Origin of the sequence: Microcoleus sp. A003_D6 (genome assembly GCF_036702825.1) — a bacterium.
Lineage (GTDB): Bacteria > Cyanobacteriota > Cyanobacteriia > Cyanobacteriales > Microcoleaceae > Microcoleus.
Genome location: NZ_JAUBWA010000043.1, coordinates 1 through 50,720 on the forward strand (window position 1 = coordinate 1; position 50,720 = coordinate 50,720).

Below are 50,720 nucleotides of genomic sequence, written 5' to 3' on the forward strand. Positions count from 1 at the left end.
AAATTAGACTAAAAAAGTTGGATGGCTGGAATTTCTCAAAAATACCAGTAAGATGAATCACATCTGCGGAATGTGGGCTAGAAGTGTTTGCATCTCCTCATATCTGGCATACAAGTTTCGCTCGACCTCAGCACTAGGAATATTCTCATTGTGAGTCACTTTCACAATCCATAGATCGCCACGTTTCTCAATCCCGCGCAGTTCCAGGCCTATTCCTTCATCTTCTAGCTGGAGTTTTTGTAAGGTAAAGGCAAATGCTCGCCAGTTCACTCCTTCCTTGAAGACTAATTCCACAATGTTGCCAACTTCCTGATAGAGGGATTCAAACTCTCTAGGGTTAAAATTGCGCTCGCTGGGGTGGCGATCGCTCCCCTTTCCTTTATTATCCAGTTTTCGATAAATGTAGTCACACTTAACATTGGTAAAACAGGTTTGACTGTTGATATTCCAGTTTTCAATACAGATTCCGGTCAATTCAGCTTCCGTAAAATCTACGCCAGTTACATCAGTTTGCACAAAAACACTATCTCTTAAATCAGCTCCGCTTACATCAGATCCACTTAAGTTAGCACTTGTAAAATCATACTCACGCATGATAGCTGCTTGTAGATATGCCCCTTGCAAATTAAGGCCTCTAAAATCATTTTCTTCACAAGATCCATAAGTGAGGAGCCTTTGAACTTTTGGCTCATCTAAGTCTAGATAACGATTATCGACTCTTGCTCGTTCCAAACCTTCTACATTTTTGAAGCGTGTTCGGTAAAGTTTTATTGCTCTTAAATCAGTGTTGGCAAGCTTAGCACCTGTAAAATCAATACCGCTGAGATCCAAGTCATAAAAAGAGGTACTTCTTAAGGTACTGAAGGCGATCGCCCAATTTCTTAAAAATTCAAAATTTTTCTTAGGTTTTCCATTAATATCACTAACGTAAAAACTTAGTTGCACAGTCAAGACTCCGAACGCAAAACCGGCTAACAGCTTGATTTCTGCAAAATATTGAGATGCAATTGCAGAATGGACAGGAGGCTGGCTACCAACCACATAGGAAATAAGCGTTGAGCAAAGAAGTATTAAAATTTTGTGTAAAGTCTTGACATTTTTGTGGAAGCTGTGCTTTAGTAAAACCAGGAAAAGCCACAGGGAAAAACTACTTGCTATAAAAACTAAGCAATAGCATCCGAGAAAAGCTGATGTAGCTAAAAGAGTCACCCAAAAAGAATCAGGGTTTTGCAGTATTACCATTGCTGCAATAGAGGTGACAACTACTGTTAAACCAGCTTTCCACAAACCGCTAGCTATGCTAGATTGCTTTGTCTCGATCGACCATACGCAAATAACCAAGACAACACTCGCTGTCAGCCAAGCTCCTTCTACCGTCTGAGGTAAGTAGAACAGGGTTTTGCTGAGATAACCGCCCAGTAGTCCGGCAAAGCTACCAGCAAAAAGCGTAAGACTAAAGGTGCAGAGCAATGTGAGGAATCTGAAAAAACGAGGCTGTCCACCAGTAATTTCTCGCAAATCAAAATTTAGTGATGCTTGCGAGAATTTTTGACCATTCACTTGTCGGTTGTATCTATTCATGAGGTTAGGAATGAGAATTAAATAACTTACACAAGGAAAGTGGGGTGTCGGGCCCGCCCTTTTTGGACGGGCGGGACGCCCATCCCACAATAACAATTAAAATTGTAAGTTATTTAATTCCCGATCCTTAAATATCGAATTGTTAACTCAACACTTCGGACAGTTGTTGATTGCCAAACATAGAATAAGAGTTTCAGGGCGATGGCGCCATCGAGGTGCAAACGAAAAATCAAGGGTTTCACACTAGAATCTAAAAACTGTCCGGACTATTGTAAAACTGTCCGAAGTATTGTTAACTAGATATTATAGGAGATTTTGACAATGAGCTTTTATAGTTTACAAACAGCGATAATAGATAGCCAGGGTGTCAGACGGTTGGTATGTGCGATTGGTCCAAACAGTATGTGTGAATGGGTAACCGATAATATTCCTGATGCGACTGAGGTTAGAGACTTTTTAGAACAAACGCCAATTGATTTGGCCGATATTATTAATGCACGCTTAGACAAATTAGAGAAAGCTCGCGAATCTACTTCTATATTTTTTAGCGAACCAGATTATCTGCCATCTGCTTTTTTAGAACGTGGCTTAAGATGCAGTGCGGCTGTGTGTTTACTTAAACGAGGTTTTGGGATAGAATATCTGATCGATCTAATCAAAGACCGTGCGGTCAAAGATATAACTGCGATTCTCTGGTCCTTGTCTGAAACAATCGAGCTTTTTGTAGATAAGCGTCCTGGTGAAAGTCGGGATGTTTGGAAAAACTATAAACTAGTATCTGATGCACTAGAAGATAATAGAATTAAAGAACTTTTAGGTCAATTTAGGGAAAAATTGCAAAGGCTTTCTGATGAAGAGAAACAGCGTCAAGGTACTGTTTTTATACCATTTGCGACAGGTTTTTTAGTTGGTAAAAAATACTTATTAACTAATCATCATGTATTCAATGAAAAGGATAAAGACAATATTAAAAAGTTTGTTGCTGAATTCAGATACGAGCAAAACGCTTTGGGGCAGAATAGTAAACCTGTTCAATATCAGCTAGATCCAGAAAGTTTTTGCGTAAGTGATGAGCAACTTGACTATACCCTTATTCGAGTCAAAGCACTGGAGGATTACACAAAGGAGGGGCTAGAATTTCCTGAAGCTGGTGAAAATTTTGGTTGGTTGCCAATGTTAATGGATTCAACGCTGATTGCCCCACCGGTTACTCGCGAGCAGGTCAAAAATATTCAAGAAATTGATAGCGAAAGGATACCTTATGCTGGTTTATCTGGCGAACCAGTTTTGATTATTCAGCATCCGCGAGGCGCACAAAGGAGGATTGTTCTTTTCAATAACCAAGTACAAAATATTTATCAAAACTTTCTGCAATACCAAGCTGATGCTGATTTTGGCTCATCGGGTAGCCCTATCCTCAACTCTAAATGGCAACTTGTGGGTTTACATCATGCTGCTTTAGTAAAATGGAATGAACAAAAATCGGATGAACACAAATTGGAAGTTCAAGGCAATCTAGGTACACGGATATGCAAGATTGTGAAAAATTTAGAAGAACGTAGAAGCGAACCTGGAGTTGCAGAGTTCTTAGATAATAAAAGGTATGTGGTTAAACAAACAGAACAACCACTGAAGGGAAGGATCTATATTTTAGTTGGTCATCTACGAGGAGATGATCCTAGTCCTGAACGTTCACATTCAGAGCAGGAAGTCACCATAGCTAAAACATTGTTGCAAGAGATTGTTTCATTCTCAAATCAAAGTTTTGAAGTCAAAGATGTTTTGCAAAAATGTGCTGATAAATATGAATCTGGGATTGACTATATCAATCAGCAAGATTATCAGAGCGGTGATGTTGCGATCGAAATTCGTATCCGTACAAAATTAGCTCCTGATGTCTTAGGCGTAGAAACTAAAGCAACTATTTATTATGCAGATAATAAATCTCACCATAAGGCTTACGCAGAGAAATTTTCTTACTCTTCCATTAGTGTGCTATCAGTTGACGAAACAGCGATAGATCTGCAATTTTGTCGAGGAGTTACTATGCCATCCTTAATCTTAACTTTAGATGTTTTAGGTGAGAATTACGATATGGTTGTGAATGAACTTAACCCTTCACCCCTGGAACAACGGCGTCGCCCTGCTGAAGTGATTTGGAATGACCTAAAAAGTTGGGTTAACGTCCTTAGTCCGATCGGCTTCTGGGCTGCTGGTTGACAAATAGGAATCTATACTATCAGTGTATGAGAACTGGTATTGAATGTTGGGGAATCCCTGCCATTTGAATAGCAACACAGCCAAGCTTGTAGGCAAATTCGATCGTTTTTCCAGTTTCCAGTGCATCATAAAAAGCAACTGCAAATTCGATCGCCGCTTTATTTCCGATCGCCTGCTGCATACCGATGACGTATGGAATGTAGTCAGCAATTGCTTTAGCCTGAACTGCCGAGTAGCAGGCGTTAAGCACCACACATTCGATATTAGGAAAAAGTTGAAATAGGTTGGCGATCGCTTCAGCACTGACAGGCTTGCTTCGTCCAGTATCATCTTCTAAAAACAATCCTTCCTCGCTACTACCCTGTCCGGCAAAGTGAACAATGTGAGGTTGATAGTCCAGTAAGGCTCTGTGCATATCTCTGTGTCGGACTGCCCAACATTGCTTGAGGACGAAGCGATCGCGATGCTGCGATCGCCGCAAACCTTCACTAATCTCCCGTGCTTCTTCCTCAAGGAATCGCGGCTGCATTCCTTGAGGGTTTGCTGCCAAAAACAAGATAGTCTTTACTGCATCCTCCGATGTTGGATTCGATTGCATCTGAGGTGCTTCATTGTAATAAATGTTGTCGCCAGCCAGATTATTGATTGTGCTATCTGAAATATTGAAAGTTTTAGATGTTGGCTCAGACATAAAATTAGATCGCAGACATTACTGACAGCTTTTTAGCATCATAGAGAATTAACTCTTTTTTTCAGCACCGGGATTTGGTATTCCTGAAAAATAGGAACATTAGCGTTCTTATTCCAGTCTACCGAACCCAGTTTTCGAGTAGTATTTGCATTGCGATCGCCCTCCAACTGGATGGCACGACATCCAGACTCAAATGCTATGTCAATTAATTGACCTTCTGCTAATCCCTTGTAAAAACCAACCGAAAAAGCGATCGCCAAATCATCCCGAATCTCTTCACGCATCCCAATCACATAGTTAATGTGCTGAACGATCGCATCCGCCTGCGCTTCAGTATAACACGCATTCAACAAGACACATTCTATTCGATCTGCAAACAGCTCGAATAGCTTTGACAGCGCTTCTGTACTGACTAACTTGGCCCGCCCTGTCTCATCTTCCAGCACCAATCCTACTTGTCCTTGCCCGTGTCCGCAAAAATGTACAATCTGCGGTTCTACATCCAGTAGCGATCGCTGTACATCTCGCGGACGGGAGGCCCATCGCTGTTCTATTTGAAACCGATCGCCAAGGTGCGATCGCCGCAACCCGTCTTCTATCTCCCGCACTTCCTTGTCTAAGCGTAAGTGTGAGGTTCCTTGAGGATTGGATGCTAAGATCAGAATTCTTTTGACTTCCAGTTCATTCATTTCTACTGTTCCTTCTGCACGATAAAAAGAGAGCTTTAATCATCAGATAACTGCTCCTACTGTGGGAAAATTTTGCACTGCTTCAATCTCGCGGTAAGTACAGCAAACTCATTGAATTGGCCAACCCAGATTTGACGATCTTTATACTGCCCAATAGCAGACGGAAGATAACCTTCGGAATGTTTTTCGGGTGGCTGGTTATTAAGATTTACATAAAGTGCCTCCAAGTCAAATTTACCTACATCAGCTTTGTGCCAGCCTACTGCAATACTAAAATTTTTCCGAACACCCGAATTATCAGGTTCTGTTTTTGTGGTTCCCCCTACACGCTGCCAAATTATCGATTGAGTCATAAATCCCCAACGGTTTTTACTAGCAACCGACCAAAGTTGGTTAATAGTTTTAAGGTCATTGCAAGGCAATTCTCTAATATCCTTGGGATCGAGCCAAGTTTGCTCTGAACTACGGGCTGGTCTCTTTTTATTAGCGATTTCTAACAGGCTACTCATTGTTTGACTATCGGCGCTCTTCCAATCCTTAGCGCTCAGAGATATTTGCAGCGATTGGTAATTAATTTCTGCATCAGATTCAAGAGGAATTTGTCGAAGCGGATTTGAATTTTCAACAGGAATTGGTCGAAGCGGATTTGGATTTGGATTAATTAATTCACTTGTAAGCTTAACAGCTATTCCAGTTATTCCCAGAAGGCACAACACACCAGCCAGCCATCCAATCCAAGAACCGTTTGGGAGCAAAAAAAATCCTTTAAATTTACTAGCGACCTCTTTTTTAGGAGAGGTTTCTCTTTGAAGCTGAATCTTGATATTGGAGTCAGCTTCTAGAGATTTGTCGATATCCAGTTGAATCTCGATTCGCTTTTCCTGGGAGAGTGTTTGATTAGGGCTGGTGTTACTAGCCCTTAAATTCGGCGTTAGCGTTGGCTTCTTTTTGAGAATCGGCTTTTGATGTTCTGGAATGGCTATTTTCGCAACTGCATCAGCCACCCCAAGCTTACGTTTTGTTTCAGACACCGCCGATCGCACTACGGAACTCCCGGAAATTTCTAACTGAATTGCATTACAGCCAAACTCATAGGACTGCTCGATCGAACAGGCATATCCCAAGGCACGGTAGAATCCTTTAGAGAAGGCGATAGCCGCATCATCGCGAATTTCCTGATTCATGCCAATCACGTAGTTGATGTGATCGACGATAGCACCTGCTTGCTCTTCTGAGTAACAAGCATTCAGCAACACACATTCAATACTGTTGGAGAACAACCGGAATAGATTGGACAACGCATCGGTACTTACCAAATGCTCTCGTCCCATATCACTTTCAAACACCAAACCTTGCTCTCCACTTCCATGCCCACAGAAATGGACAATCTGTGGTTGATGCCTGAACAGCAGTTCTTGCAAATCTCCAACCCGTACTGCTAACTCATCAACCACCTCAAACTCTTCTCGATTGCGCGATTTCTCAATCACCCCTCTTAGGTCACGGATTTCGCGATCAAGGTTGAGGTCTTTTCGTGGATTGGAGGCCAAAATTAAGATTTTCATGAAGATGAATACATGAGTAGTAATTTAAATTACATGATTTCTTGTTTCACTAAAGCAAACAATGCCTGGCTTAAGTAATAGCGTGCTGACCCATTAGTAGTAATTCTCTCAATTTTTATGTCTCTCTACTTTTGATATAAAGGAATCCAGCAAGAATAATAAAATATCGGATTAGCCTATCATCCTTGCTGGAATAACTAACAAGATTGAGAACCCCTTTGATTATTTGATGACAGTCATGCTTATTTGCTTTGTTGTCCACTCACGGCTTGGAGATCGGGCAACAGACAACCTTCTAGTTGCTGGTTGCTCGTTATCGATCGCCACCAGCAGAGCTTCTAGAGGATTGCCCAATCGAGAGAATCCCTTAGATTGAATATCCTCGTCAAGAGATGGAAGCTCTAACCAGCGGAAATTGATGGGACCAACTGTAGCAAGGATTTTAACAACGTCTTCTCCTTCGGATGTTGCGCGTATCGCAATCGATTCCTTCTTACCCGCCTCAATAGTAATAAAATTTTCTCCTTTACCTGGGGAAATCTGTTCAATAGACCAGTCAGATGCCAGATCGAGAACAGCAACATTAAGAGCTTGGAAAGAGTCATTCTGAATAGAAAGAAATACGTAATCGCCGACTTTTACAGTTGGTTTTCTGGTATCCGCGAATGGTTTCAACTGCGATTTTGGTGGAGTTTTATCACCGGACTCATAGATATCTGATGTTCCAAGCCATTCAACGATGAATTTGCCTGCTAAAGGTGCATCTTTGTCCGTATTGTCTAGCTCTGCTGTGGCATGATATTTCGCAAGGTGTACAAGACGTTTCACCACTTTAGCAGCCGCATCAGGGTCACTTGCCTTTATGCGAGGAATTCCTGCAAATGGATGTCCTGTGCGATCGCATATCTCATACTCTTCCTTGTTATGGAGAACAACTTGATAGGCAACTCCCTCATCGTCATCAGCAGCTACGACCTCTTCTGCTAATTCCACCCAACCATTTCCAGGGAGAGCATTTTTGATAGCCTCTAAGCCTTTCTCCTGCTGTTTAAAAATTTCGGGTAAAAGCTTGTTAGGGGGTAATGAGGGCTTAGCTAAATCTTCTGCGGAAGCTGCCTCTTGAGCAATGAGATAAACTTTTCGCACCAGATTGACGGACGGAGATACCAACACAGCCCGATCTCCGTCTTCAACGTTTAATTTTTCTCCATAAATGGGTTCAAGCTTGCACAACGAGTCTGTTGCGCCTCGTTGAATAATTCTGGCGATCGCAACTCGATTCTCTTTTTTAGTCAAATCAGTTGTTGTACGAGGATAGATGGCAAACTCTGCTCCCTTACTCATACCATTTGCCTGCCCAACCCCTAATACAGCCTGCATTTCACCTGTTTCAGCGTTTTTTTCAACCTTTAAGACAGGTACTGCATACACTCGCTCAGCTAGCTCATTGCCAAAAATAATTCGGTTTTCCTCGCCCATCAAGATTGGATTTTGTTGCGGGAACTGGCTGTGAATTTTAGCATTGATGCGATCGAATAAATCCTTATAAGTTTGTCCGGGGTTTTGCTGTCTTAAAGTATCTAACAACCAATAGGTAAGTGCTCCATTTCGCTCCTTAGTTTCACGATTGAAGGCATACTCGTAAGCATACTCATTCAAACGACAGGCTGCTAGTAGCACATAATCTTTGGCGGCACGCAATCCAGAAGCTTTTAGGCCGCGAGTAGTTTGTTCAGTGAGCGATCGCCAAGTTGCTTCTAGAGTTTCTAGAGATGCCAACAGTTCTTGACCGGGTTGCAGAGGTTTTTCATCAATTTCTTCTCCCCCTCGAATTTCTACATCCCCTCGTGTAGCACCTCCAGAGTTACAACAATCCAACACCACCGTAACGGTTAGTTGTTTATCTACCAATTCCTTCAACAGTGTTGCTAGATCGAGATCGCGGAGATACTGTCCTTCTGAAGTGCCAATATCTGTAGGGACTAATCCCTCATCAATTTCATCCTCACCTTTAATAGATGGGAAAACTGTCTTGGCCCGTCCACCATGTCCAGAGTAATGAATATATACCTGCGCCTTTTCCGTAGCCATTTCCCCCAGTTTCCTAAAGGAATCGATCATATTCTGACGAGTTGGTAGTTTTTCCGCTGATTCTAGAGGCTTGGTGGGTTCATTTGGGTTAACCGAAGCTGTCAGTTTCAAAATTTGTGCCTTGGGAACTTTCCGCTCATCAACTAAGAAAGCTTCTACATGATTAACATCTCGTACACACCCTCCAAGATTTTTGTAACGACTACCATCAGGCAAGACATTCGGCATATAGCAGTCAATACCGATTAATAGTGCGTAAATATTTAGTGTTTGCTCGGGTTTGTCAGCCATTTTTAATTCATTGCTCCAGTGTCTTTGTCTAATTCAGAGAGTTGCAGAGCGGCAGAGTTCTAGAGCCGTTAGTTATAGCTCTTCAGAGAACTTTGCCAATTCAGCAACCTATTTTTCAGCTCAATATTTTGTTAACTAGCTCGCGAACACCTCAAGCCATTTGTTCGCGGGTTTTGACAGCGACAATTCCGTCTGGCTTCAAACCCTTCTGCTGCTGAAATTCCTTGACGGCTTTGTCTGTCCCCGGCCCAAATTCACCATCAGTCCCAACTACAATCCCAGCCTTTTTCAAGCCTTCCTGAAGCTTGAGTACATCCGAACCTTCCATTCGGGGCATCGCCAAGCGCAACGTTCTGGGTTTGTCATTCCACGGCGCTTTAGGAAACCCAGGAGCAGGAGATCGATTAAGGGCATTCTCGGTTTGAGGGCCAAAACCGCCATCTTCGCTAATCTTTTGATTCGGATAATTCAAATTCCAAAGTTGCTGAAATGCAAGTATTGATTGACTGCGAAGATCGATCGTGCCACCGCCTTGGTAGTCGAAGTGAGGTGGGTCGCCTGGTAATGGATTCCAGCCATACCGCATTAAATAAACTTCCCAGCCTGTTGCATCTTCAATGTCGATCGCTAACCCTGTTTGGTGGTTGCTGGCTCCCGGTGGAGCTACAGGATTAGAGTTGTTGGAGCGATCGTTATACAGCAACATTTGCTGAGCGATCGTGCGGTAGGCAGAGTTCACCTGCATAGTTTGACCTCGATCTAGAATCGCTCTCTGGAGTGCCTGTTTTGCTGGGGCTTGTACATAGGGAAAGGCTGCATCCAGCAAATCTACATTAAGGTCATCAAAACTGACAAAGGCATCGGGTACAATCAGTTGTAGTTGATAGATTAACTGCTGGGATAAGCCATTGACCACGGCAGTCGAAGACATAGGTGCATCTTGGAGCAATCCGGGAAAACTGCCTTTAATTCCCAACCGATCCCGTTCGACAAATTCTTCACAGGCTTCGACAATTACAGGTTGATTAAAGAGAAGATCGCTTGAGTCAGTCATGGTTTTCTCCAATCTGTTTGAATTTGGTTACACAATCGATGTTATAGTCCCAATTCTTTTCGCGTTTGGGCACCTACAACACCATCCGCCATTAGCCCTTTCTGCTGCTGAAACTGCCTCACTGCCTTGTCAGTATCATTGCCAAAGAATCCATCAGGTTCGATATTGATTCCTGCTGCTTTCAAAGCTTTTTGTACTCGACGAACATCCTCACCTTGCATCATGGGTTCGGTGACTTTCAATGTGCGAGGTACTTCTGAGATTGTTTCACCTGTTACTTCTTCGCCTGTTCCTTCATAGGTTAAGAATGACTGCCAGGGTTTTCCCAAAAACAGCGATCGTTCAGCCAATCGTCGGCGTGTCAGCCCTAGCCAAGGTTGACCATTTACCTTATTCCACACAGGAAACTGATTAGCTGCTCCTTGATAATTTCCCTGGTTCAAAAGCCTTAGAAGAGTTGAACTTCCAAAACCTCCTGGACCCACGTTGAAGCAGAAACAAACCAGTGCAGAAAACTGATTGTCATTGAGCTGAACTTCCACGGCATCCTCAACAAAGGATTCAAATTTTTCTAAATCTAGGCGCAGCAATTCTTCTGCTTGCGTTTGGCTAATCGTCAGTCCGGGAAAAACATCGTCGCCAGTGTGTCCGTAACCAATTGTCCAAACTCCACCGCCGTCATCATAAGCAGTCAGCTCGCATCCTTCAAACGTAGTGAGAAGCTTAAAGCCTTCTTCATTGATGTGCTTTGAACCTTTGCGTTCTGCCACATCAGGCGGTTGTTTTTCTGGAGGATTAATGTTGTATGTTTTAGCCACGCTGAACTTTAAAGCATCAATTAATGCTTTTACTTGTCCATTTGTCTCGGTGACTTTAACGGCTAGGTCGTCTTTTATTTCGTACACGCGACCATCGCCGAAGATTTCAAGTGATCTTGGCATTTTAGTTTTTCCTTTGGAAAAGGTAGATGAACTAGAAGGACGCATCCTGAAGATCCCGATCGCCAAACTTTTGCCTGCCTCTCACAACGTGTGAAAAGAGTTTATCAATTGATACTTGTTATCCAAAGTCTTTGTTTGACCAGTGATTTCACTGATTACGTCTGTCCCAAAGTAAATTCCGGAATTTTCTCGAACCTTTACAAAAGTTTAATTTTGCCGATCGAGAACGGTGTGCTGCTTGTTCTATTTAACGATCGCGATCGCCCAATCGCAACCACGATCAAATTACACTTATTAGTCCTGGACGTATCAACTAACCAACGAGCATAGTTGAAACCCACATTCAGCAGCCGCAACGAGCCGCGTACATTACCCCATGCGGATAGAAGTGACTCAGGAGAGACAATAGTTAGTAAAAATACTTAATAATTTGTATCAGTAAGCATAACCCTGTTGGGAATGGGGCCCGAAACACCTCTCGATTCCAGTCCGCCCCAACGGTTTTGGCCCAATGAGTTAGAAGAGTGGGTTTGCGACTGTGGGAGTGGGGGCGTCAGCTTACTCGTGACGATGTGACAAAGGCTTTAGTTTTGTGGAATTTAGCAGCAGGGCGGACAGTCACAGCCGCCGCCCCTGCGGAAACCCGGTTTTGGTTGATCAATTAATCTTAGCTTCAACGCTAGATTTTTCAGATGCCGCAGCTTCCTTTATCTCTGGAATCACCTTGCGGCTGAAGATTTGGAAATACAGAGAAACAAAAAATTCTTTAACTGGAAAAATGATAAAAGTCACAGGATTAATTGTGACGATGATATTGCGCGCATCGGCTTTAGCTTGTTTGACAATTTGCTGCGCTACCCAGTCTGGAGACATAATGCCGATCGGGTTTAGATTGCTTTTAAACGGCCCTAAAATCAGTTTACGCACGATACAGGGCGCATCCAGCCGTCGCAGGGTGACTAAATCTCCCAGAGCACGTTTGCTGAGTTCGTACAGGGGACTGACAGCGGGAATTACTTCTGCTTCGGAAGTGTTGATCCAGACTTCTTTGCAAGCGATGTTTTCGTTAGTGCGGACTGTTAAGAAAAAGAGTTCCATCAGCCGCCACGCGGAAAAAGTGTTAATTTCATAGGAGTTTGCGATCGCCTCTCCTGTTCTTTCTCCCTGTACGTTAATCCCGTGATTGATGACGAGAATATCGATTTTTTCTAACAATTGAGCTAAATCTGCCTCTTGGCCAGCTTGCCAAGTTACGGTTTTTACAGGCAAATTTTCGCCGTCTACATTCAAAGTAATTTCCTCATTTCCAGAGGAGAGGGCGATAACTTTTGCACCAGCTTTGTGCAGGTGTTTGAGTAGCAAACGCCCTAAAGTTCCCGATGCACCGGTGACGGCTACAGTTTTGCCTTTGAGAGAAAGTGCTGTACCCATAAGTTTATCTATTAAGGTGAAAGTACCGCAATAGTAAGCATTTTGATTGTCGAAGTGGTGCCGCCAGTGATAAGGTTTATTAACTAACCACTTGCCAGGGGGAGTCAGGAAGTCTCCCGGTTGGTGGGTGATGTCGGTTAATTCGTCTGCGCCTTTGATGCCGCACCCGCGGGCGATCGCGCTCAACAAAAAGCCTAAAGTATAAATACAACCCGCTGCTGCGCCCCAGTGATATTCCGGCAGCCCAAAATAAGCTACAACCCACAGCAACAAGCCCAAAACCATCATCGCCGCAGCTTCGGGCACGTCGTGACGCCAGTGTGCTTGCTTGTAAATTGTCTCGCTGACGGCGGTCAAATTCGGACGGAAAACGCGGTGATGCCAAGTGTGCAGCTTTTGCAGGGGTGTCCAATAATGGGACGCGACGTGATAAAAGTCTCGTATTATTTCTGCCCAGCAGACAGAAGCTATTGCCACAGCGCCGACTATCCAGTAATTTACCATGCTCGCACCAGTTTAAAATTTGAGATATTAGATATTGTCTGCTTTGAAAGATAGCTTAAAATGGCTTTTATTGCTAGTCTGGCAGTTGACTCAGCCGTTTTAAAATCTGCAAAACGCGGTACAATTCATTGCCGGGATTGCGGATTACGAATTCTGGAGATAAGGCATACTGTGCTATTTCGCCTCTGACTAACTTGACAAAACTAAAGTTAGCACCTGTGGAAATCATGCCAAAAGTAGGAGTTTCGGGATCGGGATCTGCGAGCATATATGTCAGGAGTTGGGCAAGTGCTTCGTCAGTTGAAAACGAAAGTTGTTTGGATTCAATTACTGTCACCCACAAGTTTGCTTTCATAATCAGGATATCTATCCTGCCTTCGATGATTCTGCCTTCGTCTTCTTCTTGAATCGCGATCGACTTTTCGGCTTTGACTTGAAAAGGAGACTCATACAGACCGGCAATAAACAAAATGGGGCTGATGATTGTTAGCTTGACTGCATTTTCCAATACAGGCGGGGTGTCTACCAAGTTGAAGTATATGTCTTGGACGCGATCGAGCAATTGTTTCTCGAAATCAGTTACTTCGGGCAAGTTTTCTTGCCATTCTGGGAAGAAATCAGCTTGACGAACTCGCTGCAATCCGAAGTTATCGATTAAATAGCGGAGGTTAATCTCTCTTGCTTGAAGTTTTTGCATTATAATTTGCACCACAATTTACTATTTTAAGCTAGTTGACTCAGGCGTTTAAATATCTGCAAAACACTGTACAATTCATTGCCTAGGTTGCGAGTTGTGAATTGATTTGATAACGCATAGTGCGGATCTTCCCCTCTGACCAACTTGACAAAGACAAAGTTACCGCCAGTAGTAATCATCCCAAAAGTCGGCTTTTCTGGATGAGGATCTGCCCACATATAAGCGAGGAGTTGTCCCAGTCCTTCCTCTATCGAAAAAGAAAGTTTTTTCGATTCGATTACCATTACCCAAAACTGGTCTTTTAAAAGTAATATATCAAGTCTACCTTCGATGATGACACCATCGTCTTCATCTTGAATTTGAATGGATTTTTCAGCTTTCACCTGAAAAGGAGACAGGTAAAAACCGGCAATAAACAACAGCGGCCCGACTACGGACAGTTTAACTACATTTTCCAGTAAGGGTGGATATGTAAGTAAATTGACAAATCCGGCTTTCAGCCGATCGAGCAATTGTTTTTCTAAGTCGGTAATTTCTGGCAAATCATCTTGCCATTCTCGGAAAAATTGCTCGTCTTCCGATAGCTGAAGATCGAAGTTGTCTATTAAGTAGCGGATGTCTATATCTTTGGCTGTGAGTGTTTGTGTCATTGTTTAATTTTGATATAACTATAGTCCTATTATAATGCAATCTTTCTGCATTTTGGTATTTGTACAGGTAATTTTTGACATTTCATAACTTGTATCCGCGCAATTTATTTAGGTTTCAGGTCAGAAGTTTGCTGTTTTTGGGCTGCTTGCATTTGCAGCAATTGCGGCACGGTTACAAAACGGTATCCCTGCTGTTTGAGTTTGGGAATAATTGCCGACACCGCCTCGACTGTTTGCTGGCGATTGCCGCCGCCGTCGTGCAACAATACGATCGCCCCTGATGTCGCTTGGGATAGCACGGTACGGGCGATCGCAGCGGCCGGAGGTTGCAGAAAGTCTTTAGGGTCGATCGACCACATCACCACTACATAATTTTTCTTTTTAGCGTAAGCTGCTAAACCGTTATTTAAGTGGCCGCCGGGAGGGCGAAACAAGAAACTTTTGGCCCCAGTCGATCGATAAATATGAACGCCTGTATTATCTATTTCATCCGATGCTGTTTTTTCGGTAACATTGTGAGAATAGTGGTGCCAAGTATGATTGCCGATCGCATTTCCCGCTTTTACTACTTGCTTCGCAATTTCAGGATACTCTCGCAAATTTGCACCCAAGCAGAAAAATGTAGCTACCGCCTGATGTTTGTGCAAAACTTCTAATATTTTCAAAGTTTCCGGCGACGGGCCATCGTCAAATGTCAGGGCGATAACTTTTGAGTTGTTAATACTGGCTTTATAAACAATTTGGCTGCGAAATTGCGCGGGCGGTGCGAAGACTAAAGGTTGTTCGGGAGGTTTCGGAGTCGGAGTTGTGGGGGGAGAAGGGGGTGTTTTTAGTTTTGGGGGTTTCAGGAGGTTTGGCGGCGTATCGTCAACGGGTGCGATCGGTATTAGCGGATTTGAATTAGCGGTTTTTCTGTTTTCCGACAACAGAGAAATTGTGATGCTCAATCCGATAAGTAGAACGGTTTTAATTACCCATCTTTTCTTAATTTTGGGACTCATCATCAGGTAGAGTATTTATTTTGAACAATCTCATTATGCCTGATTGTTCAGCTAGCTTGAAAGTTTGGTAATTTTTTTTGCAAAAGGTCGATCGCACTAAAGCAAGACTTAGGCAAAAACCGGGTTTTTTTAGGCAAATCAATCGTGTTTCGCCGCCGATTCCGATCGAACCCGGTTTATTGAGAAAAAATGTAGGCTTTAAGGCTCTTTCCGCGACCATAAAACAAGGTAATGATACCCTGTGCGTCCAGAAATTTATCTACAACCTGCAAGTTTGCCGTGCCCTTTCATCCTCCGGTTCTTGCCACCCAAAAGCAAAATGGCTCACCGCATTAATTTGCGGCGTCGCAGAGCGAATAGCAGCCATTTGAATCTCCAAAGACGGCCGATTTTTCAGAGGTTTTCCCCAATCTCCAGCAATGGCAGGAATAATTTTTGCTCCCGCAGGCGCTAAACTCAATGTCCGCTGCACCTGCGGCACAATGCAGCTTACATCCCCGCAATTTCCGTAAGACATGGCGTGGAATTCTACAGCAGCCGGAAAGCTGTCCCAAGGCTGCAATCTCGAATCATATCCCCCTTGATTTATGGGTTGATTTGCAGTAGGAAAAAACACGGCTCCTACAGGAATTCCCATCCTTTGAGCGGGTTGAATTGCTATCCCAAAAAAATCTAAAATCCCTTGGACTGCGTGAGCAACGCTCAGTTTCCACAGGTCTTTTTGCAGAATGCCGGTATCTGGAAGTGGCGGTGTCGGTTTTGGTTTTGGTGTTGGACGTGCAGCGTTTGGATTGTTAGTGGCGGGATTTGTTGAGGCCGATCTTGATGCGGCATTGTCCCTTCTAGAAGGTGGAGTTGCTACGGGTATCTGTCGCGGAATTCGCCCCTGCCAAAGAGGTTCTTGCTCATTTGGATACTGTTTGACTACTGCTTGAACGTCATTGGGATTGATAAATCCCTTAGTCAAATATCGCTGAATTAAATCTCGCCCTTGCTGATTGTTAGCCCGCTGCAAAAGAACTTGCTGCGATGCTGGGCCGTAAATCCACAAGTCTTGAACTTTGGTAGCAACTGAAGCGGGCCCGACACCCCGTAGATAGCGAATGTAGTCGAATAACATTCCTTGCGGCTTGCGCTTGACTATTTGATTAACTAACAAAGTATAGTCTTGCCGCGCTTGCGGGTTGTAGGGATCGATAAAGGCTTGATTGCCCGGAACTTCTCCGAAGTCCTCGTTAATTGCTGCGTCTTCACTTACTATTAAACTTGTCTGATTTTTACCGTTGAGAGCGAGGGTTTGCTGTCTGTCGGAACGCTGAGAATAGGTATAGCCAAAGTTCATGGTAAATAACCAGGCGTATACTTTTAAACCTCGCTGTTTGCCTTTGGCGATCGCCTTTTCTAACAAGTCGTATTTCTCGTACCCGCGATTTCTCACAACAGAAGGCCAAGCCGTAGGATTGTCTGCGACTGGTAGCAGCACTTGACCATCGTAAAACACTTCGACATAGACTTGGTTGTAGCCTTTATTCACAACTTTGTCTAATACTCGATCGAGTTCTCCGGGCCTGACATCGCAGGGATACAAACGCAGCCAAACTGCTTGGGTTTCGGGCCAAGTTTTTTGGCGGCATTCTGCTATTTCCCGCGCGTGTTTGCTCAAAACAGCAAAATATGCTTGCTGAGATTCCCGTTTTCCCGACAGGGCGGCGCGGCGCAAGTCTTCTTTTTGATTTACCTGTTCTTTGGATAATTGGCAATAGGCTGATGTTTCGGCAAAAGCTGGTTGATTTTCGATAAACGGCCAAACAAGCTGGCTGATGAAGCTACTGGTTAAAACAGCAGTTACCGCACTTAAAAAGCGTCGCTGGTGTTGAAAATTCGCGATGCGAGTTGGTGCAATTTTCATGGAAGAATTGAATGAGGTTTTCTGGTTTAAATTGGGTGGCGATCGCATTTTCGCGATCGCCCTCAACAAGCAGCTACAAATTTTCTACTTTTTTCGGTTAACCTAGTTATGGCACAAGTCGATCGCACAATGCAAATTCTGTCTGGCGGCTATTTAGATCGTGTCCGATCGAATAAGGATAAGACTCGGCGGTTTAAACCGCTGCTATACAAACGAAGTCCGCCTTCGCGGACTAAAGAGTAAAGGGGTAAAAAGCCCGGATTTGGTATCAGATCCAGTTCAATATTTTTTCCATAATTTTTCACTAAATACTACTGAAAAAAGCGCCTGGGTACAGTGGGCGCTAAAAGCAGTTGATATTTCTACTAAAAATTGTTAAGACTCAAATGTCAAGGATGAAAGATTAATTATTAAAATTTATCTTTTATCCCTAAATGTTGAGATTAAGATCCTCTATTGAGAGCAGCTTCTACCTGTTGAAATTCTGACTCAAGACGCTTTTTCAACTTTTCAGGAACGGGGCGGTTGGGATAGGAACTGTAATGTCCTGCCAAAGAGTTTAATGCCGTGCGCATTGTCGTGAAAGAGGCCAGCTTGGTAAGAGCGGGATCGCGGCGGTATGCAGCAAAAAAATCGTTGATACTTGTGCGAGCAGCGGCTTGAGCGGCTGCTTTTTCCGGCGCGCCCTCTGGCACAGTGAGCGCTGTTCTCAAGCTCTTCACTAATGCTAATGTGTCTTGGCCATAATCTCCACTCAGAGTGGCCGGAACATTGGTACAGCCCGCTACGCCGATGACAACAACTAATACCAGGGCTAACAGACGGGAAATGTAATGCTTCATAAAAAAATTCGGTAAGTGGGAAACTCAGTCACGAAGAGTGCTGAGAGGGAAACAACTCGGCGGTTGAAACCGGCGTGAATCTTTCCATTACCGCCTTGGGATTGCTAGATTCGGTGTACTTTTGTAGTGTACTTTCGATGGGACAATTACCATCTCAAACTTCGCAACCCTGTACGCATAATGTTCGCTCTTTTATGAGCCTCCCTTTCGGGGTAATGTTAGCTTCGACAAAGTTAACGGCCGGTACTATATCTAGGACACTGATTTAACCCAATAAGTCTGTTTAATCCTAAATTTCTAGAGCAAGGAACTAGCTTCGCATCCCTTGGTAGGTCTTTAAACTCTTACCGTTAACGTAGTACGCAGGTACGCATCTGGTCAACTGTGGTTTAAGTCTTAGGCTAGAAGCCCAGTGTCTTTAGACCTGGGTCGTTGACAAGGGTTAGAAAAATGGAAGCGAAAGCTGCAATCAAAATTAACCTTTATCCTATCTCGAATTGAGGTAATAATGCCACTTTCTACATTTTTTTGTTCTTATACCATGAAACAGAAAATTTGTCAATCTAAAATCTAAAATCTAAAATCTAAAATCGATTGATTTGTCCGGAAACGACGGAGAGAATTTGGGTTTGTCGCAGCCACTGACTGTCAAAAGCGCCTAGGTGAGTTGTAGTAATCAGAGTTTGAAATCGTTCTTGAATTGTTTCTAAAAGTTGATTTTGGCGACTCAGATCGAGTTCTGCAAGTACGTCGTCGAGCAACAGTAAAGGCGCTTCGCCGACGACTTCTTCAATAAGCTGCAATTCGGCTAATTTTAATGCTAATACCAGAGTTCGCTGCTGACCTTGGGAGGCGTATTGACGAGCAGGGGTACTGTTAATTGTAAATGTAATGTCGTCGCGGTGGGGGCCGACTAAAGTGGTTCCTTGAAAATGTTCTGCGATCGCCCTTTTTTGAATTTTCTCTAAAAATGCTTGCCGCACTCCTTCGAGATTGTCTTTAGCGATTAATTCCGAGCTTACTTCAATATTAGCATCGTATTTCACATCTAAAACTTCTGCTGAACCGCTAATTGAACGGTGCCAATTTCGAGCTAAAGGCATCAATCGCTCCAAAATTCGATCGCGCCTGCGGATCACGCGAGCGCCCGCTGTCGCCAACTGCTCGTCCCACAAAGCTAATTCTGAACTGGGAATTGGGGATGGGGAAGTCGGAATTGGTAAGTCTTCTGTATTTTCCGGTTCGGGACTTTCGGGTGCCAGAAATTGCATTTTGTCAAAAGTTTCGGAAAATTCCGCTTTCCTGATTGCTTTAGAACGTTTCAATAGAGCGTTTCGCTGGCGCAAAATTTGGTTGTACTGGTGCAAAATGTGAGCGTAAATCGGTTCTAACTGGATGACTAGGCGATCGATCCAATTGCGCCTTCCTTCGGGCCCGCCGCGCACTAAGTCCAAATCCAAACAAGAAAACTGCACTACATTTAAGACGCTCAAAAAGTCTAAATGGCGGCGCAGCGGTTCGCCGTTGAGCTTGCATACCCGGCGCGCCCCAGAGCGCAGAGTTAAAGCTAAGTCGATCGCTCCGGTTTGGCGTTCGAGTGTAGCATCAATTTGCCCGATCGGCTTTGAGTCGAGTATTAAATCGCGATCGCGCGATACTCTGTGACTTTTTAATGTGGAAAGCAACTCTACCGCTTCTAACAAGTTAGATTTTCCTTGAGCATTATTTCCTACTAAAATAGTTTTGGGAGCGTCAAACGCTACCTTTTGATCGAAGTAGTTCCGAAACTGCCGTAGGTGCAGCGTTTTCAAATACATAATATTAGTAATCGGTAATCGGTAATTCGTAATTGATAATTAGTAATACAGTCATCCTAGAGTAAGCAATGCGGATTTTATCCGTTAGCAACCCCGATCGCAATTGCTTTCGGAGCGGCTTGCAATGACATTATAGCGAAGCAATAAATGTTTAATTCCGTGTCACAATCTATTTCGTCTTCATAGCGATGAATTTCGCTGTGAGCCAGGGGTTAAAACCCCTGGCGGATATTGTTGAGAATAGCGCCAAATCCGATCGCTCTAACGAATAAAGAAACATCGCTCATTATCCGTCAGCCGTTAACGCTATTTTCGAGATTTGTAAAAGCGCACGAACAGTTTTTCCAGTTCAATCCAGACAAACATCAGGGCGCTGAAACCGAAGCAAACCATCAACTCAAATGGCGTTAAATAGTGAGTGCCGAAAAAAGCTCTCAGCGGCGGAACATAAATCAGCATCAATTGCATAATAGTAGTCACAATTACAGCCCCCCACACAAAAACATTAGTGAAGGGATTTAACTCGATAGTTAGCTGAGTGTTAGACCGAATTGCGATCGCGTGACCCATTTGCGCCAAACACAGAGTTGTAAACACCATTGTTTTCCAAGCATCTGGATCTCCGACATGGTTGGGGTTTGTAGTATATCCGTAAGCCCAGGACATCATCGCGATCGTCAAAATTGCAAAAATAATCCCGATCCGAATCATGTAAGAACCCAAACCCCGCGCAAAAATACTTTCTCGCGGACTGAAAGGAGGCTTTTTCATCACGTTCGGTTCCCCCGGTTCCACGGCCAAGGCCAAAGCGGGAACGCCGTCTGTTACTAAGTTCATCCACAAAATTTGCAGCGGCGTCAGCGGGACTCCTCCCAAACCCATTAAAGGTGCGGCGGCAATCGTCAAAACTTCGCCGATGTTGCTGCCCAAAATGTACTTAATAAAGCGGCGAATGTTGGTATAAACCACTCGCCCTTCTTCAGCAGCGGCGACAATAGTTGCGAAGTTGTCGTCTAGGAGCACCATATCACTAGCTTCTTTGCTGACATCGGTGCCGGTAATCCCCATTGCAATGCCGATATCCGCTTGTTTTAAGGCGGGCGCATCGTTAACGCCGTCGCCGGTCATCGCTACAAATTCGCCTAAACTTTGCAAAGCTTGGACGATGCGTAATTTGTGTTCTGGGGAAACGCGGGCGTAAACGCTAACCTGTTTGACTTGCTGTTTGAGTTCTTCTTGGCTGAGCTTTTCTAATTCTTGACCGGTGAGAACTCGATCGCCCTCTGTGGCAATACCTAAATCGTAGGCGATCGCCTTTGCTGTCAACTGGTGGTCTCCTGTAATCATCACCACCCGAATCCCTGCATCGCGGCACTTCACCACTGCTTCTCGCACTTCCGGGCGCGGGGCGTCCAGCATACTGACGAGTCCCAGCCAAATCATGTCTTGTTCGCTGGTTTCCTCAGAACCGGATGGCGGCACGTTTTCCCAGAGTTTGTAGCCAAATCCGAGGACTCGCAAACCTGCGCTTGCCATGTTGTTGTTTTCGACGAGGATGCGATCGCGCATTTCCTGAGTTAAAGGTTGTACTCGATCGCCGATGATAATGCCTTTAGAGCGCTCCAAAGTCAATTCTGGAGAACCTTTGGTCAGCATCAAATAATTCGACTGCTGTCCGTTTTCGGAGGGAAATCCCGAATGTCCCGATCGGCCAGGCACTTCGCAAATCACGCTCATCCGCTTGCGTTCGGAAGAAAAAGGAAATTCCGCCGTCCGCGGCAGCAATTGAGACTGTTTTTCCTTATAAATGCCTGCTTTTCCCGCTAAAGAAAGCAGAGCTCCTTCGGTGGGGTCGCCCAAAATCTTCCATTCTTGCTGTTCTTGCTGCAACACTGCGTCGTTGCAAACTGCACAGGCAATTAATAAAGATTCGAGTTCTGGATATTCCTCTAAGTTATTGATTTGGGCTGAGGTATGGCGATCGGTAAAATCTCCGATCGGGGCATAGCCGTCGCCTCCAACGCCGACAGTGCAGTCGCCCGTAGATACTAGCTGAACTACCATTTTATTTTGAGTCAGAGTACCTGTTTTGTCAGAACAAATGGTTGTTACCGAGCCCAAAGTTTCCACAGCAGGCAGTTTGCGAATCAGGGCGTTTCGCTTCACCATCCGCCTAGTTCCGAGTGCCAAAGTAACTGTCACGACTGCTGCGAGTCCTTCGGGAACTACAGCCACAGCCATGCTGAGAGAAACTTCTAACAGTTCTTCAAACCTGCTGGTATCGAAACCGATGCTGCCGTTTTGGAAGGTAATCATGCCACCGATGACGACAACTACGACTAAGCCTAGGGCACCGGAGACTAAAACATTTCCCAACTGGCTCATCCGCTGTTGCAGGGGAGTCGGTTCGCTTTCTACTGACTGAAGCATGGCGGCAATTTTGCCCAGTTCAGTTTTCATTCCGGTGTCGGTGACGATCGCCTTTGCCCGTCCCTGAACAACTTCTGTGCCCTGAAAAATCAGGTTGAGCCGATCGCCCAAGGAAGCATCTTCTGGAAGTTCTAGATCGGCTTGCTTGGTAACTGCTAGAGCTTCTCCCGTCAAAGCAGATTCTCTGACTTGCAAGTTGGAAGCTTCGATCAAGCGTCCGTCTGCTGCTATTTTTACCCCAGCCTCCAATAGCATCACGTCTCCAGGTACGAGTTCCTTGGCTGCTATTTCCGAAGTTTTGCCGTCCCGCAGGACTCTGACTAGGGGGGAAGCGAGGTTTTTGAGGGCTGCGAGGGCTTTTTCAGCACTTTGCTCTTGGAAATAGCCAAGAATGCCGTTGAGTATGACGATCGCAAAAATGGCGATCGCATCTTTGGGAAAAGTATTCGACCTGATGTCTAAGAATGCAGAAATCACGGCCACACCCATCAGCATCAACAACATGATGTTGGTGAACTGATCGACAAAAATCGACCAAGCACTGCGGCCTCCTGTTTCTTCGAGTTCGTTGGGGCCGTATTGCTGCAAGCGTTCTGACACCTGTTGGCTGCTCAAGCCAGCGTCTTTGTTGCTGCTTAGCTGCTTGAGAGTTTTGTCAATTGCTACGGTGTGCCAAGAAGAGGGAGAAGTTGAAGACATAAATTACGATCGAGCATGGGGCATAAAGGTGGTTGCGGCCGGACAGCTACAGCCGATCGATGTGGCTGATGGCAGTGAGAGAGTTTTGAGTTATAAGTTCTGAATAAAAAACTGTTTAACTTGGGACTCGTATTGGGCGGTTCGATGCTTTCAAGCAGGAAGCTTTCAACTTCACTGCGTCTCTAGCTCGATCGCCCCGTTTTTAGATCTACCGCTGATAGCACTTATCCACCTTACTACTAAAAATTAGCAATTCCTTCAGCTTTTACCCAACGGCTAACGGCTGAGTTTTGTGTTTAAATGCTGATATTTCGGGCAAAAGCTCTGGCTGTGGCGATCTGGGTCACAATAAGATTCGATTTTACCGAAAATTTGGGTTGAAAGCCCCGTTACTTCGACTTCGCTCAGCACATCGCCTTGTAGGACGGCTTTGAGGATATTATGCTTTTAGCGGTAAAGCGCATACATAAAAAACGAAGTAGGTCAAGCGGACGACTCCCGATCCGGAACCCTGGTAGTAAAAATCCTGAATCTTGTACAAATGTGGGAGTCAAGCAAAAATTCAAGAAATCGTTTCAAACGCGGTCGGGCAGTCCGTGTACGCTTGTGGACGTATCCAAACGGGGAGATTTGAATATTTTGTATTCGGGTTTCTAGGGAGGACGGATGAAGCAAGAATCCTCATGCCTTTAGGCCCAGGAGTGTCAACTACCGAATTCTGCCTGCATCCTGCGCAATCGCAGGATTTTGCTTTTCCCTATTCCCCAGTTTTCTTTTGCCCAAACGTTAATTTGCTTAACTCTTCTTAACAATTCGGTTTTCCGTGGGAAAGCCAACAGAGGCGATGCCCGACTCGATGGTTTGGGGCGGTTCCACCGCCACAGCACGGTGATAGAACCAGAATCGCGGTTTATCGCTGCCCCCGCGCATCTACCGCAGGGAGGACATTTGCCAGCCCTCGCCCAACCCCAATTTACCTTCTAATAGAGATAAGTTCCTGTAATAATTTGTAATAAACAAACGCGGGCGAGCATTGTATAAAGTTATCAGAGGGTTGAAACGACAGGCCAAAGTTAACAAAAACACTGATTGACAAGGTTTGTCGCATCTCATAAAAGGTGTAAAATTTTCTAAGGTTTCTTAAAAGTCCGTTGCAATGTAATAATATTGCAGGTAGCGGAAAGGGAGAGATCGGTCGAAGCAGCAGATTAGCTGGCATCAAATTTCAACCCTTGCAGGCACTATCCGCCTGAACAAATTTAACTTAACGGTTTTATACCGCAACCAAACTCAATTAACTCAAGTAGGAGAGTTCTTTCATGTTTGACGCATTTACAAAAGTGGTTTCCCAATCTGACGCTCGGGGCGAATTTCTAGCTCAGGGCCAACTAGATGCTCTCAGCAGCATGGTTTCCGACGCTAACAAGCGGATTGACGCAGTAAACCGCATCACCGGCAACGCATCCAGCATCGTCGCCAATGCAGCTCGCACCCTGTTTGCCGAACAGCCGCAACTGATCGCTCCTGGTGGCAATGCGTACACCAACCGCCGCATGGCAGCTTGCTTGCGCGATATGGAAATCATCTTGCGCTACGTCACCTATGCAACATTTGCAGGCGACGCCAGCGTTTTGGATGACCGCTGCTTGAACGGTCTGCGCGAAACCTACCAAGCTCTGGGAGTTCCAGGTGGCTCGGTTGCAGCCGGCGTGCAAAAAATGAAGGAAGCAGCAATCGCGATCGCTAACGACCCCAACGGCGTTACCCGTGGTGATTGCAGCTCGCTGATGTCTGAAATCGGCAGCTACTTCGACCGCGCAGCCAGTGCAGTCGGCTAAAAATAGCCAAACGAGCATTTCCTGTAAAGAAGCGAGCATCGCATTTTTGCAAACAATCATTTTTGTACAAAAACAACACAACATTAGGGAGAAACCAGAACAATGAAAACCCCTTTGACCGAAGCAGTAACCGCAGCCGATTCTCAAGGCCGTTTCTTGAGCAGCACTGAATTGCAAGTCGCCTTCGGCCGCTTCCGCCAAGCAGCAGCAGGTTTGGAGGCAGCCAAGTCGTTGACCGCCAAGTCTCAGCAGTTGATTGACGGTGCAGCTCAAGCTGTGTACAACAAATTCCCGTACACCCAACAAATGCAAGGGCCGAACTACGCGTCCACTGCAACCGGCAAAGCCAAGTGTTCCCGCGACATCGGCTACTACCTGCGGATGGTAACCTACTGCTTAGTTGCAGGCGGCACCGGCCCTATGGATGAGTACCTGATTGCAGGTGTTGACGAAATCAACCGGACATTTGAATTGTCTCCTAGCTGGTACGTTGAAGCTCTCAAGTACATCAAAGCCAACCACGGTTTGAGTGGCGACTCTGCAACTGAAGCTAATTCCTACCTCGACTACGCAATCAACGCTCTAAGCTAGATTTGCGTGATGCCCGGAATTGTAAGCTGCTGTTAGCTTGAGTGTTAGCGGTTGTTTAGAATTCCGGGCATCTGCGATCTTAGCCGAGTTTTCCAAATACTTTTTTAAGCAGTTGTTAGTTTTTAAAGCAAAAAAAGGAAGAAGCGAAAATGGCGGGATTAGGTGCAGCAGAACGGTTGGGAATAAAAGCATTTGAAGAAGCCGGACAAGTTGAACTGCGCCCCCACTGGACGCAAGACGATGCGAAAGCAGTAATTCGCGCTGCTTACAGCCAAGTTTTCGGCAACGAGTATTTAATGTCGAGTGAACGAGTCACCAGTGCCGAATCTTTACTGGTGCAAGGACAGATTTCAGTTAAAGATTTTGTGCGGGCAATTGCACATTCCGAAACTTATCGGAAAAAGTTTTTTTACCCGAACTCGCAAACGCGGTTAATCGAGCTTAATTACAAGCATCTGTTAGGCCGCGCTCCTTACGACGAGTCGGAAATTGCTTTCCACGTTGATTTGTACAATGCAGAAGGCTACGAAGCTGAAATCAATTCTTACATTGACTCAGTAGAGTATCAAGACAATTTTGGCGATAGTGTAGTGCCTTACTATCGGGGTTTCGCGACTCAAAGAGGTCAAAAAACAGTCGGTTTTAACCGGATGTTTCAATTGTACCGGGGCTATGCCAACAGCGATCGCGCCCAAAACCAAAAGCAAGCGCGGCTAACCTGGGAAGTTGCCAGAAATACGGCTTCGCCCATCTCCACTCCCTCCATCGGAAAAGCCCTTGCCGGCACTTCTGGCGGCTCTCGCGGCGAACTCTACCGAGTCACAGCAATGCAAGGTTCGGCTAAGTTCTCCCCCCAAGTGCGGCGCACTACTACCGAATATCTCGTGCCTTACGATCAACTTTCGAGCCGCTTGCAGCAAATCAACAAACGTGGCGGCAAAGTGGTAAGTATTACCACAGCTTAAAGTTTGTAAAGACGTTTTTTTTGAAGCGTCTTTAACAAATTAGGACTAATTAATGTGTATGAGTAAGGTCGTTGGTGTCAACAACCAGCCTGAAACAGTTGATAAATCTCGCTTTTATCCGAGGCCAGCTCCCCCCTAGCCCCCCGAAAGCAAGGGGGGGACAGGAAACGGATCAAAGTCCCCCTTGCTTTCGGGGGATGCGAGGGGGATCGGGCAAGAGGCTATAAACGAGATACAAAGGTTTTAGGGCGATTGTTGACACCAATGGTGCGCACTGCGCACCCTACTTTGAGACATATTATCCTTAGTCCTAAAAATTTCCAGTGCAACCAAGCTTTAAATTTTTGTTATTAATTTAGGAGAAAATCTGGTGGCGATTACGACAGCAGCATCCAGACTGGGAACATCCGCATTGAGCGATGCACCGAAGGTAGAATTGCGCCCGAACTACACCAAAGATGACGTGGAAGTAGTAATCCGCGCCGTTTACCGTCAGGTGCTGGGCAACGACTATTTGATGAAATCCGAGCGCCTGATAAGTGCTGAATCTCTCCTGCGAGACGGCAGTTTAACGGTGCGAGAATTTGTGCGTGCAGTGGCAAAATCGGAACTGTACAAAACCAAGTTTTTCTACAGCAGCTTCCAAACTCGGGCGATCGAACTAAACTACAAACACTTGCTAGGTCGCGCTCCCTACGACGAATCGGAAGTAGTTTATCACTTAGATTTGTACCAAACACAAGGCTACAACGCTGATGTTGATTCTTACATCGATTCAGTAGAGTATCAAGAAAACTTCGGCGAGAGTATCGTCCCTTACTACCGGGGCTTTAACACGCAGATTGGTCAAAAAACCGTTGGTTTTACCCGGATGTTCCGGCTATATCGGGGCTATGCAAACAGCGATACATCTCAACTAGAAGGCAATAACTCCCGCTTAGCTGTCGAACTCGGCACTAACAGCGCTACGGCTGTAGTTGGGCCTTCTGGTGGCAACGAAGGTTGGGCATATCGGTCTTCGACACAAAACGTAACTCCCAGCAGCGGTTTCGGCGGCGCGGCAGCTTACGGTAAAGAAGGGCGGCTTTTCCGCGTTGAAGTGTCGGGCATTCGCACGGGTGGCTATCCCAGGGTGCGCCACAGCAGCAAGGCGTTTATCGTACCTGTTGAGGATTTGTCCTCGCAAATGCAGAAATTTCAACGCCTGGGCGGGAAAATCGCTAGCATTACTCCAATTTAGTCAGTTGGCAGTTGGCAGTTGGCAGTTGGCAGTTGGCAGTTAGTAGCTTTTAGTCAACAGTCAACAGTCAACAGTCAGAATTACCAATTACCAAGAAGCTTATGTTCGGTCAAATTGTAGCTGGAAAAAGTGGTAATACAGCTTCGGCTGGTCGCTGCTTTCGGTATGAAGTTGTGGGCTTGCGCCAAAGCGATGAAACAAATAATGTGGATTATTCGATTCGATCGAGCGCGAGTACATTTGTCACCGTGCCGTACAATCGGATGAATCAAGAAATGCAGCGGATTACTCGCATGGGCGGGAAAATTGTCAGCATTCAGCCGTTAAGTGCGATCGCAGAATCATCCCATGAATCATCCGAGGATGATAATTAATAGATTGAAAAGGGCGATTTCAATCGCCGAGTTTCCCCAACCCGCGCAGGCGGGTTTCGTCTGTATAGAAGCGATTTCAATCGCCGAATTTCCCCAACCCGCGCAGGCGGGTTTTGTCTGTGTAGACGCGATTTCAATCGCCGAGTTTCCCCAACCCGCGCAGGCGGGTTTTGTCTGTGTAGACGCGATTTCAATCGCCGAGTTTCCTAAGCGATATTAAAAATTATGAATTTTGACGAATCCGACTCACCGCCGGCGGGTGTAGCTGAGGGCGAGTCTTTAACAGTAGAAAAGGCGATCGCAAATTTGCACTCCCAAGATTACAGTCTCCGGTATTATGCTGCTTGGTGGATTGGTAGATTTCGAGTCAAGGAACCTGCTGCTATCGCAGCTTTGATTGCCGCATTGCAAGAAGAATCAGAACAAACAAAAATAGGCGATTATTCCCTATTACGAAATGCGGCGCGGGCGCTGGGTAAATTGGGCGACAAACAAGCCTTACCGGCGCTGATTCGGTGTTTGGAATGTGCGGATTATTACGTGCGGGAAGCGGCGGCTCAAGCTCTAGAAATGCTGGGCGATCGCGATTCCATTCCACCGCTGATGAAACTCTTAGATGGGGGCGTAGCTGTAGCCCTACGAGTGGCTGGCAAATCGCACCTTGTGCAGCCTTACGACTCGGTAATTGAAGCTTTGGGTACGCTGCGAGCGACAGAAGCTATACCGCTAATTTCACCTTTTTTAGAGCATTCTGTGGAGCGGGTGCAGTACGCTGCGGCGCGGGCGATGTATCAGTTGACTGGCGATCGCATTTACGGAGATCGGTTGATAAGGGCTTTGAATGGGGATAATTTGCAGTTGCGGCGATCGGCTTTGATGGACTTGGGGGCGATCGGCTATTTGCCCGGAGCTCAAGCTATTTCTGAAACTTTAGCAGAAAATAGCATGAAATTGATTGCGCTCAAAGGAGTTTTGGAGCATCACCTCGCACAACAAGCATCTCTATCTTTGTCAGATGAAGCTATCCAAGTTATGAATTTAATGGATAGTTTACTGTGAAAAAAATTAGTTCACAACTGAAATAAGATTGCTGTAGCGATGCTCAATTGTCTGGCGTAAATTCAGGACACAGCGCCGTGCTGTGTCCCTACCCCCTATCTGTATTTGAGTAAATTCAGGACACAGCAGTGCTGTGTCCCTACCGCATATCTGTATTTCAGATAATTGAGAACTGCTATTTTCTCGCTTTTCTCCGGGTGAACTGGTGGCTGATGATTTGATGGAATGAGAGATGGGGCTTTAGGTGTTAAAAATTATAAAATTTCAGTGAAAATACTGAGGGTGATAGCTGTAGTTGGTGAAAGCGAGCGTGTTAAAATAATATTACCATCTGGATGAGTTTTCAGTTAAAAAAGTTTGGGTTTTGACTGCGGGCGATCGCGGAATGCTGCGAGATGGTAGTGTAGCAGCTAGAAGTATAAATCGGGGGATTCACCATGAGCAACGACGATTTGGAAGTCCAGGTGCAACATTTTGCAGCGCTGAAGTCCAAGTATCAAACAACAAAATATGAAGATTCATCTCCCTCTAGTCTTCTGTATCTCATTCTGCAAAAAGCTGATTTAGAAATTGAAATTACCGACTTCGAGTGGAATTGGTTACTAAACCAAGAACTTTTGGAAACAATAGAAGCTATCGAGAAAGAGCCACTACATAAGGCTGAAGAACGAATAAAACTAGATGCTAAATTTTCTCAACTCAAGTCTAAGTTCAAAGTAACCAGACATCCCGATTTACGGCTATCCAGTTCTTTGTATCCTATCCTTTGGAAACTTGACTCTGAAAATCACCTAACTGACTTAGAAGTTAAATATCTGCAAGAAGAGGGGCTTACTAAAACAGTGGCTATCGCTAAAGATATGGCGCGATTTGCTGCACTAAAGGCTAAGTACAAAGCTAGTGAATACCCAGATTGTTCACTTGATAGCCCCTTGTATCAAATTCTCAAGCAACTCGATGCACGAGAAACATTAAGCGATGTAGAGGCTAACTGGCTGTTCAATAACCAACTGATTGATACTCTAGAAATTTTTTGGCAACAAAAAGCTGGACGGGAAGCTGAGTTTGCCCAACTAAAGGATAAGTACAAAGCTAGTGAATACGCAGAAACATCTGTCTCTAATCCACTCTATCAAATATTGAATAACCTGGATGCAGATATGCAGTTGAGCGAGTCAGAACTTAACTGGCTGGAAGAGCATCAACTGAGCGAAACGCTTAGCATTGTTTTGGAGATTGAACAGACACGGCACTTTGCTGAACTGAAGGTTAAGTATAAAGCTCATGAATCTGAGGATTCATCACGATCGAGCCATCTTTATAAAGTTCTCAAGAAAATTGATTTAGACCATCCTCTAGGTGAGCAGGATATTAACTTTCTGAAAAAGCGTAAACTGACTGAGACAATTACTGTTGCCATTGAAAAATATGCTGATATTCTCAAGTCAACAATTCAATCTGGAGAGCCGTTGAGTGAGGCTGATTTGGATTGGGTGAAACAGAATGGACGTGAGGATGTAATTACTTTTGCTATTGAAAACTATGTTGCTAGTCTGAAATCCCAAATCCAATCTGGAGAGTCGTTGAGTGAGGCTGATTTTGATTGGCTGAAACAGAATGGACGTGAGGATGTAATTACCTTTGCCCAAGAAAAGGAATTTGCTGCTCTCAAGGTCAAGTATCGGATTATAGATCGTGATTTCCCCTTCGATCCGTTTTACGCAATTATGGTAAAATTGGAGAGAGAAGAGCGTCTAGATCCTGTGTTAGTTGTTCAGTTAATACAACAGAAACTTTTAGCTAGTCATGGAAAGATTGCTATGGCCTACCACAGGCTTGAAGCGCTTTTCTACGATCGGGAATATGAGCGCACTGGGGATAAATGGAACTTGCCCAACGCCAGCAGTCATTGGCGCAAGGCAGATGAACCAGAAAGTGCATTGAAGGTGACAGAAAATCTGGACTTCGACCAAATCAAAGAAAATAAGCTCAAGTCAGCTTTGTTAACAACGAGGGGCGGTGCTTTCCGAGATATTGATAAATTAGATGATGCACAAAAGTGCGCGCTAAAAGCTATTGAGTATCAGCCTCAAAGTCATCATCCTTACACTTTGATGGGAGCTATTTGTTATGAGCGAGGTCAATATTCACAGGGCGATGATTGGTTTAACAAGGCAATTAAACGCGGTGCTGAATCAGAAGATATAGATTCCGAACTGAAGCGGGTTGTCAAAAATGCTAAGGATGAGAAGCGTCGGGAAGTTGTGGAATATCTGCTGACAAAAAATCCGCAGCGCTATGCTTGGGCTAAGGCTTATAGGAAGCGCGAAGGCGGTGAGGATGCACAGCGCAAGAATTCCTAGCGCGGGTATGGAGTCGAGTTTTTTTGCGGATTCGACTCTTTAACCAAGATAAGCTGTGGAGCATTTAAACCACTAACGAGACCTGTAGGGTGCGTCAGCTAGAACACTGACGCTTGCAAGGGAAACGAGAAAGGGCTGACGCACCCTACAATAATATTTTAAATGCGTAACAGCTTAGTCCTACTTCGAGCAGGGTAAGCTTTTCAAGTTAATCCCCGCGCCTCAGCCACACTACAAAAAGTTCGATCGCGCGATCGACCCAACCTACAATTACAATAGTCACGGTAAAGTTTACAAATAAATGGCATTAGAACTAATTCGCGCAGTCGAACAAGCAGATTCTTCCGAGGGCTTGTTAAATACTGTCAAAGCACTGGCGGCGGCTGACTCAACAGAAGCAATTCCTACCTTAATTACAGTGCTCGGTTACAACAACCCAGGCGCCGCTGTGGCCGCCGTTGACGGGCTGATTCAACTCGGAGAACCCGCCGTACTGCCGCTTCTAGAACAGCTTGACGGCTACAATTACGGAGCGAGGGCTTGGGCTGTTCGGGCTTTGGCGGGAATTGGCGATCCCAGGGGTTTGGAGATTTTGCTCGATGCAGCGGCGAATGACTTTGCTTTGAGCGTGCGGCGGGCGGCGGCTAGGGGTTTGGGGACGATTTGCTGGGAACTGATGCCCGCAGAACAAATTGCCGATGCTCAACTTCGCGCTGTGAAAACGCTGCTGCAAGCGTCCCGCGATCCAGAATGGGTGGTTCGCTACGCAGCAGCGGGGGGTTTGCAAGCTTTGGCGGGCGCTGCGACTGTTAAACCGGATTGGTTAGCGGAAGTTTCGGCCAGACTTGAGGAAATCACCCAAAGCGATGAAACTACTTCGGTTAGAGCCCGGGCTTTGCTTGCTAAGGAAAAATTGTCACTTGGCTAGGGTTTTGGCGATCGTCTCTTCCAAGTCCCCTTGACTGAGAGTGGTTAATATAAAGACTTCTTGTACGGTTTTGCCCTGTCTGGCGATGATTTTAAATCCCCCGCGGATGGGTACTGACACTCTTAATGTCATGCGGGGGATGTGTCCTTTAACTGTGTTGATGACCCCGGGCGTGACTGTTTGAATGCCGATTTTTAGGGTGAGGCGCTCTAAAATGGGTATCAAACCGGGAAGGTGGGTAGAGTGATTCCAAACTAGGCGGCCTTTGGGTTGTGCGTTCATAAATTTTTAACCAAATTCAACATACCCAGTCTAAGCCACCCCTGAGTGGAAGCAGTTTGAAATTCCCTCAACTTATGTATCAATAACGTTACTGTGCGTGTCATTGCCAGCAAACCGACGCAATCTCAAACCGATATTTTTGATTCCTGCCCCGCAAGCTGAGATTTGATGGCGCAGAATTGTCCGGTACTTTTTGATGTTTTGGGTTGGTATAGCAACCGCTAGGATGGTTAGGACATTTTTAATTCCACTTTCCATGAGCTTGTATTCCTTCTTCCTTCTTCTTTCTTCCTTCTTCCTTCTTCCTTCTTCCTTCTTCCTTCTGCTATAACTGTCGGTTTTTCTAGTTGAGTTGCGATCGCCCCGAGTATTTCTGCGATGCCGCAAGGTTTCTTGAGATAGCCGTCTGCTTTGAGTTTGAGAGCTTTTTCCATTTCTGAACCCGTCATAAAAATAAACGGAATGCTGGCGGTTGCAGGGTGCGATCGCAAAACCGCGAAAACTTGTAAACCGTCTAGTTCGGGCATCATGACATCAGACAAAATTAAATCGGGAATTTGGGCGGTGGCTAACTGGATACCGACTTGTCCGTTTTCGGCGCCTAAAGCTTCAAAACCGCGCGATTCCAAAAGTTCTAATACGGTTTCTCGGATCGAGTTATCGTCTTCTATTACTAATATTTTGGTCATTTTTGTTACTTTTTTGTTGGCTTTATTTATACTTGTATGTTAAATTTATATCACCCGTATTATCATAAATTCAAGTGGGTTATTGCAGCTACCCAGTTTTCAGAGCCCCGAAGCGATCGCACTTCCTGAAATTATTTCATAAATCAATAAAACAAATTAGGAAAAATATCATGAAATTTATCAGCCCTAAAACAGACTTTGCCTTCAAAAAAATCTTTGGTTCCACCGACAGCCAAGACATCCTCATCAGCTTCTTAAATGCTCTAATTTATGCCGGTGAGCCAATCATCCAAGACTTGCAAATTATTGACCCTTACTCGCCTGCTACCGTCAGCGGACTCAAAGATAGTTATTTGGATGTCAAAGCTCGAATTACCGGCAACAAGACGGTAATTATTGAAATGCAAGTTTTGAATGTAGCCGCTTTTGAAAAACGAGTCATCTACAACCTAGCCAAAACCTATGCCAACCAACTCAAAATCCGAGATGGTTATCCGAGATTAAAACCAGTAATTGCCTTGACGATTACTGATTTTGAAATGTTTAAAGAACAACCTGATGTTATTTCTCATTTTTTGTTTAAAGAAAAAGAGAAACTATTTGATTATCCGCATCTCCAAGTTGAAATGTTTTTTGTCGAGTTGCCGAAGTTCAAAAAAGAGTTAGATGAACTCACAAGCTTGACTGATAAATGGATTTATTTTATGAAGCACACTCCCGATCTAGAAACAATCCCAGCCTCAATGGAAACAGTTCCAGAACTAGAAAAAGCTTTTCAAATTGCCAATGAAGCTAACTTAAGCTTGAAAGAGTTCCAGGATATGGAAGCCCAAGAAGCGGCGATCGAAGAACAGCGGGGAATAGTTTCTAGAGGGATAGAAGAAGGTTTGGAGCGAGCTAGAATTCAATTGATGCAAGCGGGCCGTCAAGAAGGGATTCAAGAAGGCCGTCAAGAAGGGATTCAAGCGGGCCGTCAAGAAGGCATTCAAGCAGGCCGTCAAGAAGGGATTCAAGAGGGAATTATAGCAGGTCAAAGAGCATTAATTTTGCGGATGCTGGAGCGACGAGTAGGAGCAGTAAATCCCGATGTAGTTTCGCGGATTGGGGAAATATCGGTTGAGCAATTAGAGAGTTTGGTGGAGGAGATAGCCGGATTTTCTAGTTTATCCGATTTAATGGTTTGGTTGGATAGAGCAGAATAATCGAAAGATCGATCGCTGTTAGGTTTTTTTAGGTCGATATACTTATAAACAGCGATATTCACAAATTTCGGGCGATCGGGTAAAATATAACTTGGTGTATCGCGATTTTTTGAGGAAAAGGATATGTCAGAATTTCTAGACTTTCTCAGACATCAGTTTGCCTACGTTGCCATTGGCGAATTTAAACCAGGAAAATTTAAAGAAGCAGAAGAACTTTTTGAAAAAGCCGTCGCAACTTATGCTACAGGTTTTAAGGGAGCATATCTGCTGCAATTGCCCAATACAGACAAAGGTATTGCCATCATTTTTTGGGAAAGCGTAGAAGAGATGGCCGCAAATCAAAGCGAAGCTTATCAGGAAATATTAAAGCAGATGACGCCTTTGTTTGCCAAAATTCCCGACACAGATGTTTATGAAATCGTCAGTGAAATTCAGCCAAAAAGTGAATGATTAAAAATTCTGCAATCGGCGCGTCATTCCCATACCCATCGGCGTTTTTCGCCCGACTCCGCTGTAAAGCGCAAAATCTGCTAAAGCGTTAATTTGCTTAATAGCAACCGGATTAACATCTCCCATAATTCGGTAACTAACATCGCCGACGCAGCCAATAAATTTACTTCTAGAATCGGTACTAACTTCGGTTCGGATATCGAAGAAACTGGGGAAAATAGCTTCTATGAAAGTAGGTTCAATCGCAATGCTGCTGTACTTGTTCCAGCGGTTGGCCAAACTGCCAAAAACACTTTCTCTACTTGGCATAGCACTATCGTATACACCTTGCCGAAAATTAGTAGGAGTGCAAAAAGTAAAAGCAATTTGGCGCTCTGTTTCTGAAGCTCTATCGAACAGTTCGGCGTAAGTACAAAAGTTCACCCAAGGCTGGTTTGATTGCGGTTCGCTCACAATATTAGTAATGTATATATTTGTCGGCCCCAGATGCCAAGGGCTCTCGAAATTCAATTGCTGCCAAAGTTGAGTTAGCCGATCGAACAAACTGTCATCCAGCAGAGAAATGCGCCACCAAATCGGCGTATTTTCGCGAATTGCTTGCTTTTGTTCCCACTGTATGGCCTGGAAAATTGGGCGCGCCGCCGCAGGCAAAACTCTCTTTTGTGTCGGCGCAGTGCTACTTTTTGCCACCTCTTGTCTGCTTACTTGGAAAAAGCTTAATGTGAAAGCTTTTTCATTCGATTGGTCGTGCAGGTACGCGCTCAAATCGCTGTCTACAGCACTCACAAGGTTGAGAAATAAGGCGTGAAGATGCCGTCCCGTTAAAAATTGGGATGGGATGGGTGCAACTGGTAGCAGGTTTAAAACGAGGCTGTGAGGCATTTAAAAATTATATATTTTGTCTGTATATCTGTTACGTTACTATTAATATTACAGTTAAGTTGCAATTTATAATACAATACTTAAGACAGCTCCCCCCTAACCCCCTTAAAAAAGGGGGAACAAGAATGCCCTCAAAGTCAACCCCTACTCCCCTTTTTAAGGGGGATTTAGGGGGATCTCCGGAGTGTAAATAATGTTAAGTGAACCGTATTGATTGATAATATTTATAATGATTATTCCTACAATACATTTTTGGGGTTGTTGACAAGAGTTCTTGATCCGTGCTGGTGCGTCGCTATGAAATTGTCCATTTTTGGGCAAAAATTTATTGTAGGCGACACACCCTATGGCTGATATTAATGAATTAGGCGATCGCAATTTCGGACGACAAATAAACGTCTTGAATGGCGTGGAACAATTTTACACCTTCTTCAAAGGGACGCTGAAAAGTTTTGCGCCCGGAAATTAAGCCGCAGCCGCCAGCGCGTTTGTTGATTACCGCCGTGCGAATGGCTTCGGCAAAATCGCTTTTCCCGGAAGCACCGCCGGAGTTAATTAAACCCATCCTTCCCGCATAACAGTTGAGCACTTGATAGCGTGTTAGATCGATCGGGTGATCCGTTGTCAAATCCGAATAAACGCGCTTGTCGGTTTTGCCGTAACTCTTGCCGCTTGCTTTAGCAACAGCTTCGTAACCGTTATTGCACTCGGGCAACTTCTGCTTGATAATGTCAGCTTGAATTGTCACTCCCAAGTGATTTGCTTGCCCGGTTAAATCCGCTGCAAGGTGATAATCTTTGTCTTGTTTAAAAATATCGTTGCGGAGATAGCACCACAGAATTGTTGCCATTCCGTATTCGTGAGCGTGGGCAAAAGCTTGACTAACTTCTTGGATTTGCCGCGTCGATTCCGGCGAACCAAAATAAATTGTTGCTCCGACTGCAACTGCTCCCAAATTCCAAGCTTGTTCGACGGAAGCAAACATTATTTGGTCGTATTGATTGGGATAAGTCAGCAATTCGTTGTGATTAAGTTTGAGGATGAAAGGGATTTTGTGGGCGTATTTGCGAGATACGCTTCCCAAAACTCCCAGGGTTGTTGCGACAGCATTGCAGCCAGCAGAGATTGCTAGTTTGATGATGTTTTCGCTGTCAAAATAGATGGGATTCGGTGCAAAAGAAGCTGCCGCCGAGTGTTCGATTCCTTGGTCTACCGGCAGGATGGATAAATAGCCGGTATTTGCCAAGCGTCCGCTAGAATAGAGTTGCTGAAGCGATCGCAAAACTTGGGGAGATCGATCGGTTTGAGCGAAACTGCGATCGACCCAATCCGGGCCCGGCAGGTGCAACAAATCTTTAGAAACTTTCGCTTGATGGGTGAGCAAGTCTTCCGCTTCGTCGCCCAGCCAAGATTCGAGCGAACTGGGAACTGATAGTGTAGCTGTCATGCAGATTTCCCTCTCAATTTCAATTGCAGGCTGATGATTGCAGACATTAGCCTTGCTGATATTGTAGCAAACAATTCATATTTTCGATCCGGCAATTATCAGCCAAGTTTTTAATAAGATTAGAGACAACAGCAGCGGGACGCGCTACTCTAGAATAAGCTGGCAGTTCCGCAGCAGCGAAAACACCAGCGATCGCCGATCGACTCACAACTTTGCCATCATAATGTCACACACTTACTTTGATTCTGAAAACAGTCACAAATCCTTCGAGATGCCCGGTGCCAGACCCCACTACAACCCCGATCGCCCCGGTCAAGTAGAGCATATTTTCCTCGACTTAGTGCTGGATATTCCCAAACAAAGCTTTCGCGGCACTTGCAGCATCCGCATCAATCCAGTCCGCAGCGGCATTGACAAATTAACCTTAGATGCTGTAAATCTGAATATTAAATCAGTAAAAGTCGGCGAAACCGAGCAAAATTTCGACAGCGACGGCGAAGTGCTGCAAATTCAACTGCACGAACCAACAGAAGCTTACCAACCAATTACAATTGCGATCGAATACTCGGTCGAAAAACCCCAGCGCGGCCTCTATTTCGTCGGCCCGGACAAACACTATCCAGACAAACCAACACAAGTTTGGACTCAAGGCGAAGACGAAGATTCGCGGTTCTGGTTTCCCTGTTTCGACTATCCCGGACAGTTGGCAACTTCCGAAATTAGAGTGCAAGTTCCGAGACAATTTTTTGCGATTTCCAACGGCGAATTAATTAGCACAAAAAACGACGGCGACTATAAAATTTATCACTGGTCGCAAACCCAGGTACACCCGACATATTTAATGACCTTAGCAGTCGGAGATTTCGCCGAAATCAAAGACGAATGGAACGGCAAACCAGTTAATTATTACGTGGAAAGAAGCCGCGAAGCAGACGCTAAACGCAGCATGGGCAAAACGCCTCAAATGATTGAATTTTTCTCTAAAGCATTTGGCTATCCTTACCCTTTTCCCAAATACGCTCAAGTCTGCGTCGATGATTTCATCTTCGGCGGTATGGAAAATACTTCGACAACTTTGCTAACAGATAGGTGCTTGTTAGATGAACGTGCCACCCTTGACAATCGAGGTACTGAAAGCTTAGTCGCCCACGAATTAGCTCACCAGTGGTTCGGCGATTTAGTAGTAATTAAACATTGGTCTCATGCTTGGCTGAAAGAAGGCATGGCTTCTTATTCCGAGGTGCTGTGGACTGACAAAGAATACGGCAAAGAAGACGCGGCTTACTATATGTTAAATGAAGCCCGCAATTATTTAGCTGAAGATAGTTCCCGCTACCGCCGCCCGATCGTTACTCACATTTACCGCGAAGCCATTGAATTGTACGATCGCCATTTGTACGAAAAAGGCGCTTGCGTTTATCACATGATTCGCGCCGAGTTGGGCGACGAATTATTTTACAAAGCAATTCACACTTTTGTCCGGGATAACGCTCACAAAACTGTGGAAACGATCGATTTGCTCAGGGCGATAGAAAAGGCTACCGGCCGCAATCTCATGTTTTTGTTCGATCAGTACGTTTATCGCGGCGGTCATCCAGATTACAAAGTTGCTTATTCCTGGGATGGCGACAGCAAATTAGCAAAAGTGACTGTAACACAAACTCAGGTAAAAGATAGCAAAAATGACAACGGCAACAGCAAAGATGTCTTTGACCTCAAAATTCCGATCGGCTTTGGTTACAAGCCGGAAAAAGAGGCAGATGATGAAGGTTCTGCACCTTCAACCCCGAACCTAAAAACTTTCACAGTGCGAGTCTACGAACGGGAGCAAAGCTTCTATTTCCCTCTCGAAGAGAAGCCTGCATTTATCAGTTTTGATGTCGGCAATAAATACTTAAAAACAGTTGTTTTAGAGTATGGAGTTGCCGAATTAAAAGCTCAGTTACAGTTCGACCCTGACCCGGTTTCCCGGATTTATGCAGCCAAAGCTTTGGCGAAGAAGGGAGGACTGGAAGCTGTGAAAGCGCTGTCAGAAGTTCTCAAAAAAGAGCGGTTTTGGGGAGTGCGGGCTGAAGTGGCTACTCAGTTAGTTGAAATTAAACTAGACCAAGCTTTTGAAGGTTTAGCCAGTGGTTTGAAAGATAAAGATGCTAGGGTTCGCCGCGCTGTGGTGAATGCGCTGGGCCAAATCAAGACTCACGAAACTTATAAGGCGCTGAGGTCGATCGTCGAAAAAGGCGACGACAGCTATTATGTAGAAGCGGCCGCAGCTAGTGCTATGGGTTCCATTGCAGGGGCTAACCCCGACGAAAAACCGACCGACGAACAGGTACTGAAAGAGTTAAAATTGGTGCTGAAAGAGCGTCAGGGGTGGAATGAGGTTGTGCGATCGGGGGCTATTTCCGGTTTGGCACAGATGAAAGCTTCAGAAGATGCGCTGAATCTGATTTTGAAATACACAGCCGCCGGTACTCCGCAAGCTTTGCGCTTGGCTGCAATTCGCTCTTTGGGTACAATTTCGACTGGTCAAACCAAGGTCAATTTAGAACGGATTTTGCAGCGATTGGCCGAATTATCTAAAGAGACGTTTTTCTTGACTCAAGTATCTGTAGTAGCGGGATTAGGACAAATGGAAACTCGCAAAGCCCTTCGGATTTTGCGTTCTTTAGCTGACCAAACTCCAGACGGCCGCGTCCGTATGATGGCTGATGAAGCTGTGCAAAGAGTCCAGAAAAATGTCGGTTCTGATGCAGCGGTAAAGCAGTTGCGGGAGGAATTAGACCAGGTGAAAAAGGAAAATCAAGATTTGAGGAGTCGGATGGAAAATTTGGAGGCTAAGGCGAAGAAAGATTAGGTAAGTAAATTTTGTAAGGTGCGTCGCTCGTCGATTGTCGCTACGATCGATGATTGTATCGGGCGACGCACCCTACCAGCTACTCAGTTCGGCATTTAAAGGAGGATAGTAGGGTGCGGAGCGTAAAGAAGCGTTTCCCATGTATAGTAAGCGTTCTAGCTGACGCACCTTACCTGGATCGTTAATGGTTTAAATGCTCCACAGCTTACTCAGAAACCGAGTTTTTGACCTCGCGTGTGCAGTCAGGTGCGTCGCTCATCGATTGTCGCTACGATCGATGATTGTTTCGGGCGACGCACCTTACCAGCTACTCAGAAACCGGGTTTTTGACCTCGCGTGCGTAAGTTCTGTAAAATCAGGCTGCAATTTTTGTTTTTAGTCTTGAACTGTCGATCAATTTGAAGCAGCTTTGGCACCCAAATCTATTGCACAAATTATGAGTAGCAGAACCATTGTATTGGTGGAACAATCCGGGGTGATTCCCTACCGCATTTTAGACGGAAACATAGAACTAATGCTTATTACGTCATCGGGAGGTAAGCGCTGGGTAATACCGAAAGGTTTAATTGAACCTGACATGACTCCCGAAGATTCCGCTGCCAAGGAAGCTTGGGAAGAGGCTGGTGTCTTGGGTCGAGTGTTTCCTGATTTAGTGGGAACTTATGAATACTACAAGTCTGGCTGTACTTGGCAAGTAGATGTATTTTTATTGCAAGTAAAAACTGTTCTCGAAAATTGGCCTGAAGCTCACAAGAGAAGGCGGCAATGGGTAAGTATTCCTAAAGCAATTAAGCGGGTTGATGAACCAGAACTGAAAGTCATTCTTAGGGATTTGCCGAATAGATTTTGGTGAAGAGATACCTCTAAGTTAGTAAAGTTTAATTCTTTTTATTAAAAGCTAATTAACAATAGTCCGGACAGTTTTCAATCACTAACGGCAGAATGCTGGTTTCAGCCTTCTCAGTGAGGTCAAATGCTAACGGTAGAATGAGGGTTTCAGCCTCGGTCTCAAAAACTGTCCGGAGTATTGAATTAAGAAGCTTTGGGGCTTTTAGGAGATAATTTCATCACACCTTCAACTTCATTAATAATGACATCACAAAGATTATCCAGAGGAATATCATTATAATCTCTGCCAAAAGGGTTTTCTATTTCCAAAGCGATCTCTTCAATCCCAAATAAAGTAAAGGCAATTATCGCAATAATCGGACTTGTCAACCAGCCAAAATCTCCAACTAGACGCATTGGTAAGGTGAAGCAATAAATCAGAGTTAGTTGCCTTAAATGGATAGTGTAAGCCCTGGGCTGTGGTGTCATCAGAATACATATACAAAGACCAAATTTATCAAGCACTGAATTCAATAATTGCTGTAAACTTTGAAAATCGTGAATATTCAGGCGATTCTGGTTACATTGCTCCTTTAGGTAATCTTGAATCCAAAGTGCAATTTCAAGGGCTGGGTTGCTCACCAATGTAATCTTTTCCAGTCGAGATTTAATCAGAAGGTTTTCTAACTCCTCATTAATAGGTTCTCGACGTAGATACTGCTTAGTCGCTACTGCAAAAGCTGCTATAGAGTACATTGCAGCAACTTTATTCACTCGATCTTGAGGTTCTTTTTCTTCAACGTTGACCCAAATCTGCCTTGCTAAATGGCTGCATATCCCAATTATGGCACCCCATGCTTGCCGACCTAGCCAAAAGCGTTCATAACCAGTATTGGTGCGAAAAACCAATAGCAGACCCAAAAGAATACTGGGAATAAGGATTTCTAACTTTGGAAAAAATATCGGCACTCCTTGTGTATGTAAAACTGTAATTATCAGTCCAAAAATACCCACAAAAATGACCCGAGGTAAGACATTCGGAATAACAGATCCGCGTAGGGTAAACGCAAGATGCAGCCACGATCCTTTAAATAGTTGATTCATCATGTTATTTTAATCCAATTTCAGAATGTTGTCAAAGAAATCATTACTAAATCTTCCTCTTTAAGTATATTGACCTCCATTTATATTTAAAATAGAACCTGTCAAGTAATCAGGGGCATCAAGGGCAAGATATGTGACAAAATTTATAATTTCATTCACGCTTCCTTTTCGCTTAATATGTGTACTTTCTACAGCTTGTAACTGTCTATCTAAAGAAACTTTTTCAGCCATTTCAGATTCAAAGATTCCTGGGTTAACACCTATAATAACATAATTTTGAGAAGCTAATGACTTAGATAAACTTAAAACTAAACCATTAAGTCCAGCCTTAGAAATTCCATATCCCACATCTCGACTACCAACATTAGCTGCCGCAGAACCAACTACTATAATCCGTGTTGAGAGATTTTGGTTCAAACATTTTTTCACTAAAGAGATAATAAAATGAGAAATACCTAGCAAATTAACCTGGACGCTTTCATACAAACTATCCTCTTCTAAAAATGGAGAGTTAAATGTTTGCTCACCAAATTTACCAATACAACTGATGAGAATAATTTTATCATATTCGTGAATAGGAATTTGGTCTACAGTTGATTTAATTTTATGCTTGTCACGAACATCACAGGAAATATAATATTTGATCTGATCGAGACGATTTACTTCTGGCAAGTCTATCCCCATAATGTCAATATTCGACATTCTATTTTGACAAGCTATCCCAGAGCCTAGCACTCCCTCTACACCTAATATAATTAATAAATCACTGCTCATTAGCTGTCTCTTTTTTTCAAGGTTTGAATGAAATGAATAGCTCTTTCTCGAACGGCTGATTGATAATCTGGTAAAGACATATCTCTATTTGAAAAGTATGTAATACCTCTAGAAATAGGGATAATTACACCTCTACCATCGTGTCCGAGACTATCAAAAATACTTTCAATATTTCCTCCCTGACTGCCTACTCCAGGAGCTAGAAAAATCGCATTTGGCATTATTTCTCTTAGTTGCTTTGCTTCATAAGGAAATGTGGCACCCACTACAGCACCTATACAACTGTAACCGTATTTTCCAATGCTATCCTTACCTAATTGATTAACCAGTTCAGCCAGTTGGTGAAACATTTTCTTTCCCTTTACAGATATATCCTGAATCATGCTTGAGCCAGGATTAGAAGTTTTAACTAAAATGAATAAACCCTTACCACATTTAGTAGCAACTTCTACAAAGGGCATCAGACTATCTTCTCCTAGAAAGGGGTTAATTGTGATACAATCAACCACTAAATCTGAATCGATCACTATTCCGTTTTTAAGTCTTATTTGTCCATCTAAATAAGCCTTAGCATAAGCAAGTGAAGTTGAATCAATATCTCCTCTTTTTGCATCTAAAATGACTATAAGATTGTGGTTTTTAGCGTACTTGATAGATTCAACTAGAGCATTTATGCCACTACTTCCAAACTGCTCAAAATACGCAGATTGAAACTTGACTGCTGGAACTAAATCCGATAAACTGTCAATAATTACTTGTGAAAAGCTAGTTAAGGATCTTGTAATTTCCTGATAGTTATTGCTTGTTGGAAGTAGAAACTCTGGCATCAAATCAAAATTCGGATCGATGCCAACTACCAAGTCACTCTTTTGGATTTGCTGTTCAATAAGTCGATCGCTAAAGTGCATATATTTAGAAATACCCTAATTGAAAATGTTCTTCATTATTTATACCATAATTAAGATGCTTTTTTTAGAATTTAGATAAATTAAAAATATTCTTCATTTATTTTATGACCAAATTGTTCTTTTTTGGAAGTTAGATAAGACTGCCATTCCTTCCTGGAATTAACTAGAGGAATTTTCATATTTACTTCAATCCCATGACTGATTAAAAAAATTTCTTTTTCAAGATTATTGGTGATAAGATTCACGGATTTTATGTTTAAATCTTTGAGGATAGCTATAGCAGAAGAATAATCTCTTAAATCAGGCTGAATACCTAAACTGACAAATGCCTCAAAAGACGTACATTTGTTTTTTTCCATTAACGAATAGGTTTTCAACTTATTTGTCCACCCAGCACCTCTACCTTCATGATCGAAATGGTAAATTATCAAGCCATCTTGTTCTTGAGAAATCATCTCCATCGCTCTAAGTAGTTGCCAGTTGCAGTCACATCTTTGACAACCAAAAATATCGCTTGTATAGCAAGCAGAATTTAGTCGTAATAAAACAGGTTTAGTGGGATTTTGAATATTTCCTCGATAAATAATTCCGTGTTCTTTGTCGATTTGATTGTGTTGTATTGTATAACCTCCCATTTTTAGGTTCTTAATACCACCTTCAATAGTTAGTGAAACTTCCAAAACTTTATTAATTATTTTGTATTCTGAGGTCATTTTCAATGTCCCAATATTAAGTTGTTTTTTTTAAAAGCAAAACAGCTATTGCAGTTTTTGAGAAATCATATTAATTAAATTCAATGGATCTTTTTCAAAAAAAACTTGACTTTTTGTGGCTTTTTTGAAAGAGTTGAGCAGTAATTGAACATGATCTGTGACTCCTCCGGTATCGCCTAGAATACCAATAATTTTATTCATGTCATAAGCATTTGATAACTCATTTAATGTTCCCCATCTCCCACTAATAAAAATAGCTGCATCACAGGCTGCTACAGATTCAACATTCCTATATTTGCGGCAAACTTCCACATTATCTTTGTATTTGTAATGTTCCGGTATCAAAATAATACTATCATATAATTCTGGAGAAGTTCCCATCACCTCCATGTGTTTTTCTTGATTATAGGTAGCTGAAAATCCAATTGAGTATCCACCTAAACTTTTAGCCCCTAAAACAGCGTAAAGGGGAAGACCAGTACAAGCTCCTGTCACAATGCTGTTACCAGTTCTGGCAATTTGTTCTCCAAGTTTTCTGGACTTTTGATTAAGAGAATCTTGGCTATCTACAGCCGAACCGAAAACACCAATCTTTTTCATTTTATCGCCACTTATCTAAATAACCGGGCTAGTGCAGTTGATAGGAAACTATGAACTGGAAAAATATTTACACTAATATTGTATGTGAAGATCCAATAAAAATTAGTGAAAATGGAAAACCAATTTTATGAATTTCTGTAAATTAAACACTATGATAATGATTCCAATCTAGATAAATTCATATATAGCCTTTCTCTAAAAGGTGAGGTACCAATTTTGCAATGAAAAGCTTGACAATGTAAGGGTTGCAGCATACCTCGGCATACCTCATCTTTCTGAGAAAGGCTATACTATTGTTAGTTTATTCGCCTCATTTCATCAATGACACTTAGTTAAACAACCCCATCAGGGAAAAGAAGACTGATTTTATTGTTAAAAAGTGCTTTCTCTTCTTGGTAAAACTTTTCCATTTGTTCAACAATATCTTCACCAACTCCTAGCTTAGATGCGATGTTACGAATGGCAGATTTTTCTCCTTCATTGTAAGCACCATCGGCATCACTAGCTTGAATAGCACAATAAATCAAGTTTCTCCTCGATTTATTGCTGATGGGATTGCTTTTAAGTACGGATTCCACATCCTCATCTCCACTGTATGTCTCCAGTTCAGCGAGTAATCCTTCTGATGCACCTTTCGCCGCTGTCAAACCAATCACCCAATCTCTCTCCTGTTGTGATACAACGTTGTCGCCTTTTGCTGCAATAAGCAATGCTCTTGCGAAAGTTCCGATCGCTTCATCAGGTAGCTGTTGGTTAGAACCTTGTAGATGCTTGTACACCCACGCACCTGCTAATTTCCGTGAATCTCTAATAGTCATCTGCCTTTTTACCTAAAATTTGATACGAATATGCTTACGAATATACTATTGTTTATAAATATTTCATAAACTAAACTAATGACTCGTATCGCGATCGCTCTTACCATAATACCATAAAATAGCTTTTTACAATTTAATTATATTAAACTTTGTTAAGTAAGCTGTTCTGCATTTAAATTGGTAATTGCTCACCCCCCCTACAGACAAAAATAAAATCTCTGAAACCCTTTCTAGGCAAGGATTGCCAATTTTGAACACAATTATTTCATTTTTCCGTTTCGATCGCTGAAACCCTCATTATCTTGTTAATTTTATTAGACCTCTTGCAAAATAATTTTGTGCTATTATCGAAAGTTTAGGCAATTTTATAATAGACCTCTTGCAAAAATAACTAGGACGGGCAAGATGCCCATCCCACAAAAAACATTTTTCCTTGTGGAACGGGCCGGAGAGCCCGTTCCAAAATTTGATTAAAAGGACTTTTGCAAGAGGTCTAATCTAGCAGGCCCGGCAAGTTTAAGGAGATGCCAATCAACCCAATAATTCAAAGTTTTACCTAAACTTGAGCAAACTATTAAGGGTAACACATATTTTTTTTGCAATAGGTCTATTGAAGAAGAAGCTTTTTGCTTAAAATTCACAATCTGAAACTGTCTCGCTTGAGCCAGTTTTAGGGGAGGGGGGAGTTGAGCAATTACAAAAACATGAGCCAGCCTGGCTGTTGCCATTGTTTCCACTGCTGTTGCGTTAGTTTTGAGCGAGCTTAATTATTGCAAAATCATTTCTCGAATTGTGCGCGCTGTTGCAGGGGCCAGCAGAACACCGTTGCGATAGTGACCGCTGGCGATGAGAATGTTGCTGTTACCGGGAAGCGTCTCGATAATTGGGGCCGGCCGCGCTTCCGGCCGCGGGCGCAATCCCGACCATTTCCTAATAATTGTAGCTTCTGCTAAATCCGGACAAAGCGATTTCGCCCTCGCCATCACTTGCTCCAACATATCAGCATTTGCCTCAATTTCCCCGCCATTTTCTGAAAACTCAACCGTCGCCCCCACCCAATATTCCTGATTTTCCAAAGGCACAATGTGAATGTCATTGCAAGTAATTACGGGCCTAAAATCAGGATTTTCTAAAGGATTTGCCGATCGCAAATGCAGCGCTTGTCCCAACACCGGGCGAATGTCAACCAATTGATTTAACGATGCAGTCACAGCAGCAGAACCCAAACCAGCGGCCACAATTAGTCGATCGAAATTTTCAGCAACAGGCAAGATGCCTGTTCCACAAGACATATTGACAGTAATGGAAGATGGGAGTTGAATCTGAGACACATGAGAATTCAACTGAGTAATTCCTTCAACTTCCACCCCAAACTCAAAAATCACCCCATTTCGTTCAGCAGCATCAACCAAAGCCAAAGTTAGCGCCGTCGGATCGACTTGCCGGTCTTGAGGCGAATAAATCGCAGCAATAATCTTATCATTTAAATAGAGATGAGGGCAGCGATCGCGCACTCGTTCCACATCCCAAAGTTCCAATTGCCAACCTTGAGATCGGCGAGTTGCTATCAATTTCTCCCACTTACTTAAATCCTCTCCCTCCGAACAAAGCATTAAAATTCCCTGTTTGTTAAAAGGAATTTTTCGCCCCGTAACTGCTTCCAATTCGGGAATCAAAGTTTCGTAGCGCTGAAGGCTGGTTTCCCTCAACTGCCAATTTCTGCCCTTAGTTTTGTGGCTGATAACTCCCATCAAAACACCGAGTGCAGCGCCAGTAGAACCTTGTGCTGGCGGCTGTTTGTCGAACACAGTAACTTTTAGTTCGGGAAATTGACTTAGTTCAAAGGCGATCGACGCCCCAATAATACCGCAACCAATAATTGCAACGCGAACCATTCAATTTTAGATTTTAGATTTGAGATTTTATAGAAGAAGAAGACCGGGCGGTTGAAACCGCGTCTATACAAACAAAACCCGCCGACGCGGGTTGAAGAACGGGCAGTAAAAATCAAGTTTTACGTTGTTTTCTTCAGTCCGCGAAGGCGGACTTCGTTTTTGTAGGTGCGGTTTCAACCGCCGTCTTATCTAAAGCAATTAAGCTTTAGGAATTAGCTGCAAGAAAGTATCGAAATCCTTGACAGCTTTTTGATAGCTGGCCGTGACTTTCGCATAGTCAACCGCTTTAGCAGCGTTGTCAATCTCGACCAAATCAGCAAACAAACTCTTGGTCAAATCAACAGCTTGTTGTTGAGATTTCGGCAACAAACTACCAGACACGGTTCTCATGGCGGTACGCAATTCGCCGAGAGGCCCGTGAATGTAAGTTCTGGTATCAACCCAATTTCGGTTTTGAATGAGGGTTCCCAATTTGTCCATGCGCGATCGCAACTCTGTCAGGGTAGGAACATAGCGCTGAATTTGCTGGATCTGGGCTGCTGTGTAAGTCGTTGGAACTTTTGCTTCGACACTGCTGCAACTAACCAGAAATGCCATCAAAAACGCCATCATCAAGGCAAAAAATGAACGGGGACGAGTCATATGGATTTTAGATTTTAGATTTTAGATTTCTGGTTCTCAGGCTTTGCCTGGGAATGCAGATCCGCGAGGATGTGCTTCGCTGACCCAGCACCGAGAGTTAGGTACAAAATATTATTTTACCTCCTGGCGGCGCAGAAAAGTTATCAGAGCCTCGCCAACTTTTTCCGACCAATGTTCTTGAGGATAATGCCCCGCTTGTTCGAGTGTGACTAACTCTGCATTTTGCAGGGAACCAACTAGCTTTTGAGCTGGTTCAACACTCAGCCAAGGGTCTGTCAAACCCCACACAAATAAAGTTGGTCGAGTCCATGCTTTCCAGCCGGATTCAATTTCTGCCATTGACTGCGGCAATTGAATATTGCGAACTGTATTCATTAGCGATCGACCCGCATCCGAACTCTTCAAAAACGGGCGGCGGTAAACATCTAAATCTTTGTCTGATATCGTCTTGCGGCTTCCGCCTTCGAGGGTTCTGTCAACCAAAAGCGGGTCTTGCGTTATCATGTCGCCAATGAAAGGAAGTCCAAATTGCTGCATTTTCCAGGGCAATTTTATATCTACTGAAACGGGTGTGTTTATGACGGCTAAACGCTCAATTTTATCGGGATTTCGCAAAGCGTATTGAATGCCTGCCGAAGCTAAAAATCCTTGGACAACGAGGTAAAATCGGTCTATTTCTAGAGCTTGAATAAAGTCAGCGAGGGCGTCAACAAAAGCATCGGGAGTGTAGGCAAAGTCGCGCTTGTCCGGTTTTGTCGATCGCCCGTAACCCACCCAATCGGGGGCGATCGATCTAAATCCCTTTGCCGCCAAATCCGGCATTATTACAGTCCAGGTAAAACTTTGGGACGGCAAACCGTGCAGCAGCAGCACCGGCGGTTTATCAGTTTCGTTAACCGGTTTTGTTTCCCGATAAAACCATTGCAGCGGGCCTACTTCAATTACTTTCTCATCAATTGACATTATTTTATTTGTTATTTATCAAACAATAAGGTGCGCAGTGCGCACCCTACTTACAATCTCATCAGTAGGGTGCACGCGAGCACCTTACTTAAAATCGAGTTACAGCCGCGCTTAGAAATTCATTTCAGCAGCTTGAACTTTTTCGACCTGTTTCTTCTTGAGAACCAGCATGATTTGAGCCAGCATGGTTATAGCCACGAAAGCGATCATTCCTTGAATGCGAGTAGCACTTTGCAGCACAATCTCTACGTCTTTTTGACCGAAGCCGCCCACATTAGGATTGCTCGTCAAAAGTTCGCCGGCTGCAACTGTTTGTCCTTCGGAAACAATCAGTTCTGGGCCTGCGGGAATTGTATCAACAACCGCTGCACCTTCTGCCGGTTGAATTGTTACTTCATAACCGCCATCTTCAGGTGTGGCAATCTTAGAAATGCTGCCAGCTACCGAAGCATTATAAACAGTATTGTTGGTCTTGGCGCCTGTCGGATAAACCTGACCGCGACCGCGGTTGCCGCCGACATAAATTAGGTATTTGCCGTAGTGAACGGACTTGTCAGTTTCGGGATTCGGCGACAAAACTGGGAATACCAATTCTTTGTACTGTTCACCCGGCAGCGGGCCGACTAAAACAATATTTTCTTGGGTTTCGCTGTAAGGTTGGAAGTAAAGATCGCCGACTTTTTCCTTCATTTCTTCGGGAATTCTGTCAGCGGGAGCAATCTTGAAACCTTCGGGCAACATCACAACTGCACCGACATTCAAGCCGCCTTTGCTGCCGTCGCCGGTAACTTGCTGAACGTTAGTATCGTAGGGAATTTTGACAACAGCTTCAAAAACTGTGTCAGGCAAAACAGATTGCGGTACTTCAACTTCAGTCGGTTTTGCACCGAGGTGACAGTTAGCGCAAACAATGCGGCCTGTTGCTTCGCGGGGAGTAGCGGGTGCTGTTTGCTGGGCCCAGAAAGGGTAAGCAAATGCTGCTTGGGGAAGTGCGATGTCGCTGGTGAGGAAAAATCCTGCCGCTGCGATCGCAATTAAGGCAGTTTTCGCGATCGTCCTGGCACTGCGGCGAAACATCGCAGATAAATTAATTTGTGGCATCAGAGTATTCAATCTCAAAGGTCTAACAATTTAGTCATTGGTCATTGGTCATTGGTCATTGGTCATTGGTCATTGGTCATTGGTCATTGGTCATTGGTCATTGGTCA

The 50,720-nt window shown here is 44.0% G+C and carries 42 protein-coding genes; 13 read left to right on the forward strand and 29 right to left on the reverse strand.

Translation table 11 applies throughout. The annotated features are described in order from the left end of the window. Positions 1-57: 57 nt before the first annotated feature. Entirely contained in the window at positions 58-1,581 is a 1,524-nt protein-coding gene (locus tag QUB70_RS13845) for a pentapeptide repeat-containing protein (protein ID WP_332981099.1), read from the reverse strand. A 321-nt stretch (positions 1,582-1,902) separates the two neighbouring features. Between QUB70_RS13845 and QUB70_RS13850 the strand changes: the two genes are divergently transcribed. Then, positions 1,903-3,801 carry a trypsin-like serine peptidase gene (locus QUB70_RS13850; protein ID WP_332981100.1) on the forward strand — a complete coding sequence of 633 codons (1,899 nt, stop codon included), beginning with the start codon at positions 1,903-1,905 and terminating at the stop codon, positions 3,799-3,801. 19 nt (positions 3,802-3,820) lie between these two features. Here the strand turns inward: QUB70_RS13850 and QUB70_RS13855 are convergent, their stop codons facing one another. The 14 genes from QUB70_RS13855 to QUB70_RS13920 form a co-directional block, all read right to left on the reverse strand. Next, entirely contained in the window at positions 3,821-4,492 is a 672-nt protein-coding gene (locus tag QUB70_RS13855) for a CHAT domain-containing protein (protein ID WP_332981102.1), read from the reverse strand. 38 nt (positions 4,493-4,530) lie between these two features. Continuing rightward, complete coding sequence (locus tag QUB70_RS13860; protein WP_332981103.1) at positions 4,531-5,181, reverse strand: CHAT domain-containing protein; 651 nt, start codon at positions 5,179-5,181, stop codon at positions 4,531-4,533. Between the two features lie 56 nt (positions 5,182-5,237). Then, the gene (locus tag QUB70_RS13865; RefSeq protein WP_332981106.1) at positions 5,238-6,746 is read right to left on the reverse strand and encodes a GUN4 domain-containing protein; all 1,509 of its coding nucleotides are present in this window, start codon (positions 6,744-6,746) and stop codon (positions 5,238-5,240) included. Between the two features lie 222 nt (positions 6,747-6,968). Next, positions 6,969-9,128 carry a caspase family protein gene (locus QUB70_RS13870; protein WP_332981107.1) on the reverse strand — a complete coding sequence of 720 codons (2,160 nt, stop codon included), beginning with the start codon at positions 9,126-9,128 and terminating at the stop codon, positions 6,969-6,971. A 151-nt stretch (positions 9,129-9,279) separates the two neighbouring features. After that, positions 9,280-10,182: a peptidoglycan-binding protein gene (locus QUB70_RS13875; protein WP_332981109.1), complete on the reverse strand. Its 903-nt coding sequence runs from the start codon at positions 10,180-10,182 to the stop codon at positions 9,280-9,282. A 41-nt stretch (positions 10,183-10,223) separates the two neighbouring features. Then, positions 10,224-11,123, reverse strand: a complete 900-nt coding sequence (locus QUB70_RS13880) for a glycoside hydrolase family protein (protein ID WP_332981111.1) — start codon at positions 11,121-11,123, stop codon at positions 10,224-10,226. Positions 11,124-11,780: 657 nt separating this feature from the next. Then, positions 11,781-13,058 carry a bifunctional sterol desaturase/short chain dehydrogenase gene (locus tag QUB70_RS13885; protein WP_332981113.1) on the reverse strand — a complete coding sequence of 426 codons (1,278 nt, stop codon included), beginning with the start codon at positions 13,056-13,058 and terminating at the stop codon, positions 11,781-11,783. Positions 13,059-13,131: 73 nt separating this feature from the next. Next, positions 13,132-13,755, reverse strand: coding sequence for a restriction endonuclease subunit R (locus QUB70_RS13890; protein WP_332981115.1), 624 nt, complete (start codon positions 13,753-13,755; stop codon positions 13,132-13,134). A gap of 26 nt (positions 13,756-13,781) precedes the next feature. Further along, a complete protein-coding gene (locus QUB70_RS13895; RefSeq protein WP_332981117.1) occupies positions 13,782-14,405 on the reverse strand; it encodes a restriction endonuclease subunit R in 624 nt (207 codons plus the stop codon). Positions 14,406-14,509: 104 nt separating this feature from the next. Next, on the reverse strand, positions 14,510-15,409 hold the full coding sequence (locus tag QUB70_RS13900) for a polysaccharide deacetylase family protein (RefSeq protein WP_332981119.1): 900 nt from the start codon (positions 15,407-15,409) through the stop codon (positions 14,510-14,512). Between the two features lie 256 nt (positions 15,410-15,665). Beyond that, on the reverse strand, positions 15,666-17,315 hold the full coding sequence (locus QUB70_RS13905) for a family 10 glycosylhydrolase (protein WP_332981121.1): 1,650 nt from the start codon (positions 17,313-17,315) through the stop codon (positions 15,666-15,668). A 443-nt stretch (positions 17,316-17,758) separates the two neighbouring features. Continuing rightward, positions 17,759-18,157 carry a photosystem II protein Psb27 gene (psb27, locus tag QUB70_RS13910; RefSeq protein ID WP_332981123.1) on the reverse strand — a complete coding sequence of 133 codons (399 nt, stop codon included), beginning with the start codon at positions 18,155-18,157 and terminating at the stop codon, positions 17,759-17,761. A gap of 584 nt (positions 18,158-18,741) precedes the next feature. Further along, positions 18,742-19,974, reverse strand: coding sequence for a DNA replication/repair protein RecF (locus QUB70_RS13915; RefSeq protein WP_332981125.1), 1,233 nt, complete (start codon positions 19,972-19,974; stop codon positions 18,742-18,744). A gap of 306 nt (positions 19,975-20,280) precedes the next feature. After that, positions 20,281-23,103 (reverse strand): cation-translocating P-type ATPase, encoded by a 2,823-nt coding sequence (locus tag QUB70_RS13920; RefSeq protein WP_332981126.1) that lies wholly within the window; start codon positions 23,101-23,103, stop codon positions 20,281-20,283. A 1,319-nt stretch (positions 23,104-24,422) separates the two neighbouring features. Here QUB70_RS13920 and QUB70_RS13925 point away from each other — a divergent pair. The 8 genes from QUB70_RS13925 (at position 24,423) to QUB70_RS13960 (ending at position 32,461) form a co-directional block, all read left to right on the forward strand. Then, positions 24,423-24,941, forward strand: coding sequence for a phycocyanin subunit beta (locus tag QUB70_RS13925; RefSeq protein ID WP_332948147.1), 519 nt, complete (start codon positions 24,423-24,425; stop codon positions 24,939-24,941). A 102-nt stretch (positions 24,942-25,043) separates the two neighbouring features. Then, the gene (cpcA, locus tag QUB70_RS13930; protein ID WP_332981127.1) at positions 25,044-25,532 is read left to right on the forward strand and encodes a phycocyanin subunit alpha; all 489 of its coding nucleotides are present in this window, start codon (positions 25,044-25,046) and stop codon (positions 25,530-25,532) included. 149 nt (positions 25,533-25,681) lie between these two features. Beyond that, the gene (locus tag QUB70_RS13935) at positions 25,682-26,497 is read left to right on the forward strand and encodes a phycobilisome linker polypeptide (RefSeq protein WP_332981128.1); all 816 of its coding nucleotides are present in this window, start codon (positions 25,682-25,684) and stop codon (positions 26,495-26,497) included. 370 nt (positions 26,498-26,867) lie between these two features. Beyond that, positions 26,868-27,737, forward strand: coding sequence for a phycobilisome linker polypeptide (locus tag QUB70_RS13940; RefSeq protein ID WP_332981131.1), 870 nt, complete (start codon positions 26,868-26,870; stop codon positions 27,735-27,737). A 101-nt stretch (positions 27,738-27,838) separates the two neighbouring features. Continuing rightward, positions 27,839-28,111, forward strand: coding sequence for a phycobilisome linker polypeptide (locus QUB70_RS13945; protein ID WP_332981132.1), 273 nt, complete (start codon positions 27,839-27,841; stop codon positions 28,109-28,111). Between the two features lie 225 nt (positions 28,112-28,336). Next, on the forward strand, positions 28,337-29,170 hold the full coding sequence (locus QUB70_RS13950; protein ID WP_332981134.1) for a HEAT repeat domain-containing protein: 834 nt from the start codon (positions 28,337-28,339) through the stop codon (positions 29,168-29,170). A gap of 617 nt (positions 29,171-29,787) precedes the next feature. After that, positions 29,788-31,533, forward strand: coding sequence for a tetratricopeptide repeat protein (locus tag QUB70_RS13955; RefSeq protein ID WP_332981136.1), 1,746 nt, complete (start codon positions 29,788-29,790; stop codon positions 31,531-31,533). A 301-nt stretch (positions 31,534-31,834) separates the two neighbouring features. Then, positions 31,835-32,461 (forward strand): HEAT repeat domain-containing protein, encoded by a 627-nt coding sequence (locus QUB70_RS13960; protein WP_332981138.1) that lies wholly within the window; start codon positions 31,835-31,837, stop codon positions 32,459-32,461. Here the strand turns inward: QUB70_RS13960 and QUB70_RS13965 are convergent. Together QUB70_RS13965 and QUB70_RS13970 are read right to left on the reverse strand one after the other, a co-directional pair. Beyond that, positions 32,450-32,743, reverse strand: coding sequence for a DUF2103 domain-containing protein (locus QUB70_RS13965; RefSeq protein ID WP_332981140.1), 294 nt, complete (start codon positions 32,741-32,743; stop codon positions 32,450-32,452). The two genes, QUB70_RS13960 and QUB70_RS13965, sit on opposite strands and share 12 nt — an antisense overlap. 230 nt (positions 32,744-32,973) lie before the next feature. Further along, on the reverse strand, positions 32,974-33,432 hold the full coding sequence (locus tag QUB70_RS13970; RefSeq protein WP_332981142.1) for a response regulator: 459 nt from the start codon (positions 33,430-33,432) through the stop codon (positions 32,974-32,976). Positions 33,433-33,602: 170 nt separating this feature from the next. On the opposite strand from QUB70_RS13970, the gene QUB70_RS13975 reads away from it, so the two are divergent. Both QUB70_RS13975 and QUB70_RS13980 read left to right on the forward strand, forming a co-directional pair. Next, positions 33,603-34,634, forward strand: coding sequence for an Rpn family recombination-promoting nuclease/putative transposase (locus tag QUB70_RS13975; protein WP_332981143.1), 1,032 nt, complete (start codon positions 33,603-33,605; stop codon positions 34,632-34,634). Between the two features lie 123 nt (positions 34,635-34,757). Continuing rightward, on the forward strand, positions 34,758-35,084 hold the full coding sequence (locus QUB70_RS13980) for an antibiotic biosynthesis monooxygenase (protein ID WP_332981144.1): 327 nt from the start codon (positions 34,758-34,760) through the stop codon (positions 35,082-35,084). Here the strand turns inward: QUB70_RS13980 and cas6 are convergent, their stop codons facing one another. Both cas6 and QUB70_RS13990 read right to left on the reverse strand, forming a co-directional pair. Further along, positions 35,085-35,966 carry a CRISPR-associated endoribonuclease Cas6 gene (gene cas6, locus QUB70_RS13985; protein WP_332981146.1) on the reverse strand — a complete coding sequence of 294 codons (882 nt, stop codon included), beginning with the start codon at positions 35,964-35,966 and terminating at the stop codon, positions 35,085-35,087. A 364-nt stretch (positions 35,967-36,330) separates the two neighbouring features. Further along, complete coding sequence (locus QUB70_RS13990) at positions 36,331-37,413, reverse strand: class I fructose-bisphosphate aldolase (RefSeq protein ID WP_332981148.1); 1,083 nt, start codon at positions 37,411-37,413, stop codon at positions 36,331-36,333. A 223-nt stretch (positions 37,414-37,636) separates the two neighbouring features. On the opposite strand from QUB70_RS13990, the gene QUB70_RS13995 reads away from it, so the two are divergent. Next, positions 37,637-40,267 (forward strand): M1 family metallopeptidase, encoded by a 2,631-nt coding sequence (locus QUB70_RS13995; RefSeq protein ID WP_332981151.1) that lies wholly within the window; start codon positions 37,637-37,639, stop codon positions 40,265-40,267. Positions 40,268-40,703: 436 nt separating this feature from the next. Further along, the gene (locus QUB70_RS14000; protein ID WP_332981153.1) at positions 40,704-41,120 is read left to right on the forward strand and encodes an NUDIX hydrolase; all 417 of its coding nucleotides are present in this window, start codon (positions 40,704-40,706) and stop codon (positions 41,118-41,120) included. Positions 41,121-41,299: 179 nt separating this feature from the next. Here QUB70_RS14000 and QUB70_RS14005 read toward each other — a convergent pair whose 3' ends face one another. The 10 genes from QUB70_RS14005 to petA form a co-directional block, all read right to left on the reverse strand. Next, positions 41,300-42,202 carry a bestrophin family protein gene (locus QUB70_RS14005; protein ID WP_332981155.1) on the reverse strand — a complete coding sequence of 301 codons (903 nt, stop codon included), beginning with the start codon at positions 42,200-42,202 and terminating at the stop codon, positions 41,300-41,302. Positions 42,203-42,259: 57 nt separating this feature from the next. Continuing rightward, the gene (locus tag QUB70_RS14010) at positions 42,260-42,973 is read right to left on the reverse strand and encodes an SDR family NAD(P)-dependent oxidoreductase (protein ID WP_332981157.1); all 714 of its coding nucleotides are present in this window, start codon (positions 42,971-42,973) and stop codon (positions 42,260-42,262) included. Beyond that, the gene (gene pyrF / locus QUB70_RS14015; RefSeq protein WP_332981158.1) at positions 42,973-43,881 is read right to left on the reverse strand and encodes an orotidine-5'-phosphate decarboxylase; all 909 of its coding nucleotides are present in this window, start codon (positions 43,879-43,881) and stop codon (positions 42,973-42,975) included. Before pyrF ends, QUB70_RS14010 begins: the two co-directional genes overlap by 1 nt. 80 nt (positions 43,882-43,961) lie before the next feature. After that, positions 43,962-44,594: a GTP cyclohydrolase gene (locus QUB70_RS14020; protein WP_332981159.1), complete on the reverse strand. Its 633-nt coding sequence runs from the start codon at positions 44,592-44,594 to the stop codon at positions 43,962-43,964. A gap of 45 nt (positions 44,595-44,639) precedes the next feature. Further along, positions 44,640-45,194, reverse strand: coding sequence for a hypothetical protein (locus QUB70_RS14025; RefSeq protein WP_332981162.1), 555 nt, complete (start codon positions 45,192-45,194; stop codon positions 44,640-44,642). Positions 45,195-45,526: 332 nt separating this feature from the next. Next, positions 45,527-46,012, reverse strand: coding sequence for a hypothetical protein (locus tag QUB70_RS14030; protein ID WP_332981165.1), 486 nt, complete (start codon positions 46,010-46,012; stop codon positions 45,527-45,529). 767 nt (positions 46,013-46,779) lie between these two features. Further along, positions 46,780-47,907: an NAD(P)/FAD-dependent oxidoreductase gene (locus QUB70_RS14035; protein ID WP_332981166.1), complete on the reverse strand. Its 1,128-nt coding sequence runs from the start codon at positions 47,905-47,907 to the stop codon at positions 46,780-46,782. A gap of 198 nt (positions 47,908-48,105) precedes the next feature. Further along, positions 48,106-48,549 (reverse strand): photosystem II protein PsbQ, encoded by a 444-nt coding sequence (psbQ, locus tag QUB70_RS14040; protein WP_332981168.1) that lies wholly within the window; start codon positions 48,547-48,549, stop codon positions 48,106-48,108. Between the two features lie 111 nt (positions 48,550-48,660). Beyond that, positions 48,661-49,512, reverse strand: coding sequence for an alpha/beta fold hydrolase (locus tag QUB70_RS14045; protein WP_332981171.1), 852 nt, complete (start codon positions 49,510-49,512; stop codon positions 48,661-48,663). 111 nt (positions 49,513-49,623) lie between these two features. Beyond that, positions 49,624-50,613, reverse strand: coding sequence for a cytochrome f (gene petA, locus QUB70_RS14050; protein ID WP_332981172.1), 990 nt, complete (start codon positions 50,611-50,613; stop codon positions 49,624-49,626). Positions 50,614-50,720 lie beyond the last annotated feature (107 nt).

What these genes read in the sequence shown, in the direction of transcription:
- QUB70_RS13845 (WP_332981099.1), bottom strand. Translation starts at nt 1,581, where the DNA reads ATGAATAGATACAACCGACAAGTGAATGGTCAAAAATTCTCGCAAGCA.
- QUB70_RS13850 (WP_332981100.1), top strand. Translation starts at nt 1,903, where the DNA reads ATGAGCTTTTATAGTTTACAAACAGCGATAATAGATAGCCAGGGTGTC.
- QUB70_RS13855 (WP_332981102.1), bottom strand. Translation starts at nt 4,492, where the DNA reads ATGTCTGAGCCAACATCTAAAACTTTCAATATTTCAGATAGCACAATC.
- QUB70_RS13860 (WP_332981103.1), bottom strand. Translation starts at nt 5,181, where the DNA reads ATGAATGAACTGGAAGTCAAAAGAATTCTGATCTTAGCATCCAATCCT.
- QUB70_RS13865 (WP_332981106.1), bottom strand. Translation starts at nt 6,746, where the DNA reads ATGAAAATCTTAATTTTGGCCTCCAATCCACGAAAAGACCTCAACCTT.
- QUB70_RS13870 (WP_332981107.1), bottom strand. Translation starts at nt 9,128, where the DNA reads ATGGCTGACAAACCCGAGCAAACACTAAATATTTACGCACTATTAATC.
- QUB70_RS13875 (WP_332981109.1), bottom strand. Translation starts at nt 10,182, where the DNA reads ATGACTGACTCAAGCGATCTTCTCTTTAATCAACCTGTAATTGTCGAA.
- QUB70_RS13880 (WP_332981111.1), bottom strand. Translation starts at nt 11,123, where the DNA reads ATGCCAAGATCACTTGAAATCTTCGGCGATGGTCGCGTGTACGAAATA.
- QUB70_RS13885 (WP_332981113.1), bottom strand. Translation starts at nt 13,058, where the DNA reads ATGGTAAATTACTGGATAGTCGGCGCTGTGGCAATAGCTTCTGTCTGC.
- QUB70_RS13890 (WP_332981115.1), bottom strand. Translation starts at nt 13,755, where the DNA reads ATGCAAAAACTTCAAGCAAGAGAGATTAACCTCCGCTATTTAATCGAT.
- QUB70_RS13895 (WP_332981117.1), bottom strand. Translation starts at nt 14,405, where the DNA reads ATGACACAAACACTCACAGCCAAAGATATAGACATCCGCTACTTAATA.
- QUB70_RS13900 (WP_332981119.1), bottom strand. Translation starts at nt 15,409, where the DNA reads ATGATGAGTCCCAAAATTAAGAAAAGATGGGTAATTAAAACCGTTCTA.
- QUB70_RS13905 (WP_332981121.1), bottom strand. Translation starts at nt 17,315, where the DNA reads ATGAAAATTGCACCAACTCGCATCGCGAATTTTCAACACCAGCGACGC.
- psb27 (WP_332981123.1), bottom strand. Translation starts at nt 18,157, where the DNA reads ATGAAGCATTACATTTCCCGTCTGTTAGCCCTGGTATTAGTTGTTGTC.
- QUB70_RS13915 (WP_332981125.1), bottom strand. Translation starts at nt 19,974, where the DNA reads ATGTATTTGAAAACGCTGCACCTACGGCAGTTTCGGAACTACTTCGAT.
- QUB70_RS13920 (WP_332981126.1), bottom strand. Translation starts at nt 23,103, where the DNA reads ATGTCTTCAACTTCTCCCTCTTCTTGGCACACCGTAGCAATTGACAAA.
- QUB70_RS13925 (WP_332948147.1), top strand. Translation starts at nt 24,423, where the DNA reads ATGTTTGACGCATTTACAAAAGTGGTTTCCCAATCTGACGCTCGGGGC.
- cpcA (WP_332981127.1), top strand. Translation starts at nt 25,044, where the DNA reads ATGAAAACCCCTTTGACCGAAGCAGTAACCGCAGCCGATTCTCAAGGC.
- QUB70_RS13935 (WP_332981128.1), top strand. Translation starts at nt 25,682, where the DNA reads ATGGCGGGATTAGGTGCAGCAGAACGGTTGGGAATAAAAGCATTTGAA.
- QUB70_RS13945 (WP_332981132.1), top strand. Translation starts at nt 27,839, where the DNA reads ATGTTCGGTCAAATTGTAGCTGGAAAAAGTGGTAATACAGCTTCGGCT.
- QUB70_RS13950 (WP_332981134.1), top strand. Translation starts at nt 28,337, where the DNA reads ATGAATTTTGACGAATCCGACTCACCGCCGGCGGGTGTAGCTGAGGGC.
- QUB70_RS13960 (WP_332981138.1), top strand. Translation starts at nt 31,835, where the DNA reads ATGGCATTAGAACTAATTCGCGCAGTCGAACAAGCAGATTCTTCCGAG.
- QUB70_RS13965 (WP_332981140.1), bottom strand. Translation starts at nt 32,743, where the DNA reads ATGAACGCACAACCCAAAGGCCGCCTAGTTTGGAATCACTCTACCCAC.
- QUB70_RS13970 (WP_332981142.1), bottom strand. Translation starts at nt 33,432, where the DNA reads ATGACCAAAATATTAGTAATAGAAGACGATAACTCGATCCGAGAAACC.
- QUB70_RS13975 (WP_332981143.1), top strand. Translation starts at nt 33,603, where the DNA reads ATGAAATTTATCAGCCCTAAAACAGACTTTGCCTTCAAAAAAATCTTT.
- QUB70_RS13980 (WP_332981144.1), top strand. Translation starts at nt 34,758, where the DNA reads ATGTCAGAATTTCTAGACTTTCTCAGACATCAGTTTGCCTACGTTGCC.
- cas6 (WP_332981146.1), bottom strand. Translation starts at nt 35,966, where the DNA reads ATGCCTCACAGCCTCGTTTTAAACCTGCTACCAGTTGCACCCATCCCA.
- QUB70_RS13990 (WP_332981148.1), bottom strand. Translation starts at nt 37,413, where the DNA reads ATGACAGCTACACTATCAGTTCCCAGTTCGCTCGAATCTTGGCTGGGC.
- QUB70_RS13995 (WP_332981151.1), top strand. Translation starts at nt 37,637, where the DNA reads ATGTCACACACTTACTTTGATTCTGAAAACAGTCACAAATCCTTCGAG.
- QUB70_RS14000 (WP_332981153.1), top strand. Translation starts at nt 40,704, where the DNA reads ATGAGTAGCAGAACCATTGTATTGGTGGAACAATCCGGGGTGATTCCC.
- QUB70_RS14005 (WP_332981155.1), bottom strand. Translation starts at nt 42,202, where the DNA reads ATGATGAATCAACTATTTAAAGGATCGTGGCTGCATCTTGCGTTTACC.
- QUB70_RS14010 (WP_332981157.1), bottom strand. Translation starts at nt 42,973, where the DNA reads ATGAGCAGTGATTTATTAATTATATTAGGTGTAGAGGGAGTGCTAGGC.
- pyrF (WP_332981158.1), bottom strand. Translation starts at nt 43,881, where the DNA reads ATGCACTTTAGCGATCGACTTATTGAACAGCAAATCCAAAAGAGTGAC.
- QUB70_RS14020 (WP_332981159.1), bottom strand. Translation starts at nt 44,594, where the DNA reads ATGACCTCAGAATACAAAATAATTAATAAAGTTTTGGAAGTTTCACTA.
- QUB70_RS14025 (WP_332981162.1), bottom strand. Translation starts at nt 45,194, where the DNA reads ATGAAAAAGATTGGTGTTTTCGGTTCGGCTGTAGATAGCCAAGATTCT.
- QUB70_RS14030 (WP_332981165.1), bottom strand. Translation starts at nt 46,012, where the DNA reads ATGACTATTAGAGATTCACGGAAATTAGCAGGTGCGTGGGTGTACAAG.
- QUB70_RS14035 (WP_332981166.1), bottom strand. Translation starts at nt 47,907, where the DNA reads ATGGTTCGCGTTGCAATTATTGGTTGCGGTATTATTGGGGCGTCGATC.
- psbQ (WP_332981168.1), bottom strand. Translation starts at nt 48,549, where the DNA reads ATGACTCGTCCCCGTTCATTTTTTGCCTTGATGATGGCGTTTTTGATG.
- QUB70_RS14045 (WP_332981171.1), bottom strand. Translation starts at nt 49,512, where the DNA reads ATGTCAATTGATGAGAAAGTAATTGAAGTAGGCCCGCTGCAATGGTTT.
- petA (WP_332981172.1), bottom strand. Translation starts at nt 50,613, where the DNA reads ATGCCACAAATTAATTTATCTGCGATGTTTCGCCGCAGTGCCAGGACG.